45 protein-coding genes, 2 tRNA genes and 3 pseudogenes are annotated in these 53,759 nt (G+C 45.6%); 23 read left to right on the forward strand and 27 right to left on the reverse strand.

Annotated elements, in window-relative coordinates; genetic code table 11:
• Nucleotides 1–460 precede the first annotated feature (460 nt).
• The 4 genes from RO21_RS00005 (at nt 461) to RO21_RS00020 (ending at nt 5,448) form a co-directional block, all read left to right on the forward strand.
• Nucleotides 461–1,399, forward strand: a complete 939-nt coding sequence (locus tag RO21_RS00005) for a sugar ABC transporter substrate-binding protein (RefSeq protein WP_047975750.1) — start codon at nt 461–463, stop codon at nt 1,397–1,399.
• Between the two features lie 54 nt (nt 1,400–1,453).
• The gene (locus RO21_RS00010) at nt 1,454–2,998 is read left to right on the forward strand and encodes a sugar ABC transporter ATP-binding protein (protein WP_047975751.1); all 1,545 of its coding nucleotides are present in this window, start codon (nt 1,454–1,456) and stop codon (nt 2,996–2,998) included.
• Nucleotides 2,999–3,009: 11 nt separating this feature from the next.
• Nucleotides 3,010–4,038 carry an ABC transporter permease gene (locus tag RO21_RS00015; RefSeq protein ID WP_047975752.1) on the forward strand — a complete coding sequence of 343 codons (1,029 nt, stop codon included), beginning with the start codon at nt 3,010–3,012 and terminating at the stop codon, nt 4,036–4,038.
• A 270-nt stretch (nt 4,039–4,308) separates the two neighbouring features.
• Complete coding sequence (locus RO21_RS00020; protein ID WP_047975753.1) at nt 4,309–5,448, forward strand: Gfo/Idh/MocA family protein; 1,140 nt, start codon at nt 4,309–4,311, stop codon at nt 5,446–5,448.
• Nucleotides 5,449–5,696: 248 nt separating this feature from the next.
• Here the strand turns inward: RO21_RS00020 and iolG are convergent, their stop codons facing one another.
• The 3 genes from iolG to iolD form a co-directional block, all read right to left on the reverse strand.
• A complete protein-coding gene (gene iolG, locus RO21_RS00025; RefSeq protein WP_047975754.1) occupies nt 5,697–6,707 on the reverse strand; it encodes an inositol 2-dehydrogenase in 1,011 nt (336 codons plus the stop codon).
• A 1-nt stretch (nt 6,708) separates the two neighbouring features.
• Nucleotides 6,709–7,605, reverse strand: a complete 897-nt coding sequence (iolE, locus tag RO21_RS00030) for a myo-inosose-2 dehydratase (protein WP_047975755.1) — start codon at nt 7,603–7,605, stop codon at nt 6,709–6,711.
• A 147-nt stretch (nt 7,606–7,752) separates the two neighbouring features.
• Nucleotides 7,753–9,687 (reverse strand): 3D-(3,5/4)-trihydroxycyclohexane-1,2-dione acylhydrolase (decyclizing), encoded by a 1,935-nt coding sequence (gene iolD, locus RO21_RS00035; RefSeq protein ID WP_047975756.1) that lies wholly within the window; start codon nt 9,685–9,687, stop codon nt 7,753–7,755.
• A gap of 263 nt (nt 9,688–9,950) precedes the next feature.
• Between iolD and RO21_RS00040 the strand changes: the two genes are divergently transcribed.
• The 4 genes from RO21_RS00040 to RO21_RS00055 all read left to right on the forward strand — a co-directional run bounded on the left by RO21_RS00040 (nt 9,951) and on the right by RO21_RS00055 (nt 15,809).
• Complete coding sequence (locus RO21_RS00040; protein ID WP_047975757.1) at nt 9,951–11,867, forward strand: bifunctional 5-dehydro-2-deoxygluconokinase/5-dehydro-2-deoxyphosphogluconate aldolase; 1,917 nt, start codon at nt 9,951–9,953, stop codon at nt 11,865–11,867.
• Nucleotides 11,868–12,185: 318 nt separating this feature from the next.
• The gene (locus RO21_RS00045; RefSeq protein ID WP_047975758.1) at nt 12,186–13,526 is read left to right on the forward strand and encodes an alpha-L-fucosidase; all 1,341 of its coding nucleotides are present in this window, start codon (nt 12,186–12,188) and stop codon (nt 13,524–13,526) included.
• Between the two features lie 2 nt (nt 13,527–13,528).
• Entirely contained in the window at nt 13,529–14,863 is a 1,335-nt protein-coding gene (locus RO21_RS00050) for a PTS sugar transporter subunit IIC (RefSeq protein WP_047975759.1), read from the forward strand.
• Between the two features lie 118 nt (nt 14,864–14,981).
• Nucleotides 14,982–15,809: a MurR/RpiR family transcriptional regulator gene (locus RO21_RS00055; RefSeq protein ID WP_047975760.1), complete on the forward strand. Its 828-nt coding sequence runs from the start codon at nt 14,982–14,984 to the stop codon at nt 15,807–15,809.
• Between the two features lie 33 nt (nt 15,810–15,842).
• On the opposite strand, the gene RO21_RS00060 is transcribed toward RO21_RS00055, so the two are convergent.
• On the reverse strand, nt 15,843–16,076 hold the full coding sequence (locus tag RO21_RS00060; RefSeq protein WP_053067685.1) for a PTS sugar transporter subunit IIB: 234 nt from the start codon (nt 16,074–16,076) through the stop codon (nt 15,843–15,845).
• A 311-nt stretch (nt 16,077–16,387) separates the two neighbouring features.
• Here RO21_RS00060 and RO21_RS00065 point away from each other — a divergent pair.
• The 7 genes and pseudogenes from RO21_RS00065 to RO21_RS00095 all read left to right on the forward strand — a co-directional run bounded on the left by RO21_RS00065 (nt 16,388) and on the right by RO21_RS00095 (nt 23,010).
• Nucleotides 16,388–17,593, forward strand: a pseudogene (locus tag RO21_RS00065) (ribosomal protein uL16 3-hydroxylase).
• A 431-nt stretch (nt 17,594–18,024) separates the two neighbouring features.
• Entirely contained in the window at nt 18,025–19,806 is a 1,782-nt protein-coding gene (frdA, locus tag RO21_RS00070; RefSeq protein WP_047975761.1) for a fumarate reductase (quinol) flavoprotein subunit, read from the forward strand.
• 6 nt (nt 19,807–19,812) lie between these two features.
• The gene (locus RO21_RS00075; protein ID WP_047975762.1) at nt 19,813–20,583 is read left to right on the forward strand and encodes a succinate dehydrogenase/fumarate reductase iron-sulfur subunit; all 771 of its coding nucleotides are present in this window, start codon (nt 19,813–19,815) and stop codon (nt 20,581–20,583) included.
• A 12-nt stretch (nt 20,584–20,595) separates the two neighbouring features.
• Entirely contained in the window at nt 20,596–20,988 is a 393-nt protein-coding gene (gene frdC, locus RO21_RS00080; RefSeq protein WP_047975763.1) for a fumarate reductase subunit FrdC, read from the forward strand.
• Nucleotides 20,989–20,998: 10 nt separating this feature from the next.
• Nucleotides 20,999–21,343 (forward strand): fumarate reductase subunit FrdD, encoded by a 345-nt coding sequence (gene frdD, locus RO21_RS00085; protein ID WP_047975764.1) that lies wholly within the window; start codon nt 20,999–21,001, stop codon nt 21,341–21,343.
• Nucleotides 21,344–21,482: 139 nt separating this feature from the next.
• Entirely contained in the window at nt 21,483–22,163 is a 681-nt protein-coding gene (locus RO21_RS00090; protein WP_047975765.1) for a ComEA family DNA-binding protein, read from the forward strand.
• A gap of 55 nt (nt 22,164–22,218) precedes the next feature.
• On the forward strand, nt 22,219–23,010 hold the full coding sequence (locus RO21_RS00095) for a phosphodiester glycosidase family protein (protein ID WP_053067686.1): 792 nt from the start codon (nt 22,219–22,221) through the stop codon (nt 23,008–23,010).
• On the opposite strand, the gene RO21_RS00100 is transcribed toward RO21_RS00095, so the two are convergent.
• The 3 genes from RO21_RS00100 to menD are packed head-to-tail and all read right to left on the reverse strand — an operon-like array spanning nt 23,004 to nt 25,715.
• Complete coding sequence (locus RO21_RS00100; protein ID WP_047975766.1) at nt 23,004–23,237, reverse strand: zinc ribbon domain-containing protein; 234 nt, start codon at nt 23,235–23,237, stop codon at nt 23,004–23,006. The genes RO21_RS00095 and RO21_RS00100 overlap by 7 nt on opposite strands.
• A gap of 7 nt (nt 23,238–23,244) precedes the next feature.
• Nucleotides 23,245–24,006 (reverse strand): 2-succinyl-6-hydroxy-2,4-cyclohexadiene-1-carboxylate synthase, encoded by a 762-nt coding sequence (menH, locus tag RO21_RS00105; protein ID WP_047975767.1) that lies wholly within the window; start codon nt 24,004–24,006, stop codon nt 23,245–23,247.
• Nucleotides 24,006–25,715, reverse strand: coding sequence for a 2-succinyl-5-enolpyruvyl-6-hydroxy-3-cyclohexene-1-carboxylic-acid synthase (menD, locus tag RO21_RS00110; RefSeq protein ID WP_047975768.1), 1,710 nt, complete (start codon nt 25,713–25,715; stop codon nt 24,006–24,008). The genes menH and menD overlap by 1 nt, the downstream gene beginning before the upstream one ends.
• A gap of 141 nt (nt 25,716–25,856) precedes the next feature.
• On the opposite strand from menD, the gene lipB reads away from it, so the two are divergent.
• Entirely contained in the window at nt 25,857–26,510 is a 654-nt protein-coding gene (gene lipB / locus RO21_RS00115) for a lipoyl(octanoyl) transferase LipB (protein ID WP_047975769.1), read from the forward strand.
• A 9-nt stretch (nt 26,511–26,519) separates the two neighbouring features.
• Nucleotides 26,520–27,482, forward strand: coding sequence for a lipoyl synthase (gene lipA, locus RO21_RS00120; RefSeq protein WP_047975770.1), 963 nt, complete (start codon nt 26,520–26,522; stop codon nt 27,480–27,482).
• A 153-nt stretch (nt 27,483–27,635) separates the two neighbouring features.
• On the opposite strand, the gene tal is transcribed toward lipA, so the two are convergent.
• Together tal and RO21_RS00130 are read right to left on the reverse strand one after the other, a co-directional pair.
• Nucleotides 27,636–28,586: a transaldolase gene (gene tal, locus RO21_RS00125; protein WP_047975771.1), complete on the reverse strand. Its 951-nt coding sequence runs from the start codon at nt 28,584–28,586 to the stop codon at nt 27,636–27,638.
• Nucleotides 28,587–28,739: 153 nt separating this feature from the next.
• A complete protein-coding gene (locus RO21_RS00130) occupies nt 28,740–29,078 on the reverse strand; it encodes a carboxymuconolactone decarboxylase family protein (RefSeq protein ID WP_047975772.1) in 339 nt (112 codons plus the stop codon).
• Nucleotides 29,079–29,179: 101 nt separating this feature from the next.
• Between RO21_RS00130 and RO21_RS00135 the strand changes: the two genes are divergently transcribed.
• Nucleotides 29,180–30,094: a cupin domain-containing protein gene (locus RO21_RS00135; protein ID WP_047975793.1), complete on the forward strand. Its 915-nt coding sequence runs from the start codon at nt 29,180–29,182 to the stop codon at nt 30,092–30,094.
• Between the two features lie 53 nt (nt 30,095–30,147).
• Here the strand turns inward: RO21_RS00135 and RO21_RS00140 are convergent, their stop codons facing one another.
• The 7 genes from RO21_RS00140 to RO21_RS00170 form a co-directional block, all read right to left on the reverse strand.
• Nucleotides 30,148–33,600 carry an acyl-[ACP]--phospholipid O-acyltransferase gene (locus RO21_RS00140; RefSeq protein ID WP_047975773.1) on the reverse strand — a complete coding sequence of 1,151 codons (3,453 nt, stop codon included), beginning with the start codon at nt 33,598–33,600 and terminating at the stop codon, nt 30,148–30,150.
• An 80-nt stretch (nt 33,601–33,680) separates the two neighbouring features.
• The gene (yihA, locus tag RO21_RS00145) at nt 33,681–34,298 is read right to left on the reverse strand and encodes a ribosome biogenesis GTP-binding protein YihA/YsxC (RefSeq protein ID WP_047975774.1); all 618 of its coding nucleotides are present in this window, start codon (nt 34,296–34,298) and stop codon (nt 33,681–33,683) included.
• Nucleotides 34,299–34,304: 6 nt separating this feature from the next.
• Nucleotides 34,305–34,721 (reverse strand): DUF805 domain-containing protein, encoded by a 417-nt coding sequence (locus RO21_RS00150; RefSeq protein ID WP_047975775.1) that lies wholly within the window; start codon nt 34,719–34,721, stop codon nt 34,305–34,307.
• Entirely contained in the window at nt 34,721–35,716 is a 996-nt protein-coding gene (locus tag RO21_RS00155) for a DNA adenine methylase (protein WP_047975776.1), read from the reverse strand. Before RO21_RS00155 ends, RO21_RS00150 begins: the two co-directional genes overlap by 1 nt.
• 2 nt (nt 35,717–35,718) lie before the next feature.
• On the reverse strand, nt 35,719–36,570 hold the full coding sequence (locus RO21_RS00160; RefSeq protein ID WP_047975777.1) for a hypothetical protein: 852 nt from the start codon (nt 36,568–36,570) through the stop codon (nt 35,719–35,721).
• A gap of 50 nt (nt 36,571–36,620) precedes the next feature.
• Entirely contained in the window at nt 36,621–39,230 is a 2,610-nt protein-coding gene (gene pepN / locus RO21_RS00165; RefSeq protein WP_047975778.1) for an aminopeptidase N, read from the reverse strand.
• A gap of 196 nt (nt 39,231–39,426) precedes the next feature.
• Nucleotides 39,427–40,107 (reverse strand): YggS family pyridoxal phosphate-dependent enzyme, encoded by a 681-nt coding sequence (locus RO21_RS00170; protein WP_047975779.1) that lies wholly within the window; start codon nt 40,105–40,107, stop codon nt 39,427–39,429.
• 68 nt (nt 40,108–40,175) lie between these two features.
• Between RO21_RS00170 and RO21_RS00175 the strand changes: the two genes are divergently transcribed.
• Nucleotides 40,176–40,715 (forward strand): KdsC family phosphatase, encoded by a 540-nt coding sequence (locus RO21_RS00175; RefSeq protein WP_047975780.1) that lies wholly within the window; start codon nt 40,176–40,178, stop codon nt 40,713–40,715.
• A gap of 75 nt (nt 40,716–40,790) precedes the next feature.
• Here RO21_RS00175 and RO21_RS12040 read toward each other — a convergent pair whose 3' ends face one another.
• The 4 genes and pseudogenes from RO21_RS12040 to rne all read right to left on the reverse strand — a co-directional run.
• Complete coding sequence (locus RO21_RS12040) at nt 40,791–41,474, reverse strand: hypothetical protein (RefSeq protein WP_053067687.1); 684 nt, start codon at nt 41,472–41,474, stop codon at nt 40,791–40,793.
• Between the two features lie 68 nt (nt 41,475–41,542).
• Nucleotides 41,543–42,406 (reverse strand): hypothetical protein, encoded by an 864-nt coding sequence (locus RO21_RS00185; RefSeq protein ID WP_047975781.1) that lies wholly within the window; start codon nt 42,404–42,406, stop codon nt 41,543–41,545.
• Between the two features lie 94 nt (nt 42,407–42,500).
• Nucleotides 42,501–42,746, reverse strand: a pseudogene (locus tag RO21_RS13710) (hypothetical protein); the annotation flags it as partial.
• Nucleotides 42,747–43,046: 300 nt separating this feature from the next.
• Nucleotides 43,047–45,452 (reverse strand): annotated as a pseudogene (gene rne, locus RO21_RS00190) (ribonuclease E); the annotation flags it as partial.
• Nucleotides 45,453–45,859: 407 nt separating this feature from the next.
• On the opposite strand from rne, the gene RO21_RS00195 reads away from it, so the two are divergent.
• The gene (locus RO21_RS00195; RefSeq protein ID WP_047975783.1) at nt 45,860–46,993 is read left to right on the forward strand and encodes an MFS transporter; all 1,134 of its coding nucleotides are present in this window, start codon (nt 45,860–45,862) and stop codon (nt 46,991–46,993) included.
• A 25-nt stretch (nt 46,994–47,018) separates the two neighbouring features.
• Here RO21_RS00195 and RO21_RS00200 read toward each other — a convergent pair whose 3' ends face one another.
• Nucleotides 47,019–47,918 carry a mechanosensitive ion channel family protein gene (locus RO21_RS00200; protein WP_047975784.1) on the reverse strand — a complete coding sequence of 300 codons (900 nt, stop codon included), beginning with the start codon at nt 47,916–47,918 and terminating at the stop codon, nt 47,019–47,021.
• Between the two features lie 108 nt (nt 47,919–48,026).
• Between RO21_RS00200 and rluC the strand changes: the two genes are divergently transcribed.
• Complete coding sequence (rluC, locus tag RO21_RS00205) at nt 48,027–48,989, forward strand: 23S rRNA pseudouridine(955/2504/2580) synthase RluC (RefSeq protein WP_047975785.1); 963 nt, start codon at nt 48,027–48,029, stop codon at nt 48,987–48,989.
• Nucleotides 48,990–49,027: 38 nt separating this feature from the next.
• Here the strand turns inward: rluC and RO21_RS00210 are convergent.
• The 6 genes from RO21_RS00210 to RO21_RS00235 all read right to left on the reverse strand — a co-directional run bounded on the left by RO21_RS00210 (nt 49,028) and on the right by RO21_RS00235 (nt 51,771).
• Nucleotides 49,028–49,117: transfer RNA gene (locus RO21_RS00210), tRNA-Ser, on the reverse strand.
• Between the two features lie 79 nt (nt 49,118–49,196).
• Nucleotides 49,197–49,286, reverse strand: a tRNA-Ser gene (locus RO21_RS00215).
• Nucleotides 49,287–49,380: 94 nt separating this feature from the next.
• Entirely contained in the window at nt 49,381–50,472 is a 1,092-nt protein-coding gene (trmA, locus tag RO21_RS00220) for a tRNA (uridine(54)-C5)-methyltransferase TrmA (protein ID WP_047975795.1), read from the reverse strand.
• A 57-nt stretch (nt 50,473–50,529) separates the two neighbouring features.
• Nucleotides 50,530–50,856 (reverse strand): MaoP family protein, encoded by a 327-nt coding sequence (locus RO21_RS00225; RefSeq protein ID WP_047975786.1) that lies wholly within the window; start codon nt 50,854–50,856, stop codon nt 50,530–50,532.
• 118 nt (nt 50,857–50,974) lie between these two features.
• Complete coding sequence (locus RO21_RS00230; RefSeq protein ID WP_047975787.1) at nt 50,975–51,442, reverse strand: CPBP family glutamic-type intramembrane protease; 468 nt, start codon at nt 51,440–51,442, stop codon at nt 50,975–50,977.
• A gap of 44 nt (nt 51,443–51,486) precedes the next feature.
• Nucleotides 51,487–51,771: a hypothetical protein gene (locus RO21_RS00235; RefSeq protein ID WP_157019591.1), complete on the reverse strand. Its 285-nt coding sequence runs from the start codon at nt 51,769–51,771 to the stop codon at nt 51,487–51,489.
• A 163-nt stretch (nt 51,772–51,934) separates the two neighbouring features.
• Between RO21_RS00235 and menB the strand changes: the two genes are divergently transcribed.
• Both menB and RO21_RS12695 read left to right on the forward strand, forming a co-directional pair.
• Nucleotides 51,935–52,792: a 1,4-dihydroxy-2-naphthoyl-CoA synthase gene (gene menB / locus RO21_RS00240; protein ID WP_047975789.1), complete on the forward strand. Its 858-nt coding sequence runs from the start codon at nt 51,935–51,937 to the stop codon at nt 52,790–52,792.
• 264 nt (nt 52,793–53,056) lie between these two features.
• A complete protein-coding gene (locus RO21_RS12695) occupies nt 53,057–53,479 on the forward strand; it encodes a hypothetical protein (protein ID WP_047975790.1) in 423 nt (140 codons plus the stop codon).
• Nucleotides 53,480–53,759: the final 280 nt, after the last annotated feature.

Genomic DNA, 53,759 nt, shown 5'->3' on the forward strand with positions numbered 1-53,759 from the left:
ATTGAAACAATTTGATTTTTATAAAGGACACACGCAGTGTGTCCCTACATTCTGTTAAAATGTCTATTTTTGTGCATTTGCTACATAATACCGATTTTCTACCTATTCAGCGGTGAAGTCTCACCGCTTTTTTATCGCCCTTTCTAGAAATTGCTCACCTCAATCGCTAAAAGATCACTTTAAAGGTTCGATTATGCAAATAGAAGCACAACAAGCGGTCTGTTCTCCGCTATTTTTTACAAAACGATGTCCCCCCTTGCCGTACAAAAAATGTGATCTGTTTAACATATTTTAAACAAAGCATTTGGTTTGAAAATTTTAGAATGTTATATTTCACTTTGAAAAAATTATTTCATTTAATTTTGTTTTGAAATAAATTCCATTTCCTAGAAATATGAGGTTATGGAAAGACTGCCGGCAAGTTTGCCGTCCATTCCCACCTTAAAAAGAGGAGTTTGTAATGAAAATGCGTGTTAAGTTTGTATTGAGTGCATTAACACTCGGTTTAGCAATGAACAGTTTTGCTAAAGATGAATTAGTCGTATTCAGTTTGCCGAACTTATCCAGCCCGTTTGAAGTTCAACTTCAAAAAGTGGCTGTTGAAACGGGGAAAAAACTGGAGGTGAAGTTACAGGTTTTGGACGGTCAAAGCTCTTCCACCAAGCAGGCTTCCGATCTGGAAAATGCCATTACACGAGGCGCAAAAGGGATCATCATCTCACCCAATGATGTGAATGCGATTTCAGCGGCGGTCGAGGAGATCACCCAAGAAAATATTCCGGCGGCAACCTTAGATCGCAAGGTCGAAAGTAGCAAGCCTGTGCCGCACTTTGGTGCAAACAATTACACCGGCGGGCAAGCGGTGGCGAAAGCGGTCAAAGCGAAATACCCTAACGGTGCCAAAATTATCCTCTTAACCGGTCAGCCCGGTTCAACGTCTAATATTGAACGAACTCAAGGTATTCGTGATGAGCTGGCAGCCGGCGGTAGCCAGTACCAAATCGTGATTAACCAAACGGGTAACTGGCTGCGTTCCGAAGGGCTGCGTATTATCGAAAGTGTATTGCCAACCTTAAAAGACAAGCCGGATGTGATTATTTCCGCTAACGATGATATGGCATTAGGGGCTATCGAGGCGTTACGCAGCCAAGGCTTAAAAGCCGGCGAGATCCTAGTAACCGGCTTCGATGCCACGCCGGAAGCACTCGCCCGTGTTAAAGACGGCTGGCTATTCTTAACCGCCGATCAACGCCCGGGTTTTGCCGTCAGCAGTGCGTTAGAACAAATTGTCGGCAATATTCGTGATAAAAAGCCTGTAACCGGCACAAACTACCCGCCGAAAATTATTCTCAAAGATAACCTGCAAGAAGCCGAGCGTTTTGCAGAAGTCAGCGAATAATTTATCTGCCTTTCTGCTCTCCCTTGCAGAAAGGCGTTTTCTTACGGAGGCTATATGTCCACTCCTTTACTCGAAGTTAAACACCTCACTAAAAGCTTTTCCGGCATTATGGCATTGGACGGGGTCAAACTCAGCGTTGCCAAAGGCGAAGTTCACGCTTTACTGGGCGAAAACGGTGCGGGTAAATCGACTCTTTTAAAGGCACTTTCCGGCGCACAACCGCAAACCAGCGGCGATATCATCTTCAACGGTGAAACATTAAGCCCGAACGATTCCCCCTTTGACCGCCAACTTAAAGGCATTGTTACTATTTACCAAGAATTTAACTTATTGCCTAATATGACGGTGGCGGAAAATTTCTTTCTCGGCAGAGAGCCGGTAAACGGGCTGTTTGTCAATGAAAAAGCGGTCAATGCGGAAGCACAGATTGTACTGGATAACCTCGGTCTGCATATCAAACCCGACACACAAGTGTCCCGTTTAAGTGTTGCCCAACAACAAATGGTGGAAATCGCCCGTGCGATGACCTTAAATGCCAAACTGATTATTATGGATGAGCCGTCCGCCGCCCTCAGCGACAAAGAGGTCGAAACACTCCACCAAATCGTGCGGGATCTTAAACGCCGCGGCATCAGCGTTATTTATGTTACCCACCGCTTAAACGAAGTATTTGCTCTGTGCGACCGCTTCACCGTCTTTCAAGACGGGCGTTATTCCGGCGAGGGCAATGTCCAAAACGTGAATGTCGATCAGATCATCAAAATGATGGTCGGGCGGGAAGTCTCTTTCACCCGCAGACCCGCGTCCGACACTCACCATACCCACCGCCCCGTGCGTTTGGCGGTCAAAAATCTCTGCCGAGAAAAACCTGTACTCGATCCGCACGGTATCGCTTTACACGGCGTCTCGTTCAATATTCACGAAGGCGAGGTACTGGGCATTGCCGGACTTGTCGGCGCAGGTCGTACCGAAATTGCCCGCTGTTTATTCGGCGTAGAAAGCTATACCGCCGATGAAATTAGCTTAGACGGTAGCCCCTACACTGCCGCCTCCCCTTTAGATGCGTTAGAAAAAGGCGTGGCATTAGTGCCGGAAGATCGCAAAAAAGAGGGATTAGTGTTAGGTCTGCCGATTAAAACCAATATGACCTTACCGATTTTAGACAAATTACTTAAAGGCAACCTCTTTGTCGATAATAAAAAAGAAGATGATCTGATTGAAACCTACCGCCAAGCCTTACGCATCAAAATGGCAAGCAGCACGTTGGAAGCCCGCAAGCTCTCCGGCGGCAACCAGCAAAAAGTGATTTTGGCACGTTGTATGGCGCTCAATCCCAAAGTGCTGATTGTTGATGAGCCGACCAGAGGCATTGATGTCGGTGCAAAATCCGAAGTGCATCAAGTCTTGTTCGATATGGCAAAACAAGGGGTGGCGGTATTGGTTATTTCCTCGGATCTGCCGGAAATTATGGCGATTTCAGACCGCATCATCACCCTTTCCGAAGGACGAGTAACCGGTGAAATTCACGGTGATGAAGCAACGGAAGAAAAACTTATGTCAATGATGGCTATCGGTGTTCAGCGAGACCAAGCCGCTTAAGAGAGGTTTATATGACAACACAATTTTTAAAAAATCTGGGAATGATTGACGATCAGGGCAACATCGATTTTATTGCGTTCTTTGAACGCTTCGGCGTCCTCATTTTCCTGATCTTACTTATCATCTTCTTCACATCACAAAACAGTGCATTTCTCTCACAACGCAATATTTATAACGTCTTAACCGAAGTCTCCATTTTCGGCATTATGGCGGTTGGAATGACCTTTGTGATCTTAACTGCCGGCATCGATCTCTCGGTCGGATCAATTCTTGCCGTTACGGCAATGTTCGCCGCGTATATTATTAAGGGGGAAAATACCGTAACAGTGGAAGCCGGTGCGTGGGGCGGAATGAGCTGGCTGATCGGCTTATCCGTCTGTTTAGGGTTAGGCACGCTCATCGGCTGGTTACACGGCTTGGGCGTGACCAAACTCAAACTGCCGCCGTTTATCATCACCCTCGGCGGAATGACAATTTGGCGGGGCTTAACCCTTGTGCTGAACAACGGCTCGCCAATCGCCGGTTTTGACGAAGGTTATCGCTGGTGGGGACGCGGCGATCTGCTCGGTGTCCCCGTGCCGGTCGTCATCTTCGCCGTCGTTGCCATTATCGGCTATTTCGCCTTACACAAAACCCGCTGGGGACGCTATGTGTATTCGGTCGGTGGCAATCCCGAAGCCGCCCGCCTTGCCGGTGTTAATATCAACCGCACCTTAGTGAGCGTCTATGTGGTGATCGGTGCATTAGCAGGATTAGCGGGCTTTATCCTCTCCGCTCGGCTTGGCAGTGCCGAGTCCGTTGCCGGCGTCTCCTTTGAGCTGCGGGTGATTGCCTCGGTCGTCATCGGCGGCACCTCACTAATGGGCGGCTACGGACGCATTACCGGCACAATTATCGGGTCTATCATTATGGGTGTGCTAATCAACGGCTTAGTGCTAATGGATGTGTCCGCCTATTACCAGCAAATTATTATGGGCGTTATCATTATTCTTGCCGTGGCTTTCGACACCTACGCCAAGAGCAGACGCGGCGCAATCTAACCCCCAGAGAGCGAACCCTTGTTCACTCTCTATTTGAGCTAAATCGGCATTATGCCGCCAACGCACAACATAATGATTTCAATCTTATTGTAGGGACACACTGCGTGTGTCCTTTAAAAAAATCAAATGATTTCAATAGGTTAAAACCCGGACACACGCAGTGTGTCCCTATAAGCGAATAAAAAACAACTTTATGCAACGGCTACATAATATTGTAATGTTGCAAAAAACACCTCAAAACTCACCGCTTGTTTCAACAAGGATCAGATTATGAAAACCGTAAATATCGGCTTGGTCGGCACCGGCTATATCGGACGTTGCCACGCCATTGCTTATGCACAAACCCCGACACTTTTTCCGCTGAAAGGCAAAATTCGACTCGCCTATTTGGCTGAAATCAACCAAGCACTCGCCGAACAAAAGGCGCAAGAATTTGGCTTTGCCCGTGCGACTGACGATTGGCGAAAATTAGTTGCCGATCCGAATGTCGATGTCGTGGATATTTGCACACCGAATTTCTTACATAAAGAGATTGCATTAGAAGCGATCAAACACGGCAAGCACGTTTACTCGGAAAAACCGCTGGCGCTCACCGCAGCCGATGCGAAAGAGATGGTCGAAGCCGCCCGTCAAGCCGGCATCAAAACCTTAGTCGGCTTTAACTACATTAAAAACCCGACCACACAGCTTGCCCGCCAAATTATCCAAAACGGCGAAATCGGCGAGGTCGTCCATTTTTACGGCACTCATCACGAAGACTATCTCGCAAACCCTGATACCCCGATCGACTGGCACTGCTATAAAGATAAAGCAGGGCTAGGCACGCTCGGCGATTTAGCCGCACACATCGTCAATATGGCGCACTATTTGGTCGGCAAAGAGATTGTGAGCGTGATTGGTGATATGCAAACGGTGATTAGCGAACGTCCGAATCCGCACAATTTAGCGGAAAAAATCAACGTGGAAAATGAAGATCAGGCAAGTGCCTTAGTGCGCTTTGCCAATGGCGTAATGGGCACGATTGAAAGCTCACGCATTGCCTGCGGACGTAAAATGGGGCTGACCTATGTCGTAACCGGCACCAAAGGCACACTCAGCTACACTCAAGAGCGAATGGCGGAACTGAAACTCTACCGCCACGATGACGTGATTTCCCGCCAAGGTTTCAAAACCATTTTGGTCGGCCCCGAACACCCCGATTATGCGGCATTCTGTGTGAGTGCCGGACACGGCATCGGTTTTAACGACCAAAAAAGCGTAGAAATCCGTGATTTGATCAACGGCATTGCCGCTGGTGATCCGATGTTTCCCGATTTTGAAGAAGGCTACCGCGTTTCGTGCGTATTAGAAGCAATTGCAAAATCAGCACAGGAAAAACGCTGGGTGGACGTCAGCGAGATTTCCGCCTAAAACCGAGAAAGAAAAACGCCGTGTCAATAAAGACACGGCGTTGTGATTTTATCGTCATTTATGGCTCAATCGAAACGTCGCTCATCGTGTAGAAATCCCACACCAGTGTCCGTTTTATCACACATTAACACGATTTAACTTCAATGAACGTCGGTAACGCCCGACAGGGATATTACACTCTCCGTCTAATGTGTTGGTCGGATATCGCAAAAAAACCAGCTAATCCGACCGCTTGTCATCGCAATGGATTATGCGACTTCACTTAATTTCACCGGACGATTTTCCGCGAGGGATTTTTGGGCTGCCAATGCGATTAACACGGGCTGTAAGCCGTCATTGCCATTGACGAGGGTCGGTTTGTCATTCACGACCGAATCCACAAAGCAACGGATCTCATCGGCGAAGGATTGCATATAACGCTCCAAGAAGAAATATTTCGGTTTTTCGGCGATCACGCCGTTTTCTCCTGAAAACACTGCCGTTGAGCCGGTATCGTTGGTGATGTGAACCGCCCCTTTTGAGCCAAACACTTCCGCACGCTGATCGTAGCCATAGGCGGCTTTACGGCTGTTATCAATCACCCCGATTGCGCCGTTTGCCAATTTTAAGGTGATGACCGCCGTGTCAATATCCCCCGCCGCGCCGATTGCCGCATCAACTAAGACCGTACCAACCGCAAACACCTCCTCCACTTCGCTGCCGGAGAGATAGCGGATCATATCGAAATCGTGAATGGTCATATCAAAAAGCATACCGCCGGAGACTTTCACATACTCAATCGGCGGGGCTTCCGGATCACGCGATGTTACCCGAATAATATGCGGTTCACCGATATCCCCTGCCACAATCCGATCTTTGATCGCTTTAAAATTATGATCAAAGCGGCGGTTAAACCCGACTTGAAATTTCACGCCGGCTTTATCAACCGCTGCCAATACCGCCCGAATATTTGCCGGATCGGCGTCCACCGGTTTTTCACAGAAAACGTGTTTACCCGCTTGGGCGGCTTCAATCGAAATCGGGGCGTGGGTGTTGGTCGAAGAACACACCAACACGGCATCGATCTCAGGATCTTGCAAGATTTTTCTGTAATCATCATAGACCGCTGGGATACCCATCGTTCTCGCCCAAGCGGTCAGTTCATCGCTAATTTTTACATCGGAAATCGCTTTAATGTCCACCCCTTTCACATATTTGCCGATACTCTCGGCGTGTACCCGCCCGATACGCCCTGCGCCGATAATGCCTACTTTTAACATATTAAACTCCTGCAACATCACGAATATACTGTCTGCCTTTGAGGGCATATTCAAACGGGTTGGCAACTGCCGGATCTTGTTCGGCTTCTACCACCATCCAACCTTGATAATTGTATTGGTCGAGAATATCGAAAATCGGTTTGAAATCGATCACGCCATCACCCGGTACGGTAAATGTACCTTTTTTGACCCCTTCCAAGAAACTCAAGTCGTTGGCTTTTACCTGTGCCACCACTTCATCACGCACATCTTTTAAATGCACGTGGATAATGCGATCAATATACTTTTCCAACACACCCAACATTGCTTGTTGGCTGCCTTCGGAATAGTACAAATGCCCGGAATCAAACAGCAAATAGACATCATCATTCACCGCTGCCATATAGCGATCCACTTCTTCAGGGGTTTGAATCCCCGTCCCCATATGGTGATGCAGACACACTTTCATTCCCTTTTCCGCCGCCAACTTCGCCAGCTCGTTATAGCCTTGCGCCATTTTCGCCCAATCTTCATCGTTAAAAATCGGCTTGTCTTTGAAAACGGCTTTGGTTGTGCTTTGAATGCTGCGGCTTTGCTCGGAACAACCGATCACTTTCGCCCCCATTGCGTGCAGAAAATCACGGTGTTTGATAAAGGCGGCAAGGGTTTCTTCCCGCTTGCCGTCCACAAAAAAGGTGCTGAACCACGCATTACAGATTTGCATTCCCCGCAGGTTTAGCTTGTGCTTCAGCACCGCCACATCGCGTGGATACTTATTTCCCACCTCGCAGCCCGTATAGCCCGCTAACGCCATTTCGCTGATACATTGCTCGAAGCTGTTTTCCGCCCCCAAGTCGGGCAAATCATCATTTGTCCAGCCAATCGGCGCAATGCCGAGTTGAATATTTTCTGCTTTCATAGAGAAACCTCGTTTGGTTTAGAGATAAACTGAATAAACAAGCGGTCAGATGTCGCCCAATATTTGCAACGCCAGCTTGGTGCTTTGCAAATTAACGCCCGCAAACAACCGCTTGTATCGCCCCTTTATCAAGGGAGCATCATCGGATCAATATTTTCTCGCTTTCGCTAACTGTGCAACGGATCTTGCTCTCGCCTGTTGAACCCGTTCACCGTCAGCAACTTCCGCCACCCCAACGTGCCACCAGCAACCATAGCCGTGCGCCATTGTTTTCGGCAGCACTTTCACATCGATCAAGGTCGAAACCCTTTGCCGCTTCGCATCAACAAGGGCAGCTCGCAATTCAGCTTCATTTGTAACACGGTAAGTTTTGCAACCATAGGCTTGCGCATTTTTGGCAAAATCGATCGGCACTAAGCCACCGTTCAACCGATTTGTATCGTGGTTGCGGAAACGAAACTCCGTGCCGAAACTGTCCATTCCGTTGCCGATTTGCAGGTTGTTGATACAGCCGTTCGCCATATTATCAAACAGCACCACATTGATTTTCTTGCCTTCTTGGATTGAAGTTACCAATTCGGAGTGTGCCATCAGATAAGAGCCGTCGCCGAGCAGCGCATATACTTCCCGCGCCGGTTCGGCAATTTTCACCCCCACCGCTGCGCTGACCTCATAGCCCATACAGGAATAGCCGTACTCAAGGTGGTAAGTCCCTTCGCCTTTGCAGAGCCAACTACGCTGTAAATCGCCAGGTAAACTGCCAGCAGCGGCAACAATAATCGCATCGTGATCAATCGTCTCGTTCACAATCCCCAGCACTTGCGACTGGGTCAGTTGCGAGCCGGTTAAGCCGATAAATTCCCGATGCACCGCTTGATGATCCAGCTCATCGTTGATTTCGGGGGTAAAATCAGGGTGATAACGCACATTGCGCAACCGCTGAATTTCTGCGACAAAATCAGCTTTGGCGTGCTTAATCGCATCGCCCCATTGCGTTTTGTAATCCCTCGGCAAAGCTAGGCGAAGAGCCTCCAGTGCGGTTTTCGCATCCGCCACCAGTTGTACGCCATCAAGTTTATAGGCATCAAAACGGGCGATATTGATATTCAAAAATTGCACGTCGGGCTGCTGGAATAACCATTTTGATGAGGTGGTGAAATCGGTATAGCGTGTACCAATCCCGATGATTAAATCCGCCTCTTTTGCCAAACGGTTGGCTGCCAAGCAACCCGTTTCCCCTACGCCGCCGACATTGAGTGGATCGTCAGAGATCACCGCACTTCTGCCCGCTTGAGTTTCGGCAAACGGAATCCCAAACCGGGTTGCAAATTGTTGCAACATTCGACCCGCTTGCGAGTAGCGCACGCCCCCACCGCAAATGATCAACGGCTTTTGCTTGCTCATCAACAACGCTATCGCTTGCTCAAGGGCTGCCGCCGTTGGCGGCGTGCGCTCTAAACGATGCACCCTTTTCTGTAAAAAATTGTTTGGGAAGTCAAAACTTTCCGCCTGTACGTCTTGCGGCAATGCAATCGTCACCGCACCGGTTTCCGCCGGATCGGTCAGCACCCTAAACGCATTGATACAGGCACTCATTAACTGTTCGGGGCGTTGCACTCTGTCCCAATATTTACTCACCGCCCGAAATGCATCGTTCGTGCTGATGCTCAAATCATGGGGCTGCTCAATCTGTTGTAATACCGGATCCGGCTGGCGGGAGGCAAACACATCGCCGGGCAGCAGTAATAGCGGAATACGGTTCGCCGTGGCGGTTGCCGCAGCAGTAACCATATTTGCCGCTCCCGGCCCGACTGATGAAGTACAGGCAATGATTTTTTGCCGCAAATTTTGCTTCGCAAAGCCTATCGCCAAATGCGCCATTCCCTGTTCGTTCCGCCCTTGATAAAGGGTCAGCTCCCCCGCATCTTGCGCTAACGCCTGCCCAATGCCCAGCACGTTGCCGTGCCCGAAAATCGCTGCGATACCGTGGACAAATTTGATTTCTTGACCGTCAACGTCCAGATATTGATTATCCAAAAAACGAACCAGTGCCTGTGCCACGGTTAAACGTGTTGTCTGCATAACGCCCCCTTGGGTTCACCGCCGAGACAAGCGGTCTGTTTGCTACCCACTTTTGCAAAATGAAAATTTTATTTCATTTATAATAGCAGGCAATAGGGAAAAAAGATGTGAACCAGTTCACATTTCGGCAAAATTCTCACTTTTATCCGCAGTATGAGAACTTAATCACAGAAATGATAATTTAAAACAGAATAAATTTGAAATAAATATTTCACTTTGTATAATACCTTACATCAATACATTTTCGTTAAAAGGAGTGCGCTATGGCGACTGTAAATCATCAAGATCGCCCGCTGGATTTGATCTGCTTGGGGCGGGTGGCTGTCGATCTCTATGGACAACAAATCGGATCACGCTTGGAAGATATGACGACCTTTGCCAAATATTTGGGCGGTTCTTCCGGCAATGTCGCTTACGGCACGGCGGTGCAAGGGCTGCGTTCCTCAATGTTGGCACGGGTGGGCGATGAACATATGGGGCGTTTTTTACGGGAGGAGTTGGAAAGTGTCGGCGTTGATACCAGCCATTTAATCACTGACAAAGATCATCTCACCGCACTCGTCATCTTAGGCATTAAAGACAAAGAAACCTTTCCGTTGATTTTCTATCGGGATAATTGTGCCGATATGGCGCTCACCAAAGATGATTTCAGTGAAGCCTACATTGCCTCCAGCCGTGCTTTAGCCATTACCGGTACGCACCTTTCCCACCCGAAAACCCGTGAAGCCGTGCTGACGGCACTGGAATATGCCGGCAGAAATGAGGTAAAACGTGCGTTGGATATTGATTACCGTCCGGTACTGTGGGGGCTTACCTCATTGGGAGACGGCGAAACCCGCTATATCGACAATGCAGAAGTAACGAAATCCCTGCAAGCCGTGTTGCACCATTTTGATCTGATTGTCGGCACGGAAGAAGAATTTCATATCGCCGGCGGCTCAACGGATACGCTCACGGCGTTAAAAAATGTGCGAAACGTCTCCGATGCCGTACTTGTGTGTAAACGGGGCGCACTAGGTTGCTCCGTATTTGAGGGCGCATTGCCGGCGGATTTGGACGGCGGTTTAAATGTGTACGGCGTACAGGTCGACGTGTTAAATGTGCTGGGGGCAGGTGATGCCTTTATGTCCGGCTTAATGCGTGGCTATTTGAATAATGAAGGCTGGGCGCAAGCGTGTCGCTATGCCAATGCGTGCGGGGCGTTAGTGGTTTCCCGCCACGGTTGCTCACCGGCAATGCCGACCAAACGGGAACTGGACGACTATTTAACCCGAGCGGAATCCGTCCCCCGCCCTGATTTAGATGAGCGGCTCAATCACCTTCACCGTGTTACCACCCGCAAAAAACAGTGGGAAAATCTCTGTATTTTTGCCTTTGATCACCGCAAGCAATTAGTCGATATGGCAGATAAAGTCGGTGCCGATACCGCTCGCTTGCCGAAACTGAAACAACTGTTGCTTAAAGCAATGGAACAAGCTGCCGAGCAAGCGGGCTTACCGCACAATCAGGCGGGTATTCTCGCCGACACCACGTTCGGTCAAGATGCGCTAAATGCGATTACCGGTAAAGATTACTGGATCGCCCGCCCGATTGAAGCGCCGTCCTCACGCCCGCTCTCATTGGAATACGGCGATTTAGGCACACAATTAGCCACGTTCCCTCGGGATCACGTAATTAAATGTTTAGCATTCTACCACCCTCACGATGATGCCGAGTTAAAGGCAAATCAAGATCGCAAATTAACAGAGATCTACCAAGCCTGCTGCCGAACAGGGCACGAATTGCTGCTTGAGATTATTCTCCCGGCGGATATGCCGCAAGATGAAGGTTTTTACCAAAAAGCTGTCTCCGATTTTTATCAGCTCGGTATCAAACCGGAATGGTGGAAGCTGCCCGGTCTTTCCACATCGCAATGGCAAGCGATTGCCGACACGATTGAAGCAAACGATCCGGACTGTCGCGGTATTCTGATTTTAGGGCTAGATGCCCCCCTTGATAGCTTTAAGGCGATCTTTGCACAAGCCAAAGGCTGCCACAAAGTGAAAGGGTTTGCGGTCGGGCGTACTATTTTCGGCGAACCTGCCGAAAAATGGCTTGCCAATCAACTTGACGATCAGGGCTTAATCAATGCCGTCTCCCAAAAATACCGCACATTGATTGAGTTTTGGCAGCAACGTTAATTCTCCCTTTACCTATCATCAAAAGGACGCCGGCGTGGCGTCCTTCTATCATTGGTCGCAGTCCGATTTGTACCGTCGTTATATAACCCTGCAAAAATCAGGTATAACAGACCGCTTGTTAATACACAAAATGACCGAATGTTCGTTAAAAATGAAATATCGGTCAAATCGGGATAACAATACGTTGACTAATTGTGATTCACTTCACGTTTTATTGACATTCTGCCTAATATTTTTTTGATTTAATTTGTCTAAATGAAAGAAAAATGGAAAATATATTTTAATTTCTGTTTCATTTAAAACAAACGGAGTTTATATATGAGTACAAACACATCATCAAAGCATTTCTATGCCACTTGGGAATCAATCAAACAACATAATGTCCCGCAATGGTATGAAGATGCAAAACTTGGCATTTTTATCCACTGGGGTATTTATTCTGTACCTGCATTCGCTCCCCCAACGTACCAATTAGGTGAAATTGATGCTGATGAACAATGGTTTTGCAACAATCCCTATGCAGAGTGGTATTTCAATTCCATTAACGTCAAGAAAGGGCCAACCTACGAGCATCACCTCAAAACCTATGGGGAACAGTTTAGTTATCACGATTTTTTACCACAATGGCAAGCAGAAAAATGGCAACCAGAAATGTGGGCGACGTTATTTGCCAAAGCCGGAGCAAAATATGTTGTATTCACAACTAAACACCACGACGGTTTCTGCCTCTACCCAAGCCAATATACCGATTTTAATTGTACGCAAGCGGGGCCAAAGCGTGATTTAATGGGCGAACTGACGGAAAATGTACGCAAATTTGGGTTAAAAATGGGCGCATACTATTCCGGTATTATTGATTGGCGCTTTTCGCCATCCCCGATATTCACGGAAAGCCAGAACTTCTCCAATGCGTGCCCTACTTACGAATATGCAGACTATGCCTATAAGCAAGTCATTGAGCTAATCAATCTCTATAAACCGGACATTCTATGGAATGATATTGGCTGGCCAAAAGTTGGCGAACATATGCTGCCGCATCTATTTGCTCACTACTATAACAGTGTCCCAAACGGCGTAGTTGATGATCGCTGGAATGGCTTATGGTGCGACTTTACCTCAAAAGAATACCAACACGGCACAACATCTCGTGAGAAAAAGTGGGAAATGTGCCGAGGTATCGGCTTATCTTTTGGCTATAACCAAGTAGAACAAGAGAGCCATTTAATCTCAGTTCCCGATCTGATCTCACTTTTGGTCGAAACCGTTGCCGATAACGGTAATCTGCTGCTGAATATCGGGCCGAAAGCAGACGGTAGTCTCCCTCCAGAGCAAGTTGAGCGCTTACTAGCATTAGGAAAATGGCTGGATATCAATGGGGAAGGTATTTATAAATCACGTTGCAGCCGAAAACCAAGTGAACAGCTCGGAAATATTACCTATCGCTACACCAAAGTCGGCACAGATCTCTATCTTTATATCGATGGCTTAAACACCAGCCAAATCAGCTTACCGCTCTCTGTTTACGGCAATCTGCAAGCGCTCAATACTGCACTAAAATTTACAACAGAGTCCACGCCGACAGGCAGATTGCTCCATATTTACAACTACCAAGCGGATTGGTATGTACTCGGCTTTAAAATTGTAAACGGGGAGGAATAAGTATGTCATTTTCACAATATTTTATTGATTTTATGAATACCCACGTTGCGCCTATCGCTCGCCGTATGGAAAACCAACCACATATTTCAGCGATTCGTGATGGCTTCATCGTAGTGCTGCCTTTCTTAATTGTCGGCAGCTTTATTATGATCTTGCTCATTCCCCCCTTTGATGAAAACACACAAAACACTTTCGGGCAAACTTGGTGGCATTTTGCAAAATGGGCAAGCCCTTACGGTTGGCATTTCTTCCAAATGTCATTTAATGCCATTTCGCTATTTACCTCTGCCAGTATTGCCTATCATCTAGCAAAAGCCTATAAAAGAGAGCCTCTCCCCGCCGCATTCTTATCGGTAATGACATTCTTATTAGTTGCCGCTCCCGTCAAAGAGAGTGCAATGGAAATCAAATTCTTCGGAGGCATCGGGTTATTCTCTGCTCTCTTCGTTGCTGCTTACACTGTCGAAATGACTCGTTTGCTAGAATACCTAAATATTAAAATCCGACTACCAAAAGAAGTCCCTCACGCCGTTGCAGAATCATTGAATATCGTGATTCCAATTTTAACAATCCTGCTGACGCTCTATCCATTTTCCATTTGGGTTGAAAATGATAGCGGACGCACCATTCCACAACTGATTATGGACTTTATGGCACCCTTGATCGCCGTCAGTGATTCACTCGGCGCAATCTGTCTATTTGTAATCGCAACCCATTTGCTTTGGTTCTTAGGCATCAACGGTTCACTCGTGCTAATGCAACTGTGGACACCGTTCTTACTTCAAAATATGGCAGCCAATCTCGCCGCATTCCAAGCCGGTGAACCCCTGCCTTTCATTATCACGAACTCATTTTGGGATTTTTATATCGTTCACGGTGCATCAGGCGGCGTTATTGCGCTGGCATTCCTCCTAATACGCAGCCAATCTGCTCACCTACGCTCAATCGGTAAAATTGGTCTTGTGCCATCATTTTTCTCTATCGGCGAACCCATTGTGTACGGTGTTCCAATGGTAGTAAATCCGCTTTTCTTTATTCCGCTAATACTTGCACCTTTAGCCAATGCCGTGACTGCCTACTTAATATTGGATTTTAATCTTATTCACCGCATCTATCTAATGGCACCTTGGACAACCCCTGCACCGATAGGCGCTTACTTAGTCTCTGCCGGCGATATTTGGGCCCCTGTGTTGAGTATTTCGCTTATTATTTTGGATATTATGATTTATTATCCATTCTTCAAACTGTATGAAAAAGTTTGTCTGGAAAAAGAACAAACCCAAAATATGACCGAATGCTCCGAGCTACTCAAAAAAGCCCAAAATGCTGCGCAATAATGTATTCCGTTTGAATAGAATGGAAGGTATCTATAAGCCTTCCATCAATAAAAATAATCCTATTTAATAACGAAAATAGGTATAATGAAACAAAAATTCAACAAGAGAATACATTGAAATGAATGAACCTACCCAACTTGCTCATTTTCAGGAGGAAATTCGTAAGCAATATGACGGTTTGAGCAAACGATTAAAACAGGTGGCACAATATGTGTTGGATAACGGTAACAGCGTGGTATTCGATACGGTATCGACCATTGCCGAACGTGCCGGTGTGCCGCCTTCCACCCTTATTCGTTTTGCCAACGCCTTTGGTTTTAGCGGCTTTAACGAAGTGAAGCAGCTTTTCCGTCAAGATATGATGGAAGGCACATCACGCTATACCGAACGGGTACAACTGTTCCGCCAAATTGAACCTGATATTGACGGGCAAAGCAGTGATTTAAGTCAGGTTCTGAATGTGTTCGCACAAGGTAATACGCAAGCCCTGCAACAATTGGCAAAAAAAGTCAGCAACGAGCAACTGGAGCAAGTGGTAACTATTTTAAATGATGCCAAACGCATTTTTATTGTCGGCTTAAAACGCTCATTCAGTATCGCCAACTATCTCAACTATGCCTTGCATCATTTAGATTATGATGTCTTTATGATTGACGGTTCAGGCGGTATGTTTGACGAACAACTCAACCGCATCACTGAAGGCGATGCGCTGATTGCCATCAGCTTTTCCCCCTACGCTAACGAAACAGTGAATGTGGTTACTGCCACCGCCAGACCCGGCGTTAAACATATCGCCATTACCGACAGCCAACTCAGCCCATTATTGGCGTTCAGCGATGTCTCCTTTATCATTAAAGAAGCGCAACTGAGCGGGTTTCGCTCCCAATGTGCGACAATGATGCTGGTACAAACCATTGCCGTGTCTCTTGCATTAAGAAAGGCATAATGAATAGACCTGCCAAAACGCAGGTCTCTCTAATTACGCCATTAACGCTTGAATTTCATCGCAATATTGCGCCGATTTCACCCCAAAAATAATTTGCTGCATATTGCCGACTTTCACGACATCAACCGCCCCTAATTTTTTCAAAGCGGCTTTATCTAAAAGGCGATCATTATGCAGTACCACTCTTAAACGGGTCAAACAGGCTTCCACATTTTGAATATTCTCTATATGACCTAATGCAGCTAAAATATTATTGATAACAGCCATTTTGCCTCCTTTATTCCACCAATATCACAATGACGATAACCGCTATTTATCCCAAATTCACCTCACTATTTTACACTTAATCAAATCACCGCAACAAGCTATTAGACACTTGATATTTATAGCATAATCTGATGAAAAATAACGTTTGTTTTAAATCTCCCGATATAAATGACGCCGCAAAAATAAATTGATTGCGTACTTAAATTACCTCTATTTTTAAAATAATCATTCAGCCATAAACCGCCCATTGGTAAAAAGAAAAAGTTACTGTTAAAATAAACCACTCTCTTTGATTGCAAAGGACTCTCACGATGAACATTCCATTTTGCTTACCCGAAAATATTACCCCCGAAATTTTTTTGCAAGATTATTGGCAGAAACAACCGCTTGTGATCCGCAACGGCTTACCGCAAATTGTCGGTTTATTTGAACCGGCGGATATTATCGAGCTAGCACAACAAGAGGACGTTACCGCCCGCCTGATCCGCACCGATATAGGCGAAAACGGCGAAAAATGGTCGCTCAAACGCAGCCCGCTAAGCGACAGCGATTTCCAAAACTTGCCGGCACAATGGTCTGTTCTCGTGCAAAATCTGGAACAATGGTCGCCGGAATTAGGGGCATTGTGGCAAGCCTTCGGCTATATTCCGCAATGGTAACGGGACGATATTATGGTGTCCTATGCACCGAAAGGCGGTTCGGTCGGTCGCCATTATGATGAATATGACGTGTTCTTAGTGCAGGGTTACGGTCATCGCCGTTGGCAATTAGGCAAATGGTGTGATCCTAGCACCGAGTTCAAACCCAACCAGCCGATCCGTATTTTTGACGATATGGGCGAGCTGATTTTTGATGAAGTGCTTGCACCGGGCGATGTGCTGTATGTGCCGTCTCGTCTATCGCACTATGGCGTGGCGCAGGACGACTGCCTCACTTTCTCATTCGGCTTACGTTTTCCAAATGCCGCAGACTTACTGGAAAACCTATGTAAAACCCTTGAGCATCAAAGCGAGAGTTTACCGACTTCACAATTCACCCTACCGTTTCGGCTTTCACCTGCCGAGCAGCCGAACGGTTTGCTCGATCCGCAAATGGTTGCGCGCCTCAAACGGCAACTCATTGCATTATTACAACACGCCGAACAATTTGATGCGCTCTTTACCCACAGTGTTGCCACCACTGTCAGCGCCCGCCGCTACGAACAATTAACGGAGGACAATGCGTTCTATCCGGACGAGGTGCAAGAAATACTGGAAGCGGGCGGCTGGATTCAGCAAGATGCCAACGTCAAAATTGTCTATACGGACAATCCGCAGCGGGTGTATGTCAACGGCGAGTGGATTGACGAACTTAACGAAGCCGAAGCGACATTATTGATTAGAATAGCCAATGGCGATGCAATTTCGTGGAATAAACTGGCTGCCCAAGCGGAAAATCAGGATCAACTTGAACTACTGCTCGACAGCCTGTGCGATTGGCTGGATAACGGCTGGCTGATCTTAGAAGAGGCGGAATAAATCCGACTTGCTATCCGCAAGCGGTCTGTTTCCCCCCTTTATTCTGCAAAAATTTCAGGCGCTGTCGTAGTGCCTGATTTAACCGCTTAAATACTGCTCTTGGAAATGGTGCTTTAATATCCGATACGCTCTGGGCAGTACCAATTTGAGTATATTCCTATGGCATAGCTAACAGTCTAATTATCCGCCATACCTTTTTACAAAAAAATCCTGAAAACCCGCCGCTTGCATTCGAAATTTACTTAAAAATCACTGACTTAATAAGATTAATTCTCACTACCCTTGTATTAGCCGAAAAATTTTTTGAGGTAGATCACAAAATGAAATTTTTTATGTTAATAATTTGTAAAAAACGATTATAAAGTGGCGGAAATAGTGGCAAAATAGTCGCACTTTTAAGTGATACATTTTTCTTTCCCGAGGAGGAAATCGTGCAAACTGTCAATGTTGATGTTGCAATTGTGGGCGCCGGTGGTGGCGGTTTACGGGCTGCGATTGCGGCAGCAGAAGCTAATCCTAATTTAAAAATCGCTTTAATTTCAAAAGTTTACCCGATGCGTAGCCATACGGTTGCAGCAGAAGGCGGCGCGGCGGCAGTCATCAAAGATACGGATTCTTATGATAAACACTTCCACGATACCGTTGGCGGCGGCGACTGGCTGTGCGAACAAGATGTGGTGGAATATTTTGTTGAGCATTCGCCGGTCGAGATGACGCAACTTGAGCGTTGGGGCTGCCCGTGGAGTCGTAAAGATGACGGCGATGTGAACGTGCGCCGTTTCGGTGGAATGAAGATTGAGCGGACGTGGTTCGCCGCTGATAAAACCGGTTTCCACTTATTGCATACGCTCTTCCAAACCTCGATCAAATACCCGCAAATTATCCGTTTTGACGAGCATTTCGTGGTCGATATTTTAGTCGATGAAGGTCAAGCCCGTGGTTGTGTGGCAATGAATATGATGGAAGGCACTTTCGTGCAGATCAATGCCAATGCGGTAGTCATTGCAACCGGCGGCGGTTGTCGTGCTTATCGTTTCAACACTAACGGCGGCATTGTTACCGGCGATGGTTTATCAATGGCGTATCGCCACGGTGTGCCTCTGCGTGATATGGAATTTGTGCAATACCACCCGACCGGCTTACCAAACACGGGCATTTTGATGACCGAAGGTTGCCGTGGCGAAGGCGGTATTTTGGTGAACAAAGACGGCTATCGCTACCTGCAAGACTACGGTTTAGGGCCGGAAACTCCAATCGGCAAGCCGGAAAACAAATATATGGAATTAGGTCCTCGTGATAAAGTGTCTCAAGCGTTCTGGCAAGAGTGGCGTAAAGGCAATACCCTAAAAACCGCAAAAGGTGTGGATGTTGTGCATCTTGATCTGCGTCATTTAGGTGAAAAATACCTGCACGAGCGTCTACCGTTTATTTGCGAGTTAGCCAAAGCGTATGAAGGGGTTGATCCGGCAAAAGCACCAATTCCTGTGCGTCCGGTCGTTCACTATACAATGGGCGGGATTGAAGTCGATCAAAAAGCGGAAACCAATATCAAAGGTCTATTCGCTGTCGGTGAATGTGCCTCTTCAGGTTTACACGGTGCAAACCGTTTGGGATCTAACTCATTAGCAGAATTAGTGGTATTCGGTAAAGTCGCCGGTGAAATGGCGGCACAGCGTGCCTTAGACGCCGCACCTCGCAACCAAGCGGTGATTGATACCCAAGCACAAGATGTGTTAAACCGTGTCTATGCGTTAGCCCGTCAGGAAGGTGAAGAATCTTGGTCTGAAATTCGTAACGAAATGGGTGACTCGATGGAAGAAGGTTGCGGTATTTACCGTACCCAAGAGAGTATGGAAAAAACCGTGGCAAAAATTGCCGAGCTAAAAGAGCGTTACAAACGTATCCGTGTGAAAGACAGTTCCAGCGTCTTTAATACCGATTTACTCTACAAAATCGAATTGGGCTATATCCTTGATGTTGCACAATCCATCTCGTCCTCTGCCCTTGATCGTAAGGAGTCCCGTGGGGCTCACCAACGTTTAGACTATGTGGAACGTGATGATGTGAACTATTTAAAACACACCCTTGCTTACTATAATGCGGACGGTGCGCCAACCATTAAATACAGCGATGTGAAAATCACCAAATCGCAACCGGCAAAACGGGTATATGGTGCGGAAGCCGAAGCACAAGAAAAAGCAGCAAAGGAGTAACAGACGATGACAAACCAAAACAAAATGACGGTGGAAGTGCTTCGTTATAATCCTGAACAAGATAACGAGCCGTTCTTAACCAAATATGAAGTCCCTTACGATAGCCAAACTTCGCTCTTAGATGCCCTTGGCTATATTAAAGATGAATTAGAACCCGAACTGTCTTATCGCTGGTCTTGCCGTATGGCGATTTGCGGCTCTTGCGGAATGATGGTAAACGGTAAGCCGAAATTGGCGTGTAAAACGTTCTTGCGGGATTACAGTGGCTATATGCGTATTGAACCGCTTGCCAACTTCCCGATTGAACGGGATTTGGTGGTGGACTTAAGCCACTTTATCGAAAGCCTTGAGTCTATCAAACCTTATATCATTGATAACAAAGCCCCTGAGCTTGACGGCAACCCGCATCCGTCTGCCGAACTGGCGAAAAGTCGAACCAAACAAACGCCTGCACAGTTGGAAAAATACCGTACCTTCTCAATGTGTATCAACTGCGGCTTGTGCTACGCTGCCTGTCCGCAATTCGGCTTAAATCCGGAATTTGTCGGCCCGGCTGCGCTCACCCTTGCTCACCGCTACAATTTGGATAACCGTGATAACGGTAAAGCAGAGCGAATGAAGATCATTAACGGTAAAAACGGCGTATGGAGCTGTACCTTTGTCGGCTACTGTTCCGAAGTCTGCCCGAAACACGTTGGGCCGGCTTCTGCGGTAAACCAAGGTAAGATCGAAAGTGCAAAAGATTATGTTTTTGCAATGCTCAAATTGCAGAAATAAGGAGAAAGTAAAATGACAACAGTAGCAAGTAAACGCAAAAAATATGTGCGTGAAGTCAAACCGACTTGGTGGAAAAAGTTAGATTTTTACAAATTCTATGTGCTGCGTGAGAGTACCGCCGTACCGACTATCTGGTTCTGTCTGGTACTGTTCTACGGTTTAGTCTGTTTGGGTAACGGCAATTTCGGCACGACTTTTGTCGGCTTTTTACAAAACCCGTTAGTGATCATCTTAAACATCATCACCTTAGGGGCGATGTTACTCAACAGTTTTACCTTCTTTGGTATGGCACCTAAAATGATGAATGTGATCGTTAAAAACGAACGTATTGATGTTCAATTAGTGTCTCGTATCTTTTGGGGCATCACCGCATTCGTCAGCCTGCTAGCTTTAATTTTAGTATAGGGAGCAAACAATGGATAAACAAAACCCAGCCCGTTCAAACGAACCTGCCGTTTGGCTACTCTTCGGAGCAGGCGGTGCGATCAGTGCCGTATTTTTCCCTGTTTTAGTGTTAATCTTGGGCTTTTTACTGCCGTTTGGCTTGGTAACACCAGATAACATTATTGCCTTTTCACAAACGTGGATCGGCAAATTAGCTATCCTCGCTCTACTTATTTTCCCTATGTGGTGTGGTATGCACCGTGTACACTTAGGTTTGCACGATTTCAAAATTCACGTGCCGGCAGGAGGATGGATTTTCTACGGACTATCCGCTCTTTATAGCGTATTAGTAATTTTTGCGGTCATTAACCTATAATTAACCGCTTACCAAAAGGCTATTTTCTCCAGCGGAAAATAGCCTTTTTTCATTTATGCTGAACTTATCATTTAATCGCCAGTCAGATTAGGCAACCAATGGTAACAATGTTATCAATATTTTCTATGGGGATCTCAAAATGAAATTACTTAAATCTCTCTTTGCCATTAGCCTTGCCACCACCTTATCACTTAGTGCGGTTGCCGAAACGGCTGCCCCTCTAACGCAAACGAAAGACAGTATGATGAATACCGTCAGCGAAACAAAAGCCGCTGCGAAAACAATGATGACGGATACCGTTTCCGATATGAAAAGCGGGGTGATGAACAAAGCCGCCTCCGCTAAATCTGACGCAACGCAAGCGGTGCAATCCGTAAAAAATGTTGCAAAAGAGAAAGCGACAAAGATGAAATCCGATGCAATGGCACAAGCCAATCACACCCAAAACGGTTTGAGCGAAAAAATGTCCGCAACGAAAGCAAAAGCAGAAAAAACAATGGCTTCGGCTCAAAAAGCCACTGTTGAAAAAGCGAATGATGCCAAAGCGAAAGCAAAAAATGCCGTCAGCTCCGCCAAAAACACCGCCACGGAAAAAGCGGACGCAGCGAAATCGGCAATCGGTCGCACAGGCAAAATTAACATCAACAAAGCCGATGCCAAAACCTTACAAAATTTAACCGGTATTGGCGAGACAAAGGCACAAGCGATTATTGATTACCGTGCGAAACACGGTAAAATCAAAAACTTAACCGAACTTTCAAAAGTATCCGGTATCGGTGAAGCGACATTAGAGAAAATTAAATCTTCTATCAGCTTCTAATCTCCCTTGCATTTAAGGACGGCAACTTCAGGTTGCCGTTTTAATTTTAAACACAATGTTTTTTAGCCGAATACTACGCCATTTCATCATCGCGGCTTGCGTATATTGCAGTTTTAACCCGCCTGCTTCTGCGCAAAACCACACACAATGTATCCAAACGACAACCCAAGACCGCTATATTCACATTGCAAAAATCGATTTACGCTGCCCGCAGCTTGAATTGATCGGCTCACAATCGGTGGATAAAGGCACAACCGTTTCCGCTTTCGCCGCCAAATATCAAACCAATATCGCAATCAATGCCAATTTTTATTGGAAAGATTTTACCCCTATCGGACTGGTGATTACCGACTACAAAAAAATCTCAAAATATGGCGATGTGCGTGCTCGGGTAGTTTTCGCCTGCGATGACCAAAACCATTGTATGATTGAACCGAAAAATCAGGTCGCTAAAATAAATCCCAAATGGCGTATCGCCATTTCAGGCTGGCATTACTACAACACCAAAACAGGAAAGTTTGAATGCGCCGCCAGCGACAAAATCGGCTGCTCACAGTCTATCTTTTTCGACAAACACCCACGCACAATGCTCGGGTTAGACGAAAAACGGCAACTGCTCTACTTAGTGGTGGTCGAAGGGCGGCAACTGGCATTTCGAGGAATGACCCTTGACGAGTTAGCGCAGTTAGCCCAAGGTTTAACGCTCACAGCAGCGATCAACTTAGACGGCGGAGGCAGCAGTACAATGGTACTCGATCGCAAGCGGTTATCTGATCTACCTTTTTTGCAAACTCAAGAGCGTGCCGTGTCCAATCATTTTGGGGTAAAACTAAAACGGGATCAGTAATGATGCCACCAACTTGCCAACCCTATCACCGCAGCGAAAACAGCCAGCCAAACCAAGTGTAACTTAACGCTTCTACGGTTAATTTCTTGGTTGGCAAGGCTACGTTGCTCTAATAATTGACGATAACGGGCTAAATCGGTTTCGTGAAAGGAAAAGCCGCAGTGGGGGCATAGTTTCGCCGCTTGGCTGATTTTCCGGCGGCATTCGGGACAATGATGTAGTGCCATAGCTTACCTATTTGATTAGGCACAATAGCCGCTCGACAAACTGCGCCGGATTATCGAGGTGTGCGTTATGCCCTGCGTTGTCAATGAGCTGATAGGACAGACTGTATTTTTGGGCAAGTCGGCGAAATTTGCTATCCCGCTCGCCCACGATAAAATAGATCGGTCGTTCGGAGCTTTGCAGCTGTTCGGCATAGAACGGTTGCTTAGCTAAGCTGGTCGCCCGCAACATTTTAGCGATCGATCCGCCGTGACTGGTTTGTCGTTTTTTGATGACTTCCGCCCGCTTGCACGGCGACAAATCGGCAAATACCGGCTGTTGATACCAATCATTCAGCACATTTTCAAGGGCTTCCGTTTCAAAACGGGCTGCCCAGCGGCAATCATTGTGCCAACGGTCTTGCTTGTCCGTTTCGATTTCCAAGCCGATATTTGTCCCTTCTAAGATCACACCACACAAGTGAGGCATAGATTGGGACACGCATAAATCCAATGCGGCACGCCCGCCTAACGAGTAACCCACCAACCAAAACGGCTGATCGCCGATGAGCTGCTTCAAGGTTGTCGCCAACTCGGCTCGTAGGCTCGGAAAATCCTGACACTCAACCAAACGGCTGTTACCGTGAAAACAGAGATCGAGGGTAAGCGGTCGGATATGCGGGAAAGTTTGCAAACGGGTGATAATCGCCGCCCAATCCTGCTGTGAGCCGAGCAGCCCGTGCAAAAAAACCACGGGCATTCCGCTTTCACTGTGCCACTGATAGGCTAACATTAGTCGATCGAAGCCCGTGAGATCTGCTCAAGCAACGATTTATACAGGGTGCTGCCTTCGTGATCGTTCACCTTGATTTCCACAATCGTTACGCCCTTGCGGATATAGGCTTGTTTCAATTTCGTGCCTAAATCCGCCCAAGTGTAAGGGCGCAGATACTCAATACCGAACATTGTTGCAATTTGTGAAAATTCCAAATTATGCGAAAGACGGTAGAACTTATCCTTCACTTTCGGCTCAACCGGCAACATATCGAAAATCGCCCCGCCGTTATTATTAATCACAAATAAAAGGGTCGGTTGGCTGATTTGGCGCAGCAATGCCATTGAGTTGAGATCGTGCAACGCCGAAATATCGCCGATGATTCCCACGGTCGGCACGCCTGAGCCTTTTGCCACGCCCGCCAATGTCGCAATCAAGCCGTCGATACCGCTCGCCCCGCGGTTAGTGTAAACGGGATAGCCCTCCGGCAATTTACACAAGGCGTCCACTAAACGTACAAACAGACTGTTCCCTAAAAAGAGATTGCCGTTTGCCGGCAGGATATGCTCGATATGGTGAGCGAGGGAGGCTTCGTTTAAATTTGCCCCCACTTGCTGCTCAATAAAGCTGGCACAGAATTGGGAGAGCGCAAGCGGTTCAAGCAGCCACGGTTTTTGGCGAAGCGGCGGGTGGACACGGGTGAAATGGTGCGCTTTGGCAACAAAGCGGGTTTGCGGGTGAGCGTAAGGATTGAGGTAGTCTTGGGATTGCTCCACCAACCAAAACTCCCCTTTAAACGCCTCAAGGAATTGATTTACCCGTTTGCTGACAATTTGCGAGCCGAACTGAATCACAATATCCGCCTGCAATAAACGTTGCTCGACGGTTTTATTCGATAACCATACGTCCGCATACGGCAGGCTGGCATCAATGCCTGACTGCACATCGCTGATTAAGCACCAACCGAGCGTTTCCGCCCACATTTTTAGCCCCATTCCCTGCTCTAACGGCAACTTACCGACCACCACAACGCCCCGTTTAGTGCGCCAATAGTCCCAATTTTCGTGCATTAACACATCTTTTTGGGTTGGCTGGCGGTCAATCCACTTCATTTGCGGCTGATTGAGCCAACGTTGGATCGGGTTGAGCCAACTATCCGTGTCGATTGCCGCTTCGTCCGCCTCATATAACGGCTCGGCAAACGGGGCATTGAAGTGTAAAACGCCGCCTTTTTCCGTTTGTTCGCCGCACGCCTGCCCCAGTGTCGCAATCAACCAATTGGCACTAAAATCTTTACTCGGCTTCGGTAAATTAAGCTGTGCCACCGGATAATTTCCGAATATGCGTTGCTGATCTATCGCTTGGTTTGCCCCGCAGCCAATCAGCTCGGGCGGACGGTCAGCGGACAGTACAATTAATTTCTGATGGGTTAAACTCGCCTCAATCACCGCCGGGAAAAGATTTGCCACCGCTGTGCCGGACGTTACAATAATCGCCACCGGATCGTGAGTGGATTGCGCTAAACCGAGCGCAAAAAAGCCTAATCCCCGCTCGTCAAAATGGCTATGGCACTCTGCCAAGCCTTGTGCTTTTAGGCGGAGCGCCTCAAGGGTGAGCGGGGTGGAACGTGAACCGGGGGCAATACAAAAATGTTTGACACCGTAGCGAATCAATGCCGTTAGCACGACTTTCGCCCAAGTTCGATTAAAAGTACTGATAGTCTTCATTCTAAACGTCCGATATTCTGTTCTGTTTTCATCTACAAGCGGTCAGATTGTAGCAAATATTTGCAATAGCCCCTAGTAATGAACGTATTTCTACCTATAATAGCTTGATTTTTTCATTAAAAATGGCATAGAGAGCTAAAAATGACGCTAATTATCCGCCAACTTGGCGTGCAGGACTACCAACACGTTTGGCATCAAATGCAAGATTTTACCGATCACCGCACCGCGGATACGCCCGATGAAATTTGGTTGGTCGAACACCCGCCGGTGTTCACGCAAGGTTCGGCAGGCAAGCCGGAACATTTGCTCAACCCGACCAATATCCCCGTTGTTCAATCGGATCGTGGCGGACAGATCACCTATCACGGTTTGGGTCAGCAAATTATGTATGTGTTGATCGACATCAAACGCCATAAGGCAAACGGCAGTGATCTGAATGTGCGTCAGCTCGTTACTGCCCTAGAGCAATCGGTGGTGAAAACCTTAGCAGATTACGGCATCGAGGCTTACCCTAAGCCCGATGCGCCCGGCGTCTATGTGGACGGTAAAAAAATATGCTCGCTTGGGCTAAGAATCCGCAAAGGTTGCTCTTTTCACGGCTTGGCACTGAATATTCAAATGGATCTCAGCCCCTTTAACCATATCAACCCTTGCGGTTATGCCGGTTTGGAAATGTGCCAATTAGCGGACTTTATCCCGCACGAACAGGCGAGCTGTGAGCAAGTCGCCCCGAAATTGGTTCATTACTTTACCCAAATTCTCGGTTATAATGCTCAACAAATTATTAACAAATAGGAATACAAAATGGGTACACCTTTTAAAATGGAACGTGGCGTTAAATATCGTGATGCCGCTAAAACGTCCATTATTCCCGTTAAAAATATCGATCCTGACCAAGAATTACTTAAAAAACCGGAATGGATGAAAATTAAATTGCCGGCAAACTCGGCAAAAATCCAAAGTATTAAAAACGGAATGCGCCGCCACGGCTTGCACTCGGTGTGTGAAGAGGCCTCTTGCCCGAACTTGCACGAGTGTTTTAATCACGGCACGGCAACCTTTATGATTATGGGCGCAATTTGCACCCGCCGTTGTCCGTTCTGCGATGTGGCGCACGGCAAGCCGTTACCTCTCGACCAAGACGAACCACGCAAGTTGGCGGAAACCATTCAAGATATGAAGCTCAAATATGTGGTGATCACCTCGGTGGATCGGGACGATTTACCCGATCGGGGCGCGGGGCATTTTGCTGCGTGCGTGCGTGAAATTCGGGCGATCAATCCGGGGATCAAAATTGAAATTCTTGTGCCAGACTTCCGGGGCAGAATTGAACAGGCAATTGACATTCTCAAACAAAATCCGCCGGACGTGTTCAATCACAACTTGGAAAACGTGCCACGCTTGTATAAAGAAATCCGACCGGGTGCGGATTATCAATGGTCGTTGAAATTATTGAAAGAATTTAAAGCGGTTTTCCCCGACATTCCGACAAAATCGGGCATTATGGTCGGTCTAGGTGAAACCAACGAAGAAATTCTTGCCGTTATGCAAGATTTGCGGGATCACGGTGTAACAATGCTCACCCTTGGGCAATATTTGCAGCCGAGCCGCCATCACTTGCCGGTCGCCCGCTATGTTCACCCGACGGAATTTGATATGTTCCGTGAAAAAGCCAACGAAATGGGCTTTGAACACGCCGCCTGCGGTCCGTTCGTCCGTTCCTCTTACCACGCCGATCTGCAAGCAAGCGGTGGGTTAGTCAAATAATATTGCATATAAAATCGACTATTTAAAAATGTAGGGGCGTACTGCGTACGCCCATAATTAAACCAAACGACCAAATAAAATCACTATTTGGTAAAAGAAACGGGCGGATTTGTTGATTTTATCGCTTATCCGCCCGCTTGTTTTAGTACTTAATTAGAGTTTTGCTGCCAACATCGCTTCCAATTTCTCTTGGTCGATCGCAAATTTGCGGATACCTTCCGCTAATTTTTCGACCGCCATCGGATCTTGGTTATGTGCCCAATAAAATTCCGCTTCCGTCATCGGTGCCGGACGAACTTTCACTTCGCCGTTAAAGGCGAGTTTACGCACAAGCGGCGCATCACTTTCTTGTAAGGCTTTTAATAATACCGGCGCAATGGTTAAACGGTCGCAACCGGCCAGCTCGGTGATTTCACCGGCATTCCGGAAACTTGCGCCCATTACCACCGTATTATAACCGTACTGTTTGTAATAGTTATAGATGGAGGTAACGGAAACCACCCCCGGATCTTCTGCCGGTGCATACTCTTTTTGCTCACTGTTGGCTTTGTACCAATCTAAAATACGGCCGACAAACGGCGAAATCAGATAAACGCCCGCTTCGGCACAAGCACGGGCTTGCGCTTGGGAGAAAAGTAAGGTGAGGTTACAGTTAATTCCCTCTTTTTCAAGCTGCTCTGCCGCTTTGATCCCCTGCCAAGTGGACGCAATCTTAATTAAGATACGGTCGTTACTAATACCCGCTTCATTATATAGCGCAATCAATTTCCGTGCTTTTGCAATGGTTTTTTCCGTGTCGTAAGAGTAACGCGCATCAACCTCTGTGGAAATTCGCCCTTTCACCACTTTTAAAATTTCCAAACCGATATTGACTGCCAATTTATCTTCCGCATCAATCAGTTGTTGAGCTTTATCATCGCTTTTAGCTTTGGCGTATGCGACCGCTTCATCAATTAAAGGGGCATATTGTGGCAGTGCCGATGCACTTAAAATCAGAGAAGGGTTGGTGGTAGCATCTTCCGGCTGGTAGGTTTTGATCGCATCAATATCACCGGTATCGGCAACCACAACGGTCATTTCTCTTAAAGCATCAAGTTGGTTCATAATCGTTCCTTAACTAAAATGAAGTAAAAAGTCCCCGTATAATAACAGCAACTTGCGTCATAAAATAGAACGAATTTTGTGAACTAGATCACATTTTTTGAAATTAGCCCGCAGGGTTGCCTGCTACGATTTTATCGCTTGAATGGTATGGTACTATTTTTGTGCATCTACTGCTTCTAATGCGCGTAGTGCATAGGTATAAGCCGCACCTGCATTTAATGCAATCGCTGTTGCTAATGCACCGGCGATTTCGCTTTCCGTTGCACCGGCTTTTGCCGCTTCTTCTGCGTGAACACTGATGCAGCTTTCACAACGGGTAGTAATCGCAACTGCAAGGGCGATTAATTCACGGGTTTTTAAATCCAATGCTTCTGCGGCAGCCGCTTGTCCTAACGCTTTATAAGCTTCCAACATTTTCGGGTGTTTTTTGCCTAACTCGCCGAATGATTTTTTAACGTGTGCGGTATGTTCCGGCCAATTTGTAAATGCCATTGTCGTGCTCCTATGAAAATAATTGTTGAAAAACGCTGTTATTATTGCGACTTTTTCAGTATATTTCTCGCCAAATCGTTTCATTTTTTCGTCAATTTGTTATGGATATTTTAGATAAACTGATTTCGCTTGCCCAATTATCCGGCAAAGTCAATGTAAAATGTGAGTTTGGCGGTCAGTGGGCCGTTGCACATTCCGCTCAAGCCGGACAAGGCATTGTGCATATCGTTACGCAAGGCAGCAGCTATGTCAGGCTCGCCAATCAAGCCCAAAGCCGCCTTGTTAAGCAGGGGGATATCCTGTTTTTCCCCCGTTCTAGCGAACATATTTTAAGCTATGCCAGCCACTGTGCAAATTGTGAGACTTATCCGACCGCTTACACCCAAGGGGCGTTTGAGGTGAAAAAAATCGGGCAGCAGGCAGATTTCGGGCTATTTTGCGCCCATTTTTACTACGATCCGCACGCTGAATTGATTAAAAGCCTGCCCGATGTGATTTTTTTACGGCTCGAGCCGCAGAATTTTACCTGCTTTGTCGAGTTGCTCAATCAAGAAGCCGAGCGGGAATTGATCGGTTCAAGCACCATAGTCAATGCCCTGTCTAACGTGCTGCTGACGTTGATTTTACGCACCTATTTGGCGCAATCGGACAATCAACTGACGGGGCTACTGAAAGGCTGGCAGGATAAGCGTTTGAAAGGCGTACTCAATGCCATTATGGCGGAGCCGGAAAAACCGTGGCTAATCGACAATATGATAGAAACGGCGCACTTATCCCGCTCTCAGCTTATTCGGCTATTTAAGCAGCATTTGTCGGTCAGTCCCCACGTATTTTTACACCGTATCCGGCTGCAAAAAGCCGCAATGTTGCTCAAACAAAATGCCGATTCCGTGCTAACGATAGCGCTTGCAACCGGTTTTCAGTCGGAAACGCATTTTGGTAAAGCCTTTAAAAAATACTATGGCATTACTCCCAGTCAGTACCGGAAGCAAGCGGTGAGCGACAACTCAAAGTAATTCCCACGGAACCACATTGTAAAAAAGCGGTGGTAACCCACCGCTTGTTCATATTATTCATTGAGTAGTGATATTGCTTGATTTTTAGCGCCTTTAAAATCCACCTTGCCACTGGCAAGCGTTGGGATTTCGTCTACCAAAAAGAGTTTGGACGGCTGCATTAACGGCGGAATATCTGCCGCTTTGATTTTCGCTGACAGCTCATCAAGGGAGTGCTCACTTTTCAGAAGCAATACAACCGCTTCGCCTTTTTTCTCATCCGGCACATTGACTGCCACAAACGCAGCGTGATCGGCAAGCACCTCACCTAGCAATTCCTCTACACTGCCCAAGCTGATCATCTCACCACCGATTTTGGCAAAGCGGGAATAGCGATCAACAATGCTGACAAAGCCATTTTCATCAATATGCCCCTTATCACCGGTTTTGTAATAACGGATACCGTCAATCTCGGCGATCACTTCGGCGGTTTTCTCGTCATCATTGAGATAACCTTTCATCACCTGCCCGCCGCCAATCACGATTAACCCGTCTTCATTTGTCGCCAATGGCGCAAGAGTGTCGGGGTCAACAATTTTTATAATCGTACCCGGCAATGCCATACCGACCGAGCCGACTTTGTTGAACGTGAGCGCTTTCAGGCTCTCTTTTTCTAAAACATTCGGCATATTCACCGCAGCAACCGGCGCAGTTTCCGTCGTACCGTAACCCTCGTAAATCTCTAAGCCAAATTTAACACGGAAAGCCTCTTTCACATCAGATTTGAGTTTTTCCGCCCCGGCGACAACCATTCGGACGCTTTGAAACATTAACGGGTGCAGTTTTTTGTTTTTGGTATAAAGTCTGAAAAAGGTCGATGTGCCAAACAAAATCGTGGCACTATGACGCGCCGCCATTTTACCGACTAATGCACCGTCTGTCGGATCCGGCACACTTACCATTTTGATCCCCTCACACAGCGGTAATAATGTCGTAACCGTTAAGCCGAACGAGTGAAAAATCGGCAGTGAATTTAAAATCACGTCATTGCGTTTAAAATTCAACAATTCGCTGATTTGCTTAATATTTGTCAGCAGGTTTTTATGGCTCAGCTCAATCCCTTTCGGCTCACCCTCACTACCGCTGCTAAACAAAATAGTTGCCGTATCATTCAGCGAAACCGATTTGAAATAACGGGCTTTAATCCACCATTGCGGTGCAAGCAAGGCGGTAAACAGCGCGTGCAAGCGGGTAGTTTTACCGACTTTTTTACCAAGTTGCTCCGCCATTACCGCTTTATCCGCTAACAGTGCGTGATAGTCGAACCCTTTTGCTGACAATTTCTCAAGGAATTTTTCTGATGTAATGACCCGTTCAATCCCCGCTTTTTGCAACGCAAGGGCGAGGCTTTGCTCGCTCAAGGTATAATTGAGATTCACCGGCACTTTACCGTTAATAAACAACGCCATATTGACGATCGCCCCGATGGACGAACTCGGCAACAACACCCCCACATTCTTTTGTGCCGGCAAGGTTTTACGCAATAATCGACTAAACAGTAACACCGCCGTCAAAAATTTAAGGTGCGTTAAATTCATTCCTTGGCTGTCTGCACAACACGGGCGGAATAAATTTGCCTTAGCGGTATCCAGCCAGCCGTGCATCAATGGTTGCTGGCGGCGGATAAAGGCCTCCCACGATGAAAAGGACAGCTCCACGACCTTCTGTTTCATCGCCACACGATCGATAAAGGTACGGATTGGCTTGCCGAACGCCACTAAAATATCCCGTTTACCACGCCGCTTGGTTAATGCTTTATAATATTGATCGGCACGGGAAAAACTTGAACCCCATAATCCCCGTAGGTAAAACGGCACAACGCAGACTTCGTCTAACTCTTTAATCGCCAGTTCAAAGCCACGTTTAAATTCATTGATTTGCCCGTTATAACTGATATGCCCTTCCGGAAACAGCGCCACTACTTCGCCGTTAGCAAGCATTTCACGGATTTTTTCAATGGATTCTTTGCTTGACCCTGCGCCAATCGGAATCACTTTAAACCATTTTAAAAACCATTTGAGATACCATTTATTGTAAATACCACGGTACATCACAAATTTAATTGCTCGTGGGCTTGCTGCCTGCAAAACCAGCCAGTCAATCCAGCTAATGTGGTTGCCCAACAGCAATACGCCGCCGCTCTGCGGTAAATTCTTCAGCCCTTCAACGTTAAAGCGATAACCGGTTTTCAGAATCGGCAAGAGCAGCAAGCGGGTAAAAAGATGCGGAAGTTGGACAATCGCATAAAATGATCCGATCAAGCAGACAAAAGCGGCAAACAGCAACAGACCGGTGGTCGAAATATTGAGATAGACAAAGGCGATACTCAATAACAAAAAGCCGACCATTGCGATGTTTTGCGCAAAATTATTGCCCGCCATAATTTTGCCGCTGGCTTGCTCTGGTGCGAAATATTGAATCGTGGCATTCAGAGGGACGATAAACAACCCGCCGAATACCCCAAAGCCGAAAGAGCAGAGCGTCATCACCCAACTGCTACTAGAAGACGCCATTAACAAGACCGAACCGAAAATCCCTAATGCTCCAATCGGCACAATGCCGTGTTCAATATGGTGTTTCGACATCACGCCGGCAAGGTAGGAGCCAATGATTAACCCCACACCGCTCATTGCTAAAATACCTTGAATAATCAAGGCATTATCATCATTAAACATCGCCTTATAATGTGCCGGGAATGCTGCCACCAACACCTGCGAAATGCCCCAAAACACACTCAACCCCAAAATACTCAACCAAATATTTTTATTTTGGCGTAACAAGGCACTGTTTTGTTTGAGATAACCTAAGGTGAGATAGGTGAGCCATTCAAATCCGGCGGTAGCTGGCGGTTCGTGTTGGGCAAAATTCGGCAATCTGAAGGCACATATGGCTTCCAAGCTGCTGAAAACCACCAATAAACCCCCGATCACTGCCATACCGGAAAGCATTGTTGCCGGATCGCTCCCTGCCACATACAGGGATTCAAAGATAAATGAAAAGCCGAAAGAACTCAGCAAAATCGCCACAATCGTCAAGGCTTGGATCACCCCGTTCGCCTGCCCTAAATTTTCTGTGCCGACAATCCGCTTAATAATACTGTACTTCGCCGGTGAATAAATCGCACTCTGCACCGCCAAAATCAGCGTCAGCAAAAATGCCATTTCAAACGCCCCCACCAAATAGCTGACTAAAACCGCACCGCTGATAAAAATCGCCGCTACACTGGCAGTGCGGATCACTTTGGTCTGCGGGTATTTGTCGTTAATGAAACCGGAAGGGGAAAAGAGGAAGATAAACGGTAGGAGAATCATTGCATTAATCAGTGCGGTGAGTATCACGAGCGTGTCGCCGGTAAAACTTTTCAGCAAGACATTTTGAATCGTGATTTTGTGGGCTAAATCCACACTGGCGTTCAAAAATGCAATGGCGAGATAGGGCAAGAACCCTTTAATTTTGAGTAAACGCATTTTGCCTCCGTATTGGCTGCAAGCGGTCGGCAGAGGGCAAATTTTTGCAAAAAACCAGCCAAATCCGACCGCTTACTCAACTATGAGTTTAATATTTCGGCAAACCAACCGTCTAGTTTGGCGGCTAATTTATCAATGCCGATTTTATTTTGGGCGGAATAGGCTTCTACCTGCACATCGCCTTGGAAAGGCAAAATCGCCTCCCGCACTATTTTAACCGTTTTGCTGCGTCCGCTTTGGCTGAGCTTATCCGCTTTCGTCAGCAGCAGCAAGACCGGCAACTCAGCGGAAACCGCCCATTCAATCATTTGCTGATCGAGATCTTTAAGCGGGTGGCGAATATCCATTAAGATCACCACCCCTCGTAAACATTGGCGTTTTTGCAAATATTCACCGAGGGAACGTTGCCACTGTAATTTCATCTGCTCCGGCACCGCGGCATAGCCGTACCCCGGCAAATCGACTAATTTACAGTTCGGTTCGACTTCAAACAGGTTGATGAGCTGCGTGCGTCCCGGTGTTTTTGAAGTACGAGCCAAGTTTTTTTGGTTGGTCAGCGCATTTAGCGCTGTGGATTTGCCGGCGTTTGAGCGTCCGGCAAAGGCAATTTCCACCCCGCTGTCTTCGGGCAAATGCCGAATATCCGGTGCGGAAGTTAAAAAGTGGGTTTTGTGATAATTTAATTTAATCTCTGACATAACGGTTTAATTTAACGTAAAAGAGAGTCCCCGCTCGCCGTAGCAATTTGGGTTTGGATCACCGGCAAAAACACCCCATTCCAGCAAGAGCATCGTGCCGATAAACACCGGCAGCAATACGCCCAGTAGCCACGCCATTGTGCCTTGTGCCGCAAGGGATACCCCATAGCAAACGAGCGGTACAACCAACATCAGCAATGCTTTAGCGGAGCGGTTACGGTCGTGTAAGCGTTTGATGATCACCGCCGCTAAGCTATATGCCGAAAGCAACAACGGCACGGCACTCCACGCATTGAAAGCGGTCGGATCAAACATAAAATTTGCAAATAGCAATAAAAACAGAAAATTGATGCCGAAGCCAATCCAAAATCCTTGCCGATTTAGGCGACCGTGGAAGGAAAAGAGCGCACTGTACCAAATCATTAACTTTTTTCCAAAATATGTAAGTATTCAACCGTTTTAACATCTTTATATTTTCTTGTATTATCTGCCTTAAAACGTTGATATTCTTGTTCAACGAAATCATATCTTCCATACAAGGAACATATCTCTCTTATTTCATTCAAAGAAAGTATACCTTCATTATTATAACTAATAAAAATATATTTAAAATTTGCATTTTCAATAAGCTCTTTAAAAGCTAAATAAGCTTCATTCTTTTGACAAAACCTTGAACGAGTATAATTCCTTAAACCTGTTTTACCAATAGGTTCAAAATAATCATATTTTGCAATAGTATTTAGCAAATGGTAATTAGCTCCATATTGCCTAGTATTATAAGGGGGATCTAAATACAGGATATCACCTTCAATACTCTTAATTAACTGATTACTATCCTGATTATATATTTCGGTTTCACATAATGATTCATCAAATTTTGCAGGTTGTAATACAAGATCTTTTTTTGCTGTATGTTTCAAACTTTTTAAATAAGCTCCATATACTGAAGCAGTATTTGCATGTTTATCCGCACTTTCTAATAAAGATGCCAAACAAAAATAATAAACATCGTCAGAAATATCTTTGTTTAGATAAAGCATTTTAATATTAGATCTTATTTGATCTATTTTCCTTCCATTTGATTCTGAGAAATACAATCTCTTTGCAATACCATTTTCACTATACTGATTAAATATGAAATGAGTATTTAAATTAGATTTATTACTCTCAATAAAATCAAATAAATCAAAATAATCTATTATTTTATTATTTCCAATATAATTGCGATTTAATATATAGCTATAATATTCTATATCATTTGAAATAATTTTTTTTACTTGAGTTTTTAAACTAGAACCAATAATTCCTGTTCCTGCAAATAACTCACAAAATACCTTATTATCAAAATTGCCAACGGTATCTTTTATAGTTGAAATAATAAGCTGCGATAGTTTATTTTTAGAACCTATATAATTCATTATTATAAATCATTTCCAAGTAAGATAACAAATGCTTCTGTTTTATATGTTTTTTTACCTAACACTTTATGGGAATATTTAAATGTAATTGAATAAGGTGTCTTCAATTTATTCTTTTCAAGAATACTCTTAATTTTTATTGGTTCAACATCTTCATCTAAATAAACAATAAATAATCTAGGCTCCTGCCCAAATCTTCCTTCATCCTGATAGGTATAAAGGTATTCTGCTACCTTTTCAGGATGGTTTATTGCTACGTCTCTCCAATTCTCCCCAAAATCACGCTTAAATTCATTTGTAGGGCTTTTTGATACTTTTTGGTCAAAGCTAACACCATCAATAAAAAAATCTAAACCTCTTGAATGATGCAATGTTGGAATAACATTTTCATTATTTAAAAAAATCATAGTTTCTAAATAATCATTTCTTTCAGTATTAATTTCTTTAATTCTTCTATACCTTACTGCTGCTGTTTTTACTTTACTATCTTTTATGTCTCTTGAGTCAGTAGATGAATTTATATGTTGAACAAAATTATCAAATTGCCCTTGAGAGAAAGGCCATTCCACATTACCAAAACCTAAATTAACCCATTCAGATAATAAAACTTTTATATTATCCTCTCCTAATTTGCCTTTTTGATATTTAGGAGTTGATTCAAAAATCTGACGAATAACTTTATAGGCTTTGTTATATTCCCAATGTTTAACAATCAATTCATAAGCATCATTAGCTTTTTTTACTTTTTCGTTAATACCCAATAACCTTAAGAAATCAATTGCATTTTTTTGATTCCCAAAGATCTTCTTAACAAGATCTTGATCAATTCTTTTTCTAATATCAATAGCACTCATTTTTACTCCTTTTATCTGAACAATTGCGTAATAAATTAGGGATCAATATATTACTGCAACGCCTTTTCAATTTTTTCAAACAGATCCCGTGCGAGATTATCCAGCCCTTTCAACCGTTCTAAACCACGGTGCATTAGGGTTTGACGCTGATTATCATAACGGGAAAGTTTAATCAGCGGTTCAATCAAGCGGGAAGCGACCTGCGGGTTACTGCTGTTAAGCTGGATCAGAATATCCACGAGGAAGCGGTAGCCTGAGCCGTCAATAGCGTGGAATGCCCTTGGATTTTGAGCGGCAAATGCGCCCACTAATGCACGCACACGGTTCGGATTTTTAAAGTTAAAACTTGGGTGCTCGAGCAAGTGTTTTACGACCTCCAGCACATTCTGATCTGGGCGGGTCGCTTGCAGGGCGAACCATTTGTCCATTACCAAGCCGTCGTGTTGCCATTTTTGGTCAAAATCGGCTAACAGGCTGTCTCGGCAAGCAAGCTGTGCTTTTGTTGCCGCATTCAGTGCTGCCAGTGTATCAGTCATATTATCCGCTTGATGATAATGTTTATAGACGAGATTATTGCCTAAATCGGTGAAAGCGAGGTAAGACAAACACACATTACGGAACGCCCGTTTCGCCATATCGTCCGCCACAACTCGATATTCCGGCAACTTATGCTGGTTATAGGCGACAATTAAGCGATCCTTAAGTGCCTCGGCAATCGCCGTCTGCATAAAATGGCGCACCACGGCGATCCCTTGCGGATCAATAATGCTGAAGCTCTCCGCAAATTCTGTTTCTTTCGGCAGCATGAGGGTTAAAGCCGCCAATTCGGGATCTTGATGAGCGTTATCCAGCACAATAGTCAGTGCGGACAGCAAGCCGTCCGAAAACAGCATTTCTTCGCCCTGCTGATAACGGTTGAGGTTCGTTTTTAGTTCATTGGTAAAGAGAGTCTGTGCCGCGTCCCAACGGATAAATTCATTCTCCGCATAGCTTAATAACGTTATCAGTTGCTCGGTGGTATAGTTATAATCCAAACGCACCGGTGCGGAGAAGTCGCACAACAACGCCGGCACGGGGCGTTGCGACACATTGTGAAATTCAAAGGTTTGATGCTCGTTAGTAATATCCAACACATCACTGACGCTGGCAATTTCATATTGAAGTTTGATTTTCTTACCGTCTTGACCGTACAACGCCACCTTGAGCGGAATATGCAAATTCACTTTTTCCACTTGATCGGCGGTCGGGCGGGTTAATTGTGAAATCGTTAAACGGTAGGCTTGGCGTTTTTCATCATATTCATCGCTGACGGTCAATTCCGGCGTGCCGGACTGGCTATACCAACGGCGGAATTGGGTTAAATCCACACCGGACGCACGTTCCATCGCAGAGACAAAATCCTCGCACGTTGCCGCTTTGCCGTCATTTTCGGCAATATAAAGCTGCATACCTTTTTGGAATTTCGCCTCGCCTAATAGAGTGTGGATCATTCTGATGACTTCTGCCCCTTTCTCATACACAGTAACTGTGTAGAAATTATTCATTTCAATCACTTTGTCCGGACGAATCGGGTGCGCCATCGGGCCGGCATCTTCGGCAAATTGGAAAGCCCGCAAGAAACGCACATCTTCGATCCGCTTAGCCGCTCTCGACCATAAATCCGAGGTAAATTCTTGGTCACGGAACACCGTCAGCCCCTCTTTCAAACTGAGCTGAAACCAATCTCGGCAGGTAATGCGGTTGCCCGTCCAGTTATGGAAATATTCGTGAGCGATCACGCTCTCCACGCCCATATAATCTTCATCGGTCGCCGTTTGCGGATTTGCCAACACAAATTTGGCGTTAAAGATATTCAACCCTTTGTTCTCCATTGCCCCCATATTGAAGAAATCAACGGCAACGATCATATAAATATCCAAATCGTATTCCAAGCCGAAACGTTGCTCGTCCCATTTCATCGCCCGCTTCAAGCTCTCCATCGCCCAGCCGGCACGGGCTAAATTGCCTCTATCTACATAAATTTCGAGATCAACCACCCGCCCGCTCATTGTGGTGAACGTATCTTTGAGCAGATCAAAATCCCCTGCCACAACCGCAAACAGATAGCTTGGTTTAAAAAACGGATCGTCCCACTCGACCCAGTGGCGACCGTCCGCCAATTCGCCCTGTGCAATGCGGTTGCCGTTGGAGAGTAGATAAGGGTATTTGGTTTTGCAAGCGGTCAGTTTAGTGCGATATTTTGCCAGTACATCGGGGCGATCCAGCATATAGGTAATTTGGCGAAACCCTTCCGCCTCGCACTGTGTGCAAATGCCTTCACCCGATTGATACAGCCCCTGCAACGAGGTATTTTGCGACGGGCGCAGTAAGGTTTGAATTTCCAGTTGGAATCGATCTGCTGCCAAATCGGCTAAATCTAAGGTCAAAGATTCCGCATCTTGTTGATAGCGGCTAAACGGCTGCCCGTTGAATTTCACCCCTTGAAACTCAAAGCTGTGCCCGTCTAAACGCAATTGTGTGGCTTCGGCATTTTGACGCTCCACCGTCAAAGTGGAAGTAACCAACGTTTGCTCAGGATCAAGCTGAAAATCAAGATAAATCTCGCTCACGGTAAAATCAGGCTGACGGTAATCTTTTCTAAATTTAGCTTTAGGTTGCATAGACATTCCTTAGGTATTTGCATTGAAACACAATGGCTCTCACAATATTTCGCCGCGATGCGACAAACTTTCACCACTTAGACCATAAGGCATAAGTATATTGCACTTTAGACGGAAAGTCATTGTTAAGCATAACGGAGAATTTTTCACCCGTTGATACGTTTGCAGAAAAAGGCGATAAACCGCCCGCTTGCGATTAACGTCTCGCCCCGAAAATCGCCGTGCCGATACGCACCATTGTCGAACCACACTCAATCGCCGCCTGCATATCGTCCGACATTCCCATCGACAGCGTATCCACTTCCGCATAGCGAGCCTGCAACTGCGTAAATAACGCCTGCATTGCCGCTAAAGCGATCTTTTGACGAGCCGGCTCGCTTTCCGGCTTCGGAATAGCCATTAAACCGCGTAATGTCAGGCGGGGACATTGCTGAATTTGCTCAGCTAGCTCAAACATTTGCGCAGGCGTAATCCCTGATTTTGAGGCTTCATCACTGATGTTGATTTGAATCAGCACATTCAGCGGCGGCAAATGGTCGGGGCGTTGCTCATTCAAACGCTGTGCGATTTTCGCCCGATCCACCGTTTGTACCCAATCAAAATGCTCGGCGACCACACGGGTTTTATTGGACTGCAACAAACCGATAAAATGCCATTCTAAATTCGGATCGGCAAAATGCCGGATTTTCTCTACCCCTTCCTGCACATAGTTCTCCCCAAAACAGCGCTGCCCTGCGGCAATCGCCTCCTGAATTGCCGATACCGGCTTGGTTTTGCTGACCGCCAATAATTTTACCGCCTCAATCGGACGGTCTGCTTGTCGGCTATATTGCTGAATTTGTTGTGAAATGGTCGCTAATTGCTGAGAAATCGACATAATGAACTCCAAAAGGCTATAATGGGCAGCATAATAAAACCCAACTTTTCGAAAATCAAGGACACCCAATGGAGAGACTGGCAAAAATTAAATTAGTGATTACCGATGTGGACGGCGTGCTGACCGATGGCAGCCTCTATTACGATGGGCAGGGCGAAGCCGTGAAATATTTTAATGTCAAAGACGGCTTGGGCATAAAAATGCTACTGGCGTGCGGCATTCAAGTGGCAGTACTCTCCGGCGGCGACACGCCGATTTTACGCCGCCGCATTCAACATTTGGGCATTACCCTCTTTCAACTGGGCAAAATGTCTAAACGGCAAGGCTGCCTTGAGTTAATGCAACAAGCGGGGGTAAGTGCCGAACAAACCGCCTTCATCGGCGATGATACCCTCGATCTCCCCGCCTTTGAAACCTGTGGCTTAGCCGTCGCAGTCGGCGATGCCTTTGATTATATTAAAGCCAAAGCGGATATGGTGTTAAACCGAGCCGGTGGGCAAGCGGCATTTCGTGAATTATCGGATCAGATCTTAAAAGCACAGGGCAAAGAAGCCGTTTATGCCACTGCGGAAGGGTTTTTGGAAGTCGTTGATAAAATGGCGCAATGATGCGGCCTATAAAAAATGCGTTAAAGCCGGTTCTCCAGCTTTAGCGCAATATTCTATTTAAGAGAAATAAGCTGATTACTCCGCTTTTTTCGCTTCGTCAGCGACCTTATCTTTCCCTTCTGCAACGGTCTCTTTCACGTCTTCAACCGCCTCTTTTGCATCTGCTTTTAAATCGGCGGCAGCGTCTTGAATCACTTTACCAAACGACCCCATTTTCTCGGCAATGACCGCTTTTGCTTCGGTTACAGAATGCCCGATACTCTCTTTTACATCCTTTAAGGTTTCGACAAATTTGCCTTTTTTATCTGTCGAATCCGCTTTAGTATTCTCCTTAGTCGCATTTGGCTCGGCTAATTTCTGTTCCAAAGCCTGACGCATTTCGTTCCATTTCGCTTCACTTACTTTTTTCGCCTCTGCAATGCGGCTTTCTAACGATTTTTCAACTTCGGCAATTTTTGCCTCGGCAGCCTGCGTAACTTGAGCGACTTTTTCATCTGACACTTTCTGAATCGCAGTAATTTTCGCTTCACTGGCTTTTTTTAATTCAAGGATCTGCGTTTCAGCAAAAGCACTCACTTCAGCGATTTTAGCATCGGCATTTTGTTCCGCTTGTGCGACTTGTAACTCCGCCGCTTTTTGTACTTCTACGATCTTCGCTTGTGCCGCTTTCAGATCTGCTTCTAATTTTGCCTTACCGTTATCGCAAGCACTCACCCCAAATGCCGCCAAAATGATAAGTGATAATAGTGATTTTTTCATTTAATACCCCACTTAATTGATATTGAAAAAAGGCACAGTTTCCTCTGTGCCTCTCTTTTATTTTAGAATTATTTATTTTCTATCGCTGATTTTGCTTCTTCCGCTTTATCACCGATTGCTTTCATCGCTTCTTTAGCAGCATCTTTCGTTTCCGTTGCTTTTTCAACAACCGCATTTTTAACATCAGTTGCCACTTGTTTTGCGTCTTCCATTTTCGCTGCTGCCGCCTCTTTCATTTCAGTGGCTTTTTCAACCGCAACGTCTTTTGCATCAGTTGCCGCTTTTTTTACTTCTTCCACTTTCGCTGCTGCCGCATCTTTCATTTCAGTTGCTTTTTCAGCCGCTGCGTCTTTCGCATTGGTTGCCGCTTGTTTTGCCTCTTCCATTTTCGCTGCTGCCGTATCTTTCATTTCGGCTGCTTTTTCAACCGCTGCGTCTTTCGCATTGGTTGCCGCTTGTTTTGCGTCTTCCACTTTCGCTGCCGCCGCCTCTTTCATTTCAGTAGCTTTTTCAGCTACTGCGTCTTTCGCATCAGTTGCCGCTTGTTTTGCCTCTTCAACTTTTGCTGCTGCCGTATCTTTCATTTCAGTAGCTTTTTCAGCTACTGCGTCTTTCGCATCAGTTGCCGCTTGTTTTGCATCTTCCACTTTCGCTGCTGCCGCATCTTTCATTTCAGTTGCTTTATCAGCCGTTGCGTCTTTTGCATTAGTTGCCGCTTGTTTTACTTCTTCAACTTTTGCGGCTGCGGCATCTTTCATTTCGGCTGCTTTTTCAACCGCTGCGTCTTTGACTTCTGCCGCTTTCTCAACGACTGCATCTTTTGCTTCAACAACGGTTTGTTTTACTTCTGCCGCCGTTTCTTTCGCTTGATCACAAGCAGCTAAACCAAATACAGAACCTAATACTACTGCCGTTAATAATGATTTTTTCATTAAGGTAATCCTCATAAGTGTGTAAAAATACATCGTTTAGATAACGCCTTTGGCGAAAGGTTCCGCAAAGGCGTTGAAATTTTAATCTATCGGTTTATTTTTCCTCAAAACGCGCCACTCGAGCGGCAGAGTAAACGTGGCTGACCGCACTTGAATGACCGCCAAACCCTTTGCCGTAGAAGTAGTATTTAGAATACTGCCATTCTGTGATAACCACCGGTTCGATAGGCTCTGGTGAGGCTGCCGCAACGGTCATTTCCGCTTGCGTATGAGCCACCCGTGAGAATGTACCTAATTTCCCTTCAAAGCGGTATGTGCTTTGGTAATTGCTTATCGGTGCAACAATCTCATCACTGACGTATTCCTGAGCCTCTGCCGCTGTATCAGCATTAACAGTCGAGGATTGTGCATTGCGACGTTGGTGATTTTCTTTTACCAAATCCCGCTCACTTTCTTGCGTTAATACCAAACCAAACGGCTGTGCAGTGGCTTCAAGCGGGCGATCTTTTGTGAGCTTAGCCTCATTATGTGCCTGCGGCTGACGATGCTCTTTAACCAAATCACGATCGCTGTCCTGTGCCACTACCGCACCAAACGGGGCGATGCTTTCCGGCTTCGGCGATGCCGTTTTTGGTTGGGATTGTTGCTGTAACATTTCATCAACGGAAAGAAAACGTGTTTTTTCCTCTACCGCTTTCGGCGTGTTGCAAATTTTTACCCAAACCTTACCGCTTGCAAGCTCCGGCGAAGCTACCGCAGCCGCTAAAGGCATCGCCGCTTTAACTTTTTCTCGGCGTTCACGATGACGTTGATTGCCGACCCGCAAATGACGTGGCAGACGGCGGCGATTATTTTCACGCCCTTCTGTGTCCTCTTTTTCCGGTTTAACCGGCACGTCCGCCTCTGAAGGTAATTCCGTGGCAAGCGGTGCGATCGGTTGAACCTCCGTTAATGGCGCTTTTGCTTCAACCGCCGGTGCCGGCAAGTTTGGTGTTGGCGCTTCTACTTGCGTTGTAACCTGCGGCACTGCTTTTTGGGCGGCTTCGGTTGTATTTTCGCTTTCAACCCGCACTTTTTTGCGTAAATCACGGCGTTGACGGCGTTCCATCACTTTCGCTTGTTGTGTCGCCCGCTCGGTATTTGCTCCCGCCACTTCTTCGACAATTTCACGGCGTTTCTTCGGCTCGCTACTCTCTTTGACAACGTCAGGCTGCACCGCATTTTGCTTGCGCTCTTGGCGTTCATTACGATTCGGGCGTTCACGGCGTTGCTGGCGGCGTTCACGCTGATTACGCGGTTTGCTATTTTTCGCCTTTTTCTTCGGCGCTTCTTCTTTCTCTGCAAATAAGCCCTTGATTGCGCTGAACAGGCGGCTGAGTAATGACGGCTTGCTCGGCGCTGTCGGGGTCGGTGCAGGCGGTAAGTTTAGCTCGCTATTTTGCAAAACGGACTCAACGGTCAGCACCGGTTCGTTGCGGGTTACTAACGCTTCATCGGAATGTGTATGGTATGAATGTTCCTCTTCACGTTCTTGATAGCGTTTGGCTAAGTCGTAGCTCAAGGTCGGCACAATTTCACTTTCACGCAGGCGATAGACACTGAAATGCGGGGTTTCCATTGTTTCTGTCGGTACGACTACCACTTGTACGCTGTGGCGTTTTTCAATATCGCTGATCGCTCGGCGTTTTTCATTCAGCAAGTAAGAGGCAATTTGCACCGGCACAATGGTATGCACTTGGGCGGTATTTTCTTTGATCGCCTCTTCTTCAAGCAGACGCAAAATGGAAAGGGCGATGGATTCATTATCCCGCACTTTGCCTGTACCTTGACAACGAGGGCAGACGTGGGAGGAGGCTTCGCTCAGTGACGGGCTTAAACGTTGGCGGCTCATTTCAAGCAAGCCGAAACGGGAAATCCGACCAAATTGGATTCTCGCCCGATCTTGGCGGGTCGCCTCACGGATACGGTTTTCCACTTCTCTTTGGTGGCGTACCGGCGTCATATCAATAAAATCAATCACGATCAGACCACCTAAATCCCGCAGGCGTAATTGACGGGCAATTTCATCGGCGGCTTCAAGGTTGGTATTTAACGCCGTTTCTTCAATATCGCCGCCACGGGTGGCACGCGAGGAGTTAATATCAATCGCCGTTAATGCTTCGGTAACATCAATGACAATCGAACCGCCGGACGGTAAACGCACTTCACGTTGGAACGCCGATTCGATTTGCGATTCGATTTGGTAGTGGCTAAACAACGGTACTTCACCTTCGTAAAGGCGTACACGGTTGATGAAATCAGGGCGTACGAGGCGGATATGATTTTTGGCTTTCTCGAAAATCTTGCGATTGTCGATCAAGATTTCACCGATATCACGGCGGAGGTAATCACGGATTGCCCTCACTATCACATCGCTTTCTTGGTGGATAAGGAAAGGCGCAGGGCGGGATTCCGCCGCTTTTTTAATCGCGTCCCAATGGTGCAGTAACACTTTTAAGTCCCACTGCAACTCTTCCGGCGATTTGCCTACGCCGGCGGTACGCACGATCAACCCGACATCTTCCGGCACGTCTAAACAATCCAGTGCTTCTTTTAGCTCTAAACGTTCATCACCTTCAATGCGGCGTGAAATGCCGCCCGCTCTCGGATTGTTCGGCATTAACACCAAGTAACTGCCCGCTAACGAGATAAAGGTGGTTAGTGCCGCCCCTTTGTTACCCCGTTCTTCTTTATTGACTTGGACGATGATTTCCTGCCCTTCTTGAATAATATCTTTAATATTCGGGCGACCTTGGAAAACATAGCCTTGCGGGAAATATTCACGGGAAATTTCTTTCAGGGGGAGGAAACCGTGGCGTTCTGCGCCGTAATCGACAAACGCGGCTTCAAGGCTTGGTTCAACACGGGTAATTTTCCCTTTATAAATGTTTGCCTTTTTTTGCTCGTGTCCGGGATTTTCAATATCTAAATCGAATAAACGTTGCCCATCAACCAAGGCAACCCGCAACTCTTCCTTTTGAGTTGCATTAATTAACATTCTTTTCATTGTGTTTTCTCATTATTTTTCGTTTAATTATTCACTTCATTTGTTCTTCACTGTCAATCTCCCGATTGTCTTAAATGAAATGCTCAACAGTGATGGATTACTGTCTTACACACATATTAGGCTGCATAATCAATCACTTAACCTGCATTTTTAACGCTTGCAAGCGGTCGTTTAAGGTGCATTTTTTGCAAAACTGCCGAGCAGCTTCCCACCTCAAAAAAACGTATCATTATGGCATTTTTTACGAGTCTTTATCAAGGGAAAGGATACTGCTATGCGAAAACGATGTCGTTTCACGAGACACTAAAATATTAAAGAAATGTTGGATAATTGTGAAGACAATCACGTTTTTCGTTACAAAAACAGGATAGGATATCGTTTACTCTGTTGGAAATAGGTTGAATAAAATGTATAAAATACTTTCTGCTCACGGCTTTTTTAATCTCTCCCGTGCATTTATCGGGGCGGTTTTAATCCTATACTTAACAGAACAAGGAATTTCCCTCTCCACTATTGCGATTGCAAAATCCTGCCAGCTTTTCTTTAGCGTGCTATTTAATTATCCCGCCTCGTTATTTGCCCACAGATTTAGCAACAGATACGCCATTATACTTTCGTGCTTATTTGGCATTGGCTATTTTGCGTTGATGATCAATCCTTCCGAAACAAAGGTTATTTTAGGGGAAATATTTAACGGTTTGAGTATCGCATTTTATGTCGGATCTTATGAGGCTTGGCTATTACAATACAAAAACGAGCAGGAAAGCAGTTTTTCGCTCATTTCACGCAGTGCCGAGATAATGTTTATTTCGACAATTATTGCTACTCTGATTGGGGCATCATTGAGCGAAAACGCCTTGTATCTTGCGATCCTCGTGATGATAGTCGCCATTGCTTTTTATCTGAATGTTTATGAAAGAAAGATAATCACGAGCGAAAATATCACTATCTCGCTATTTTCTTTGCTAAAAAAGTTCAACCGCTACATTATTTTCTATATTACGTTTTCGGGATTACTGCAAATTCTCTATCAATTTTGGGCGATTTATTTTGCCAAAGAGCTTGCTTTTAACCAAATGGAACTAGGTTATACATTAGCATTGATTATGGTGTTTCAGTGGGGGTTGAGTTATCTTGCGAGGAAAATAAAGCTGGAACGCTTTAAATTGGCTGTTCCAGCTATACTAGGAGCAGTTTTATTGACTTCGATACTCGCAACTTATCTGCCACTTTATACGACAAATAGCTACATCATCTCGCTTTGCTATTTTTTACTGTCCTCTTGTTCAATCGTATTATCCAATATCTTATTTTCTAAATACTGCTGTATTTTTAATGAAGCAATTCAAAGTACAATGTTCAGTTTAATTGATGCGTCTTGTCGAATGGTCGGCGCTATCTTACTCACAATAATCGCCATAATGGATATTGACAATGTAAAATACATCTTCTTTTCTTTCACCCTCTATATTGTCGCTATCACGCTCTTATGGGGCGTGGTGTATACAAAGAATAGATTGGTAGAATTAAAAATGCCATAGTCAGCTATGGCATTTTAGTTGGCTCTTAATCTTTTTTTACAAACACATTATCCGGCAAATGCAAATCCAGCTGATTATACGGGATAGAAATATCCGCTTTATCGAAAGCCAGTTTCACTTGCTCGGTAATATCAAACTGCGTTGCCGCATAATTGCCTGTTTTCACCCACGGGCGTACAAAAAGCTGGACACTGCTTGCCGCTAAATTGCCCACAACAATCGTTGGCTTCGGATCTTGCAACACATTTGGGTGTTTCTCCAAAATCGTGTGAACAATTTGTTTGGCTTGGGCAATATCCGCCTCATACGCAATATCAAAAATAAAATCAATCCGGCGGGTTTCATTGCGGGAATAGTTGGTAATGCTGCCGGAAAAAACCGAGCCGTTCGGTACTAACACGGTTTTATTATCAGCGGTACGAAGCTCCAACATCAGCAACCCCATTTGCTCCACTACACCGGCTACGCCTGCCGCCTCAATATAATTGCCTCGAGTGAAGGGCTTGAAGATTAAAATCATCACCCCAGCCGCAAAATTCTGTAATGAATTTTGCAAGGCTAAGCCGACAGCCAAACCTGCCGCACCAATTAACGCAACGAGAGAGGCAGTATTAATGCCTAATTGAGAAAGGGCGGCAATAATCACAATCAGCAAAAAGAGGAAGTAGCTGATTGATCTAACAAAGCCTTTGAGCATTTCATCTTTGGTGGAAACCAAAACCGCTCGGCTAATCAGATTACTTAAAAAACGGGCAAGGTATCGACCAACCACAAAAATCACAATGGCAAGCACAATTTTTGTACCGTAGGGGATAATCCACTGATGAATCAGGGTGTTCAGATCCATTGTTTCAAGGGTGTGAATCACTTTGCTGGCTTGCGCCTGAATATCAATATTTTGTGGGGCTTGACTCTCTGCTGTCATTAACGCTGTCTCCATTTTGAAATAAAAACACATTCTAGCACAATCTCTCTGCCGAAAACGGCGCATTTATGGTAGGATTTCGCCATTTTTGACACGATATTTCTAAAAATGACCACTGAAAAAATCATCAGCGCCGGCGTCCAATTTTTTACTATTAGTGAAGATGAAGCCGGTCAACGTTTAGATAACTTCCTGTTAGCAAAATTGAAAGGTGTACCGAAAAGCCTAATCTATCGTATTGTTCGTAAAGGGGAAGTGCGGGTAAACAAAGGGCGGATTAAGCCGGAATACAAATTGCAAACTAATGACATCGTCCGCGTACCGCCGGTGAGAGTGGCGGAAAAAAGTGAACCGCCAATTTCAACTAAACTGAATAAAGTCGCCGAGTTGGAAAGCCAAATTCTGTATGAAGACGAGGTAATGCTGATCATTAATAAACCCTCCGGCATTGCGGTACACGGCGGCAGCGGCTTGAGTTTTGGCGTGATTGAAGCCCTACGGGCATTACGTCCGCAAGCACGCTTCTTAGAATTGGTACATCGCATCGACCGAGATACTTCCGGCATTTTATTAGTCGCTAAAAAACGCTCGGCGTTACGCCACTTACACGAACAACTGCGGGAAAAAGGGGTGCAAAAAGACTATCTGGCATTGGTTAGAGGACAATGGCAATCCCATTGTAAAGTGATCAAAGCCCCGCTATTAAAGAATGAACTCTCCAGCGGCGAACGTATCGTGAGAGTGAGCGAAGAAGGCAAAGCCTCTGAAACCCGCTTTAGTATTGAAGAGCGCTATGCGATTGCCACCTTGGTGAAAGCCTCGCCCGTAACAGGTCGCACCCACCAAATTCGTGTGCATACCCAGTATGCCGGACACCCTATCGCCCTTGACGATAAATACGGCGAACGGGCGTTTGATGTCAAAATGCAGCAACTCGGCTTAAACCGCTTGTTTCTGCACGCCTATTCTATCCGCTTTACCCACCCTAAAACGGCGGAAGAAATGGTCGTTACCGCTCCGCTTGATAAAACCTTAAAGGACATCTTGGCAAAACTGCGTTCGACAAATTAAGACAATAAAAAAGCCACCAATTAGGTGGCTTTAAAATATGGCGGAGGAAGTGAGATTCGAACTCACGGAGGGCGTAAACCCTCGCCGGTTTTCAAGACCGGTGCCTTCAACCACTCGACCATTCCTCCGAATTGAAAACAGTAAAATCTAATATACTTTAGAGGGAAAACCTGCTGATAAGGCTTTATCAACAGGCTATCAATAAGATGGCGGAGGAAGTGAGATTCGAACTCACGGAGGGCGTAAACCCTCGCCGGTTTTCAAGACCGGTGCCTTCAACCACTCGACCATTCCTCCGTTGAAAACGGCTGAGATGATATAGATAAGCAGCTAAACGGTCAAGCATTTAATCGCCCAAACGTATCGGCTGCTTTATTTTTCAGCATCTATTTTATTTTTTCACCAGCCAAACACCGCTTTCGATATGCTCCGTATAAGGAAATTGATCGAACAGCGCACACCGCTCAATACGGTGCGTTTGGCAAAGTTGGGCTAAATTGTCGGCTAATGTATGCGGATTACACGAAATATACAAAATCCGTTCGTAGCCCTGCACCATATTCAGCGTTGCCTGATCCAAGCCTGCTCTTGGCGGATCGACAAAAATCGTGTTACAACGGTAGGCAGATAAATCGATACCTTTCAAACGGTTAAATGCCCGAACGCCATTCAATGCTTGGGTAAATTCTTCCGCCGACATTCGCACAATGCGTAAATTATCAATGCGATTTACTGCAATATTATATTGTGCCGATTCAACCGAAGATTTTGAAATTTCAGTTGCTAACACTTGACGAAACTGGCTGGCTAACGCAATCGAAAAATTACCGTTACCGCAGTAAAGTTCGAGCAAATCCCCCTCGCTATTCGCTGTGCAAGCTCTCGCCCACTGCAACATTTGAATATTCATTTTGCCGTTCGGTTGGGTGAAGCTGTTTTCTACTTGGCGATAGCGGTAATCCCGCCCGTCCACTGTCAGCACTTCTTCCACATAATCCTGATCCAGACTGATTTTCTGTTTGGTCGCCCGACCGATAATCCGAACATCAAAGCCCTCTGCAATCAAGGCTGCTTTTAGCTTTTGAGCCTGTTCAATCCACGCTTCTGTCAGCCTTTTATGATAGAGCAAGGAAACAGCAATTTGCCCGCTTAATGTAGAGAGGTAATCGACCTGAAACAACTTGTGGCTCAACAGTTCATTCCCTCGGAGACGGGCTAACAATGCCGTCATCATTCGGTTGATCAGTTGACTGGCAATCGGAAATTGATCGACCCGATAACGCTGCTTGGTTTGCGGATCAAACATAATATGAAATAAATCGCCCTGTTCGTGCCAAATACGAAATTCCGCCCGTAGCCTAAAATGGCTCGGCTCGGAAGCAAATACGTCCGGCGTTGGCGCAGAAAAAGGGGCAAGTAAAGCGGTCAGTTTCGCCGATTTTTTTGCAAGAAGCTGGGGATATTGATCAAGGGGTAACGTCATTTTCACATTGCTGCCTTAAGAAAAAAGAAAAGGCTTTTGCAAGCCTTTTTCACTGAATTATTCGGCATCATCACCAATGGAATCGCCACTAACATCGCCGGATAAGGTATAAATGCGTTTGGTTTTGCTAGTTAGATTACGGTATTTTAACCATACTTTTTCCAGTGCCGTTTCCGCAGCACGCTCACCTTTCACCACCGCAACAAATTGTTCTTCTTCCGGTGTCGCAGGCTGACGCTCACCTATTTCCAACGCTAAACACGCCTGCCCGAACTGCTCTAAATATTGTGATTCACGGATAGTATAATCGCCGTGGCGGGAAAAACCGCGCGGGTAGTTTTTATCATCAAAAAACCGGCGGGTTACGCTAAAACTCTCTGCCATAATTGCCTCTACTGATAGGAAAGATAAAAATAAAAAATGGGCAAGCATTAAAGCCAAAACCGAGCAATAAATCAATGCTTTAATGCAAGAAAAGTGTCAGTTTTGCAAAAATTTACGGCTATCCGACCGCTTGCCAAGCGATCCCGCCCAATATAATGAATGAAATCAACGCATTGTGCATACTGTGTAGCAGGATTGCACTTAATATGCCATATCGTATTCTTGCCCAGCCGTAAATAAGTCCCGACAGTATTTGCGGCATACATTCAACTAAACTAAACACATTAAATTGTGAGCTATGTGCTAAACCAAATAAAATGGCAGATAAAAAATAGAAAAATGCAAAATATCGCACATAGAATTTCTGTACTTTACGCTGAATGACAAGAAAATAAATAACGGCTAATCCAAAGAGACTTAATCCATATAAAATATAAAGTACATTGCCTTCAAATAATAAAGAAATCAGGTATAGCACGCTGACCAAAGCGCCAAAAAATAATTTTTTCAAACCGTAGCGATACATTATTTCTTCCATTATCGGTGCAAATAAAATTAATTCCGCAATCATCATTTTATTTGTCATATCTATGTCAAACGACCTGCCTGAACCCATTGGGGTCAATAAATCTATGAGGGAATAAGCACAGCAAACGCAAATAGCGATTTCGTTAAAGTGATCTCAATACAGAGATTAAATAATTGACCTGACGGTAATGTCGCTTTCTTTAAACTGGGGGATTTCAAAAATACCCAAAACGATCTGAACCACGGCAAATATGCCCATATTGCCCGTCGATATAAGACGATAAAGAGAAGGCTAAATAGCCAAATAACATCGCTCGCACCTTCAACAATGAGCTGAATTGAAATGACCAAGATATTCAATAACACTAAACGATATTTCATCATCATTCAATCTACACAATATTCAATAAGAGCATCACTATATCCTAGTGAAGACGGAAAATCTGTGATCACTGCCACAGCTTTGAGACAAGCGGGCTGATTTTCGGAACATTTTGCAAATTTCAGGTATAATCCCACCGCTTGTCAAAATTACTGAAAGGAACATAAAATGCAAAATCCAAAAGACGAAGTTCTTTACGCACCAGTTGAATGGCACGATTTCAGCCAAGGTTACACCGATATTCTTTACCACAAATCTAGCGATGGTATCGCCAAAATTACGATTAACCGTCCGGAAGTCCGCAATGCGTTCCGACCACAAACGGTGAAAGAGATGATTCAGGCATTTTCCGATGCCCGCTTTGATGAAAAAGTCGGTGTGATTGTGCTGACCGGTCAGGGTGAAAAAGCCTTCTGCTCCGGCGGCGACCAAAAAGTGCGGGGCGATTACGGCGGCTATAAAGACGAAAGCGGCGTACACCACCTGAATGTTTTGGATTTTCAGCGTGATATTCGTAGCTGCCCGAAACCGGTGGTGGCAATGGTTGCTGGCTATGCGATTGGCGGCGGACATGTTCTGCATATGCTCTGTGATCTCACTATTGCCGCTGAAAATGCGATTTTCGGGCAAACCGGACCGAAAGTCGGATCATTTGATGGCGGCTGGGGGGCAAGCTATATGGCACGTATTGTGGGGCAGAAAAAAGCCCGCGAAATCTGGTTCTTATGCCGTCAATACGATGCTAAAGAAGCCTTAGAAATGGGGCTGATCAATACCGTTGTGCCTTATGCAGAACTGGAAAAAGAGACGGTGCGTTGGTGTCGTGAAATGTTGCGTAACAGCCCAATCGCACTACGCTGCTTAAAAGCGGCATTGAATGCAGACTGCGATGGTCAAGCCGGTTTACAAGAGCTGGCAGGCAACGCCACAATGCTTTTCTATATGACGGAAGAAGGTCAAGAAGGACGTAACGCTTTCAACGAAAAGCGCGCACCGGATTTCAGCAAATTTAAACGTAATCCGTAATTTGCAATATTATGCGATAAACCGACCGCTTGCATTCCTCTTGTCATCGAAGAAAAATCAAGCGGTCTTCAATTTATTTATTATTAAACATAACCGCTAACTGCCTTTACTCTCCAATACCTCAAATCTCACAAATTTTAAAATCTCAGCCCAAGCACGTTGAATTTTTGTTCAATAAAAATGTCCTGTTATTATATGAGATAGAAAAAACTTAAATCTCACCAGATTTATTGCGATCCCCCCTAAAAAATAGAGGAACTCAAAATGAAAAAGTTAATACTGATTTTATTATTAGCGCCGTCATATCTTCTAGCAAGTGGCGGTAAAGGTGGCGATGGTGGAAATGCTCCATACGGTACACCCGGAGAAGGAGGCAAAGGTGGTTATTCTCATTCAACCCAAACCTTTGCTTCTTCAGGTAAGAATGGTACAAATAGCATACAAGAAAAAGAAGAGGACAATCGTTCCTTACTTCCCAATAACAAGGAAAATACAGATCGCACTCCGACCTGCGATAGCAATAAAGAGAAATCTCTAGATTGCCGCAATAATAAAAGGGCTTCCAAAACGGATGATCATTATGGTAACGGTGGTAATGGTGGCAAAGGAGGAGATGGCGGATTTTTTGGAAAAGGAGGTAACGGCGGCAATGGTGGAGATGATGGCAATGAAATAAAAAATCATTAAAGCTATAAAAACGTCCCTAAATTGCGTTTATATTTCAAGGATACAAGCGGTCAGTTGTGCCTGAATTTATGTAAAAATCCCTCTAATAAAAGAGGGAAGATTTTCGGGATTATATCGCATAAAATAGCGGTAAAGGTAGGGACGCCATGCTGGCGTCCGCTTTATAATATCATTTTTATGATGCCATGCTAGCATCTTTCCTTTCAGCTAAGGAATATACAGTTAACTTTTGCGTTACAAGCATACAAGCCCCAAGCCATTTGGCTCGGGGGTTTTGTTT

The sequence above is a fragment of the Muribacter muris genome, assembly GCF_001038205.1.
Taxonomy (GTDB): domain Bacteria; phylum Pseudomonadota; class Gammaproteobacteria; order Enterobacterales; family Pasteurellaceae; genus Muribacter; species Muribacter muris.

Coding starts and splice junctions, on each gene's coding strand:
- RO21_RS00005 (WP_047975750.1), top strand. CDS start 461: ATGAAAATGCGTGTTAAGTTTGTATTGAGTGCATTAACACTCGGTTTA.
- RO21_RS00010 (WP_047975751.1), top strand. CDS start 1,454: ATGTCCACTCCTTTACTCGAAGTTAAACACCTCACTAAAAGCTTTTCC.
- RO21_RS00015 (WP_047975752.1), top strand. CDS start 3,010: ATGACAACACAATTTTTAAAAAATCTGGGAATGATTGACGATCAGGGC.
- RO21_RS00020 (WP_047975753.1), top strand. CDS start 4,309: ATGAAAACCGTAAATATCGGCTTGGTCGGCACCGGCTATATCGGACGT.
- iolG (WP_047975754.1), bottom strand. CDS start 6,707: ATGTTAAAAGTAGGCATTATCGGCGCAGGGCGTATCGGGCGGGTACAC.
- iolE (WP_047975755.1), bottom strand. CDS start 7,605: ATGAAAGCAGAAAATATTCAACTCGGCATTGCGCCGATTGGCTGGACA.
- iolD (WP_047975756.1), bottom strand. CDS start 9,687: ATGCAGACAACACGTTTAACCGTGGCACAGGCACTGGTTCGTTTTTTG.
- RO21_RS00040 (WP_047975757.1), top strand. CDS start 9,951: ATGGCGACTGTAAATCATCAAGATCGCCCGCTGGATTTGATCTGCTTG.
- RO21_RS00045 (WP_047975758.1), top strand. CDS start 12,186: ATGAGTACAAACACATCATCAAAGCATTTCTATGCCACTTGGGAATCA.
- RO21_RS00050 (WP_047975759.1), top strand. CDS start 13,529: ATGTCATTTTCACAATATTTTATTGATTTTATGAATACCCACGTTGCG.
- RO21_RS00055 (WP_047975760.1), top strand. CDS start 14,982: ATGAATGAACCTACCCAACTTGCTCATTTTCAGGAGGAAATTCGTAAG.
- RO21_RS00060 (WP_053067685.1), bottom strand. CDS start 16,076: ATGGCTGTTATCAATAATATTTTAGCTGCATTAGGTCATATAGAGAAT.
- RO21_RS00075 (WP_047975762.1), top strand. CDS start 19,813: ATGACAAACCAAAACAAAATGACGGTGGAAGTGCTTCGTTATAATCCT.
- frdC (WP_047975763.1), top strand. CDS start 20,596: ATGACAACAGTAGCAAGTAAACGCAAAAAATATGTGCGTGAAGTCAAA.
- frdD (WP_047975764.1), top strand. CDS start 20,999: ATGGATAAACAAAACCCAGCCCGTTCAAACGAACCTGCCGTTTGGCTA.
- RO21_RS00090 (WP_047975765.1), top strand. CDS start 21,483: ATGAAATTACTTAAATCTCTCTTTGCCATTAGCCTTGCCACCACCTTA.
- RO21_RS00095 (WP_053067686.1), top strand. CDS start 22,219: ATGTTTTTTAGCCGAATACTACGCCATTTCATCATCGCGGCTTGCGTA.
- RO21_RS00100 (WP_047975766.1), bottom strand. CDS start 23,237: ATGGCACTACATCATTGTCCCGAATGCCGCCGGAAAATCAGCCAAGCG.
- menH (WP_047975767.1), bottom strand. CDS start 24,006: ATGTTAGCCTATCAGTGGCACAGTGAAAGCGGAATGCCCGTGGTTTTT.
- menD (WP_047975768.1), bottom strand. CDS start 25,715: ATGAAGACTATCAGTACTTTTAATCGAACTTGGGCGAAAGTCGTGCTA.
- lipB (WP_047975769.1), top strand. CDS start 25,857: ATGACGCTAATTATCCGCCAACTTGGCGTGCAGGACTACCAACACGTT.
- lipA (WP_047975770.1), top strand. CDS start 26,520: ATGGGTACACCTTTTAAAATGGAACGTGGCGTTAAATATCGTGATGCC.
- tal (WP_047975771.1), bottom strand. CDS start 28,586: ATGAACCAACTTGATGCTTTAAGAGAAATGACCGTTGTGGTTGCCGAT.
- RO21_RS00130 (WP_047975772.1), bottom strand. CDS start 29,078: ATGGCATTTACAAATTGGCCGGAACATACCGCACACGTTAAAAAATCA.
- RO21_RS00135 (WP_047975793.1), top strand. CDS start 29,180: ATGGATATTTTAGATAAACTGATTTCGCTTGCCCAATTATCCGGCAAA.
- RO21_RS00140 (WP_047975773.1), bottom strand. CDS start 33,600: ATGCGTTTACTCAAAATTAAAGGGTTCTTGCCCTATCTCGCCATTGCA.
- yihA (WP_047975774.1), bottom strand. CDS start 34,298: ATGTCAGAGATTAAATTAAATTATCACAAAACCCACTTTTTAACTTCC.
- RO21_RS00150 (WP_047975775.1), bottom strand. CDS start 34,721: ATGATTTGGTACAGTGCGCTCTTTTCCTTCCACGGTCGCCTAAATCGG.
- RO21_RS00155 (WP_047975776.1), bottom strand. CDS start 35,716: ATGAATTATATAGGTTCTAAAAATAAACTATCGCAGCTTATTATTTCA.
- RO21_RS00160 (WP_047975777.1), bottom strand. CDS start 36,570: ATGAGTGCTATTGATATTAGAAAAAGAATTGATCAAGATCTTGTTAAG.
- pepN (WP_047975778.1), bottom strand. CDS start 39,230: ATGCAACCTAAAGCTAAATTTAGAAAAGATTACCGTCAGCCTGATTTT.
- RO21_RS00170 (WP_047975779.1), bottom strand. CDS start 40,107: ATGTCGATTTCTCAGCAATTAGCGACCATTTCACAACAAATTCAGCAA.
- RO21_RS00175 (WP_047975780.1), top strand. CDS start 40,176: ATGGAGAGACTGGCAAAAATTAAATTAGTGATTACCGATGTGGACGGC.
- RO21_RS12040 (WP_053067687.1), bottom strand. CDS start 41,474: ATGAAAAAATCACTATTATCACTTATCATTTTGGCGGCATTTGGGGTG.
- RO21_RS00185 (WP_047975781.1), bottom strand. CDS start 42,406: ATGAAAAAATCATTATTAACGGCAGTAGTATTAGGTTCTGTATTTGGT.
- RO21_RS00195 (WP_047975783.1), top strand. CDS start 45,860: ATGTATAAAATACTTTCTGCTCACGGCTTTTTTAATCTCTCCCGTGCA.
- RO21_RS00200 (WP_047975784.1), bottom strand. CDS start 47,918: ATGACAGCAGAGAGTCAAGCCCCACAAAATATTGATATTCAGGCGCAA.
- rluC (WP_047975785.1), top strand. CDS start 48,027: ATGACCACTGAAAAAATCATCAGCGCCGGCGTCCAATTTTTTACTATT.
- trmA (WP_047975795.1), bottom strand. CDS start 50,472: ATGACGTTACCCCTTGATCAATATCCCCAGCTTCTTGCAAAAAAATCG.
- RO21_RS00225 (WP_047975786.1), bottom strand. CDS start 50,856: ATGGCAGAGAGTTTTAGCGTAACCCGCCGGTTTTTTGATGATAAAAAC.
- RO21_RS00230 (WP_047975787.1), bottom strand. CDS start 51,442: ATGACAAATAAAATGATGATTGCGGAATTAATTTTATTTGCACCGATA.
- RO21_RS00235 (WP_157019591.1), bottom strand. CDS start 51,771: ATGATGATGAAATATCGTTTAGTGTTATTGAATATCTTGGTCATTTCA.
- menB (WP_047975789.1), top strand. CDS start 51,935: ATGCAAAATCCAAAAGACGAAGTTCTTTACGCACCAGTTGAATGGCAC.
- RO21_RS12695 (WP_047975790.1), top strand. CDS start 53,057: ATGAAAAAGTTAATACTGATTTTATTATTAGCGCCGTCATATCTTCTA.